Raw genomic sequence first — 53,273 nt, 5'->3', positions numbered from 1 at the left:
GAGGACCGCGATCGTCTCCGCGGGGAGCTCCGAGAGGGCCGCGGCGGCGATCAGCCGGCCATCCCGGCCCGCGAGCGCGACCACCGGGCTCGAGATTCGGGAGCGCAGATCGCGCAGCACGGCCGCCGCATCGGCCCAGCCCCACATCGCCTCTCCTACGACGGGCGGGGAACGAAGGCGACGTGCGGGGGACCGGCCACGGGGTCCACCGTCACGACGCAGCTCGGGAAGGGAGGGCGGGCGCCGCGCACCACGAGCCCGACCTCGTCCCGGTGCAGGACGAACTCGGCGTCCGACATGCGGCGCACGCCCGCCGCGCACCCGACCCCGGGTCCGAGGAGCCCGATCACCAGGTTGCCGAGATGTCGGGCGCGCTTGATGCCGTAGTAGAACATCTTCAGCGCCTTCTCGCTGCCCATCAGCGTGTCGAACACCTCGAACGCGTTGAGCTCGATGAACGGGCGCTGGCGCTGGCCTCGCACGGCGCGCTCGGCGGCGACGACCTTCTGGATCGCCACCTTCCTGCTAAGCGGATTCGCCTCCGCGTCCGCGAGGTTCGCCACGTAGGACAGGCCGTGATCCTCCCCGATGTAGTCGATCACCCGGACCCGCGTGTCGAAGCGGCGGCGCGTGGCATAGCGGGTGAGCCGGGCGCGGAAATCGTGCGGGGAGTCCCGAGAAGGGAGGACCGCGAGGATCCCGCGGGACTGGTAGAGGAAATTGAGGTAGGTCGGGAGCAGCAGCAGGTCGAGGTCGTCCAGCCCGACCGTCTCGTCCATGGTGAAGAGCGCGAGACTCCCGCGGGCGAACCCTCCCCCCAGCAGTCGGTCGAAGTCGGGGACGCCGCTCGAGAACCTTCCGTCGGGGTCGGTCAGGGGCGACCACTGCTCGTCTTCCGAAGCGCGCGCACGCATGATGGTCTACAGGCGAGCCGGGGTTCATAGAACCCTACCCGACGAGGCGACGTTTTCCTGACGGTGGCGACGCCGCAGATGCGCGTCGGGATCTCGGACCGTTCGGTGCGCCCCGGCAGGATCCCGGTGGCGTGGGCCGCGATTTCGGTGATGACCCGGCGCCATCGGCTAGCAGAATTCTGCGAGCCCGGCCCGGCCGAAGGGTGCGTCCGACGGGGAGTCGACCGTCGACCTCGTTCGGGCGGTCGCCGGGCTCCCTCGCGGTCGCTCGCCGTCGCGGCGAAGGGTATTCAAAGGCGACGCCGACGTAGAGTTGGGGGCGGCGCCGTGTCGAGTCCGTACCCCCGTCCGTCCAGTCGCGTTCCGCCCGGCATCTACCGCGCGGCCCGTGCGCTTCGGCGGGCGGGCGTCATCGCCCTCGTGCTCGTGATCGTCTACGTCGGCTTCGTCGGGTACTCCGCGTTCCAGGTGGTGAAGACGCGACCGGGCGTCGGCACCTCGACCACGACGCTGGAGCCGAACGGGACCGTTGGGGTGACGACCTCGTTCACGCTGTCGGACCCGAGCGACCTTCCGATTCAGGACTTCTCCCTCCAGTTCCGGATCCTCAACGCGACCGGCCAGCTCCTCCTCGACTCGGCCACGCCCGCCGTGACGGTCGCCTCGGGCGGGAGCGAGGTCGTCCCCGTCTCGATCTTCGTTCCCCTCACCTCGAGCGGCGAGTCGCTCCTCGTGAACGACCAGTACCTCCGCTGGGACGTGTGGGGGAACGCAACGTTCGGCTACCTGTTCCCCGTCTCGATCGGGGTCGACGCCAACCGATCGTGGGGGGCTCCCTTCGCGAACCTGACGGTGAGCCTGGGCGCGCCGGCCCTGATGGGAGGGATCGTCCAGGTTCCGGTCACCGTCGCCTTCTCCAACAACGCCGACTTTGCCGACGATGGTGCCCTCGACTTCGAGGTCGTCTCCTCGACCGCCACCATCTGCGGCAGCGGCTCGTTCGCCGTGGACGTGCCGCCCGGCCAGCCCTATCAATCGACCCAGAACATCGACCTCGCGAGCGACTGCAACCCGGCCGGCGGCGCGGTGGAGGCCCAGTACGTCGAGGACGGTGCGACGATCCCGTTGCCCTCGGAGCCGATCCCGTGAGCGCCGGCGCTACCCCCGCCGTCGCGCCTCCCGCGAGCGTCGCGGCGCCGCCGGGCTACGTCGTGCCGTCGCTCGGCTGGCGGATCCTCGGCGGAGGGTTGCGACTGATCGGCCTCATGGTGCTGCTGATCGGACTCCCCGTCGCGCTGCTCACGTTCCTCAGCGCCCACGGCATCTCGCCGCCGGTCCCGATCGCGCTGGTCGAGTACGCCGGCGTCGCGATCACCGTCCTCGTCACGCTCCGCTACATCCTGAAGCCGACCGCCGCCTACGGACCGCTCGCGATCGCGACGGCCGGCGTCGGGATCCTGTATCTCTACCTGATCCTCGTCAACGCCATCTACGTGATCTCGATCGGGTCGGTCGGCCTTTCGATCTCCGTCGACTACGCCCGCCTGATCCTGCTCCTCATGATCGGTCCCGCCCTCGCGCTCGGCGCCGGGGTCCTGATCGCGATCGAGGACGCGAGGGACTCGAAGGAACGCCTCCCGTTCGACTATCCGGCCTAGGCGACGGGTCAGGCGCCCGTGACCGTCGCCTCGACGATCCGAACGGGGTTCCGGGGACGATCCCGCGCGTCGCGCGGGACGGCGGCGATCTTCTCGACGACCTCCTGTCCCCCCCGCACCCGGCCGAACACCGCGTGCTTGCCGTCCAGCCACGCCGTCGGCGCGAGGGTGATGAAGAACTGGCTGCCGCCGGTGTTCGGTCCGGCGTTCGCCATCGACAGCACGCCCGGACCGTCGTGCCGGAGGGTGGGATGGAACTCGTCGGGGACCGTGTAGCCGGGGCCCCCGGTGCCGTCTCCGGACGGGTCGCCGCCCTGGATCATGAAGCCCGGTATCACCCGGTGGAACGTCACCCCGTTGTAGAAACCCTTCTTGACCAGGCCGACGAAGTTCGCCACCGTCTTCGGCGCGCGGTCCGAGTACAGTTCGATCCGGATGTCGCCGAGCGTCGTTCGGAACGTCGCGGTCGGGTTCGCCATGGGGCCCGGACGGCGTGCGGGGCTAAAACGGCGTCCCGAGCGCGAGGGCCCGAGTGCGAGTGCGCGAGGGCGCGCGCGTTTATCTCCAAGGGCCGAGTCGGCCCGGCGACGCGCACGCGCGGCGGCTCGAACTCCTGGCGATGAACCGCTCGATCATTCTTCTGGGCGTTGGGATCCTCCTGTTCGCTTTCGCTCTCATCGCCTACCCGATCGCGACCACCGGCCAGGAGGCGTTCGACCTCGAGCAGGAGGCGGGGATCTACCTGATCCCGCCGGCGCTCGCGGTTCTCCTCGTCGGGTCGATCTCGACGGACCCGCGGGGGACGACGATCGGTGGACGGTTCGGCAACCCGGATGCCGACCTCGATCGGCGGGCGGGCGAGCGACCGGCTCCGGACGTGACCGGCCCGCGCTACAACCCGCACGAGCCCGCCCGGTGCCGCTACTGCGGCTCGATCATCCTCGCCGAGTACGCCCAGTGCCCTCGCTGCGCTCGCGCCCGGGAGTGCCGTACCTGCAACCGCCCGCTGGGGCTGGTGCTCGATCGCGCCACCTGCCCGACGTGCGCCCGGCCCGAATCCCGGTGCCACTGCATCCGCATCACGCTGCGGCCGATCCCCACGGTCGCCCGCGGCCGGAGGGTCTAGCCTGCCGCTCTCCGACGCCGAGATCCCCCGCGGCATCGCCAGCGGCGACGCCCCGCCCGTGCTCGTGCACTTCGACGGGGCCTGCCAGCCACCCACCGGCCCCGGGATCGCGGCGTTCGGGTTCACGATCGATGGACCCGGGATCGCCGTCGAGGAATGTGGCCTCGCCACCCGACCGTACTCGGAACACTCGACCAACAACGTGGCGGAGTACGTCGGGGCGATCCGGGCCCTCGAGCGGCTGCACCGCGAGGGGTACCGCGGTCCGCTGATCGTCGCGGGCGACAGTCAGCTCGTCATCCGCCAGATGCTCGGAGAGTACGAGGTCCGTGCCGGGCACCTGAGTGCCTACCACGACCGGCTGCTCCAGCTCGCCCACGCCTTCGTCCACGTCGAGTGGCGCTGGGTACCACGGGAGGAGAACGCGCGGGCGGATGCCCTCTCCAAGCAGGCCCTCGCCGACGCGCAGCCCGATGCGCGACGCTACCAGGGGACCCGGCCGGCCCGACGGCCCGACGACCACCGGCCCGACGTGCGAGCGCCCTAGCCCCAGCGCACGGTGTACACGAGGGTCCGACCCTCGATCGCGGCCCGCACGCGTGCCGAGTCGACGTACGTCGCGAAGGCGGCGGCCGCCTCCGGCGAGAGCTTGGGGCGGACCCCGTAGCCGCGCGGGGTCGCTTGGCCCAGGAACAACCGTGACGAGGGCACCGGGGACGCCGGAGACTCCGGGGGTGCGAGCTTTCGCAAGGTCGGCGTCACTTGCGTTCGCCCCGGGCCGGGTAGGTCGGGAATCCGTTGCGATCGTAGCGCCGTCCCAGGCAGGGGAGGATGGCAAGCGGCACGCGCTCGGTGCTCGTCGCCCAGGTCCGCAGCGGGGCCGCCGCGAGCAGCTCGCGTCGGGACGCGGTGTTCGACATCGTCCGGGCGAGTTTGTCAGACGCACGTCGTACATAAATCCGAAGCCTCGACAGGAAACGCAGGGGTCCGGCGCTATTCTCTGACGGAGAACGCTGGCGGACACGGCGCTGACCGAACGGAGGACCCGCCGACTCGACCTCATAACCACATCGCGCCTCGGCGGCGGCAGCATGAGGGCGGCGCGCGACGAGGCGGACGGTGTCCGGGAGTTCCTCGACGACGCAGAGTCACGTCTGCTCGACCTCTCGATCGAGTCCAGTCAGGCGGACTGGGTCCATGCGACGTACATCACCGCCGACACCGAGGCGCTCGCCGCCCGGGCCTCCGCGCGCCTGATCGGAACGACGGTCGAGCTGGCGAAGGCGTCGCGTCGCTGGCCGGACGGTGCCCTACCGCCCGAGGAGCGTCGCAAGTCCCACCTGCTGAGGCTGTGCCTGCCGCTCGTCGCACCCTCGGATCCGGCCGAGGCGCGGGAGCTGACCCGGCTCGTGGCCGCGATGCAGGGGACCTACGCGAAGGGCCGGTACCAACCCGTCGGCGCTAGCGAACCGACCGACCTCCAGGGCTTGTCGAGGATCCTCACCGAGAGCCGCGCGCCGGTCGCGCTCGAGGACGCCTGGACCGGCTGGCATCGGATCGGGCGGGGGATTCGCTCGGACTTCACCCAGTACGTCTCGCTCGCGAACCGGGGGGCGCGGGAGCTCGGCTTCCGCGACACCGGGGAGATGTGGCGTTCGAAGTACGATATGGACCCCGAGGAATTCGAGCGAGAGGTCGAGCGGCTGTGGAAGCAGGTCGAACCGCTCTACCGCTCGCTGCACGCGTACGTGCGGGACCGCCTTCGATCGGTCTACGGTCCCGAACGGGTCCCGGAGCGGGGCCCCATTCCCGCGCCGTTCCTCGGCAACATGTGGGCGCAGCAGTGGGATGGCATCTATCCGCTGCTCGCACCCCCCGGCTCGGGCCCCACGTTCGATCTCACGAACGCCCTGGTCGCGCGCGGGACGACCGCGGTCGACATGGTCCGCTTCGGCGAGTCGTTCTTCGCCTCGCTGGGGCTCGAGAGGCTGCCGTCGACCTTCTGGGAGCGGTCGCTCTTGAGCCGACCGCGCGACCGCGAGGTCGTCTGCCATGCGAGCGCCTGGGACCTCGACTTCGAGAGCGATCTGAGGATCAAGATGTGTACGGAGATCAGCGCCGAGGACTTCGGGGTCGTCCACCACGAGCTCGGCCACAATTACTACCAGCGCGCCTACGCTCGACAGCCGTTCCTCTTCCGCGACAGCGCCCACGACGGCTTTCACGAGGCGCTCGGGGACACGATCGCGCTCTCGATCACACCGGACTACCTGCGGCGGCTCGGGCTCGCGACCGAGGACGACCCGATGCCGGACGACACCGGCCAGCTGCTCGCGCGAGCGCTCGAGAAGGTCGCGTTCCTCCCCTTTGGCCTCGTGATCGACCGCTGGCGCTGGAAGGTGTTCTCCGGTGAGGTCGGGCCCGACGAATACAACCGTAGCTGGTGGGAGATGCGGGAACGCTACCAGGGGATCGCCCCGCCCGCTCCGCGCGGCGAGGAGGAGTTCGACCCGGGCGCGAAATACCACGTCCCGGCGAACGTGCCGTACGTCCGCTACTTCCTCGCCCACGTGCTCCAGTTCCAGTTCCACCGTGCGCTCGTGCGCGAGGCCGGGGTCCCGGGGCCCCTCCATCGCGCCTCGATCTACGGTTCGCGGGCGGCCGGCGAACGCCTGGAGCGCATGATGGCCATGGGGGCGAGCCGGCCGTGGCCGGACGCCCTCGAAGCCCTGACCGGTGAGCGCCGGATGGATGCGGGCGGCCTGCTCGAGTACTTCGAGCCGCTGCGCCGGTGGCTCGACGAGCAGCGCCGCGGCTATCCCGTGGGCTGGTAGCGCTCCTCGCGGGGTCAGGGCCCGTCGCCCATCGTCTTAAGGACCGGTCGGGCCGATACCACGTTCGTCGATGCTCCTGCATCCGGGGGAGAGCCGGCTGCGCAGTGCCTACGCGGTCCTCGAAGGGGAGAGCCCCGAGGGAACCCGCGGGCCGGGAGTGCTCTATCTGACGAGCCACCGCCTGGTCTTCGAGACGACGCTGCCGCGCGGCGGCGTGCGCGCGATCGTCCGGGGCCGCGAGACGACGACGGTCCTCGATGCATCCCTCAGCCAGGTGCGCAACCTCTCCGTACGACGGCCGAGGCTGGGTCGACCCCGTCTCGTGGTCGAGCTGACCGAGGGCCGCCCCGCGTTCGATCTGCTCGCGCCGGAGGACTGGGCGGCGGCGATCGCGAGCGCCAAGCGCTCGGCCCCGCCGACCGCGGTGCCCGGCGCTCCCGCGTTCTCGCCGGTGGTGGAGCGGGAGGTAGTGCGCGTGCGCTGCCGGTACTGCGGCTCGCTCGCGCGCGAGTCGGACCCCCGATGCGCGGCCTGCGGGGCACCGCTGTGAGCTCGCGCTAGAACGGCAGCTCTCGGAACAGTCGGGCGAAGCCGGTCCGGGCGAACCGGTAGGCGAGCGTGCCGATCGCCACGGCCGCGACGGCCGCGCCGGTCGCCGGCAGGAGCGCGGCGGAGACCGGGCCGGTGATCGCGAGGGCCCCCGGGACTGCGATCGCGGCGAGCAGCACGATCCCGCTGCCGGTCGCGGCGAGCATCGGTCCCGGCCGGACGAACTGCGGGCGCGGCCGCTCCTGGAAGTCGGAAAAGCGGCTGGCGAAGACGAGCCCCCACAGCACGAGGCAGACCGCGACCGAAACGGTCAGCGCGAGGCTCGCCGCGATCTCCACCGGCGGCATTCGGAACCAGGTGTCGATGGCGACCGCCATCAGTGCGGACCCGAGGACCACGGGGATCAGCGCGGCGACGGTCTTGGCGCGAAAGACATCCCGGTCGGTGACCGGGAGCGCGAAGAGCAGCTGCAGGCCCCGCCGCTCCTGGCCGACCGACGAGGCCCCGACCAGGAGGCCGAAGAAGCCGGCGACCCAGCCGATCCACAGGATGACCCCGAAGGTCCCGAACGCACCGCCCTCGATCGCGAGCAGCAGGACGAGCACGATCGGCACGACCAGGACCGGGAGGAGCTCGCGGCGGCGCAGCAAGCCCCGCAGGTCCTTGGCGGCGAGCGCCGACTCGGTCCGGCTGAGACCGAGGGCGGCCAACCAGGGGTGGGGGCTCGCGTACACGTGCTCGGCGAGGCGGACCTCCACCGGCGCGGGTGCCCAGTAGCGGGACCGCAGCCGCGCCGCGAGGACCCCGAGACCGGCGACGAACGCGAGTTGACCGAGCGCGAAGGCGGCGGCCAGGAACGGGGCACCCGACGCCACGGCGTCGAGCGCCTGCGACGCCCAGAGCAGGGGGATCGCCGCCGTGATCGCTGGCAGCGTGGCCAGCCCGTGGACGGCCGCGAACAGGAAGACCGGGTTGAGCGCGAGGTCGAAGGCGAGGATGACGAGCACGAGGACGACCGCACGCAGGACGAACGAGGCGGTCCCCCGGCGCCCGGAGGCCGCCGCACCGATGCGCTGGGAGGCGGCCCGAACCATCTCGACCAGGAACGCCCCCTCGTAGAGCGCCACCGCGCTCAGGAGCGCACACACCAAGTAGAGCGGCCAGGCGTCGAGCCGGGCCGCGAACGGAAGCGCAATGCCGAGCAGAAGGGCGACCGCCGGCGAGTAGGAGAAGGCGATCGCGCTCGTCGAGCCCGCGACGTATTCGCCGGGGGTGATCGGAAGCCAGTTGGCCGCGTCGCTGCCCGAGAAGCGGGCGGTCGCGGACAGCTCGAAGAGCGTGCCCGCCACCAGGACGACGCCGACCGCGCTCAGGGGGAGGAACGGAGCGAGCCCGTTCAGGATCGCCGCGGCGGTCGCGACGGGCGGGGCTCGCGCGAGGAACGACTGGCCGAGCAGCGCGACCGGCGCGAGGAACAGCACGAGGTCGGCGACCCACAGGATCCGGGGCTGGCCGAAGAGGCTGCGGGGATTCGAGGTCGAGCGCCCGCTGCGCAACTGGGACGCGACGAGCACCCCGGCGAGCCGTCGGACCTTGTGGAGGTCCACCGCCGGCTCACCTCCCCAGGGCCGCCACGACGTCCGACAGATCGCCGGTACCGGTCAGCGCGAGGAAGACGTCCTCGAGGCCCGAGCCGGCGAGGCCCGCCTGCGCGCGCAGCGCGTCCACGGTCCCCGAGGCGAGGACAGTGCCGTGGTCGAGGATGACCAGGCGGTCGCAGATCGCCTGCGCGATCTCCAGGACGTGGGTCGAGAACAGCACCCCGACACGGTCGTGCGTGGCCCGCTCGCGCACCAGGTCCTTGACCACGCGCGCGGCCCGCGGGTCGAGGCCGTTGAGCGGTTCGTCGAGGATGAGGAGGCGGGGGCGGTGCAGGAGCCCCGCGATCAGCGCGACCTTCTGCCGCATCCCCTGCGAGTAGCTGCTGATGAGCGCGTCCTCGTGGCCCGCGAGCTCGAGGCCGTCGAGGTACGGGCGGATCCGCTCCGCGCGCCGCTCGGGCGGCAGGCCGTACATGTCCGCCACGAAGTCGAGGTACTCGGCGCCCGTGAGGAACTCGTAGAGCGAAGGCGACTCGGGCACGTAGCCGATCTGGCTTTTCAGCCCGACCGGGTCGTCCCCGATCGAACGCCCGAGGACCCGGATTCGGCCCGTGTCCGGGCGCAGCAGGCCCAGGACGGCCTTCATCGCGGTCGACTTTCCCGCGCCGTTGGGCCCCAGCAGACCGACGATCTCGCCCGGCCGGACGGCGAAGCTCACCGCCGAGAGCGCCCGGGTCGCTCCGAACGACTTCGATATGCCGTCGACCTCGAGGGCCGTGCCGTTCGAGGTAGGGGAGGTCGGCGCGCTCGGTAAGGCAGCCATTCGCGGGCGGAGCGAGCCGCGCGCTTTAGCCTGCGCGTCCGGGATCGATCGCGAAGGGGGAGCGCCATGCCTCCGGCGGCGGCACACCCGCGGCGAAGCGCGCCACGGAGCCGGTCGGCGCGAGCGGCCTCAGCGCCTCGATCGCCTGCGCAAGGACCTCGTAGGCCGCGTCCTCGGCTTCGCCAAGCTCGCCCGCCTCCTCGCCGCCGGGAACATAGACGCGCAGGCTTCGCTCGGCGATGCCGAGGAGGACATAGCCCGAGCCGTCCCGGCGGGCCCAGCCCAGGAGACGGCCGGACGGCCCGTCGATCACGCCGACCCACCGCAGGCTGCCGAACCATCGACCGGCCAGGCGGCCAAGCACCTGGTCGCTGGTCACGCCGAGCGGTAGCTGCACGCGCGCGATCGGCCGCAGGTCGTCGGTCAGCGCGCGATCGAGGCGTGGGGTCCCGAGGAGCGCGCGATAGCCGGAGGCCGAACGTTCGACTAGGCCCTCCCGCTCGAGGCGACGCAGGGCCCGCGCGAGCGCCTCGGGATGGGCGCCGAGCGCGCGGCGCAGCCCGCTGAAGGCGATGCGACCTCCCAGCTCCTGGAGCGTGACGATCACGCGATCGTCCAGCCGGCCGCCCGGGGGTGCCCCGATCAGATCCTCCTCGCGGGTCATCGACCTCAACATCGGCGGAGGTCGATTTAGCTCGTCGCTTGCCCCGTCGCCACCTCGCTCCGCACGCGCGGATCGGTCGTGAGCGCGGCGGCTGTGACCGGTCGCGTCGCGACCCGGTCAATATCCTCCTCCCGTCCGTAGGTGGATCCGAACCGTTGGGTTCGCGGAAGGAACGGATGACGCACGGAGAGGGACGGAACTGGGGCGATGACGAGGAACGGGGCCGCTACGGTCCGTGGGTCTGGTCGGCCTACCGGGCCTACAACGAGCTGTTGCGCGAGAAGGTGAAGAAGCGGTTCGAGGCCCGAGAGGGTCCGTGGATGGAGAAGGTCGCCGACCTGCTTGTCGAGATCGTTGACGCGCGCTGGCAGGGTGGCCGGCAGAAGGAAAAGGAGCTCGAGCAGCTCTTCCACAAGCTCGACGCGCTCCTCGAGGAGTGAGCGACATGGACGTACCGCTGCCGCTCCCGCTCGATCCGCTGCCGATCTCCCCGCCCGCCGGCCCGCATCCGGGGCGGGCGACCGAGGGCCCACGGCCCTCGGTCGGCTAGGAGGTCCATGCCGCTCGCCGCGACGGAGCTCGAGGGCCGGATCATCTCGGCGGTCGACGCGATCGGCCCGGCCGTCGCCTCGGTCGAGAGCCTCCGACTCGCGCGCCGCAGCCGTTGGGGAGCCCCGTTCGGGGCCCAAGCCCAGGCGACGGCGGTGGTGATCGACCCGAGCGGGTACCTCGTGACGAACCAGCACGTCGTCGACGGGGCCGCCCGCCTCCAGGTGCGCCTCTCGGACGGTCAGGAGCTCTCCGGCGAGGTCGTCGGCGGCGACGCCGTCACGGATCTCGCGCTGGTCAAGGTCGATGCCCAGGGGCTCCGGTCGGCGGCCCTCGGCCGGTCCGAGGAGCTGCGGGTCGGCCAGATCGTGCTTGCGATCGGCAACGCTCTCGGCCTCCCGGGCGGTCCCACGGTCTCCTCGGGGGTCGTGAGCGCGCTGGGCCGGCCGCTCCCAGGCTCGGACTTCGTCTTCGAAGGCCTCATCCAGACCGATGCCGCGATCAACCCGGGCAACAGCGGCGGTCCGCTCGTCGACCTCTCGGGCTCGGTCGTCGGCGTGAACACCGCGATGATCCCGTTCGCGCAGGGGGTCGGCTTCGCGATCCCGATCCACGCCGTCAGCCGCATCGCGGACGAGCTGCGTTCCAAGGGTCGCGTCGTGCGGCCGTGGATGGGCGTGACGGTCGCGGAGCTGCGGGCCGACGTCGCCACGCGCTACGGTCTGGAGCCGAACTCGGGGCTCCTCATCGGCGAGGTCGTCCCGCGCTCGCCGGCCCATCGGGCGGGCCTCAAGGCCGGGGACGTCGTGACCCGCGTCGGACCCTCCGAGGTCCGGAGCGTTCGCGATCTGGTGGGCGCGCTATCGAACTTCCCGGTCGGGGCGGACGTCACGATCGGCTACCGCCGTCGCGGCACCGCCTACGCGACGAGCGTGCCGCTGCAGGAGGCCCCCGAGGCGGTGCCCGCCCCGGAGTGAACCCCTTCCCGCCGGCGCCGGAGATCCCGGTCGGGTCCCGGCGCGGCGGATAAGAACCCGCGGTGCCTCGGGTCCACGGGGAGGGCTCGTGGTCGTCGAGTTCCGGCTGAAGCGAACCCGCGCCATGCGCGTCGCGGCGCTAAAGTGGAAAGGTCCTTGGAGCGAGCGGCGGATCCGCGCGCAGTTCGGCCGCCTGGTCGCCTGGGCGCATTCGCACCGGCTGCGCACGGGCCAGTGGATCTTTCGCGAGCCGGCGCATCGCACCTGGGAGGTCGCGCTCGAGATCCGCGGCACCGCTCGCTCCGAGGGGTCGGTCCGCGTCCGGCACTACCCGGCGGCCACCGTGGCGAGCGTCGTCTTCGACCCGCGGCGGGTCTCGCCGGCGGTCGTCTACCACGGGATCACCGACTGGCTGCGCTGGCGACGCAAGGACAAGACGATCCGCGCCGTCGGGACGTACCGAGAGGTCTACCGCGCCGACCCCTGGCGCCACCCGGCCGCCTGGGCCCGGACCGACGTGCAGGTCGTGGTCCGCAAGTAGCGGACGCTCAGCGCGGACTCAGGACGTGGTGGATGCGCCGGCTGCCCACGAGGGCCGCCGCCGGCGCGACGAGCCCGAGGATCGGCGCCGCGATGATCAACAGCGCGATCCCGGGCACCGTGACGAGCAGCCCCACGAACGGAAGCGCGAGGACGATCAACAGGAGCGCGTAGGCCACCGCGGCGACCGTGATCGCGCCCGCCCGGAAGCGGGAGCCCGCCAGGAACAGACCGAGCACGATCCCGAGGCCACCGAGCCAGCCGAGCAGGAACCCTACCGCGGCGGTCGCCGCACCGAACGGCGCGACCGACCCCAGACAGGACAGCGCCTTGGTGGGCTGGCCGTGCGCGCAGTTGAGCAGGCTCGAGGATTCGCCGACCACGAGCGCCGCCGTCACCAGGATCAGCAGGAAGCCGATCGACCCGATGATGCACAGCACCGACGCGGCCACGAACTTGCCATCGACCTTTCGAAGCGCGGCGAAGCTGCGCCGGTAGAAGAACAGCGAGAGCAACAGGAAGACGGCGCCCAGGATCACGAGGATGCTGGTCAGATCGACCAGGAGCGGGTTCAGCGTGAAGAACCCTCCCGGGAAGTCGGTCACCAGCAGGAGGAAGAGGATCGGGACGACGACGGCGATGAACGCCCCCGCGAAACCAAAGGCGGCCGCGATGCGGATGCGCCCGACGCCCTTCTCGTCCATGACGCGGACCTGGATGGACGGGGACATCGTCATCGCGCGCGGGCTCCGACCGTAGGGCAATCGGTCCTCGGTTATCTAGGCATCGCGGCCCACCGGTCGGGCGGGCGCTCACCGCCGGCGCACGATGGGCCCGGCGTAGGCGTATCGTACGACGCTCGAGCGGAGGACGGGCACGCGCTCCCGGATCGCCCGCACGATCCCGAGCACCTCGCCCGGCGCGATCCTCCCGCGGAGGTCGATCGACATCGAGTGGCCGCGCTCGCGGTGGACCCGGCGCACGATCAGGTCGGCGCGCATCCGCGGGGGGCCGGACAGTCGAACCGCGAACTCGCGCGCGCTCGCGTGCGGTCGCCAGGCGTCGCTCGCCAGCGCTCGAAGAAGGTGGCCGACCGGCTCGACGAGGCTCGCGTGCGTCGCCTCGGGCAGTGGTAGCCAGCCGCCCGGCGTCATCTCCCAGTGGTCGACGTGGTGGAAGCCGATCGAGGAGAACGCGTGCAGCGCCCCGGCGGTGATGCGCAACAGGTCGCCGTGCTCGACGACCTCGCGCTCGCGCAGCAGCGCCTCCAGCTGGCGGAGGACCGGGATCGACGGCTCTTCGAGCCGCTCGTGCCGCAGGTCGATCTCGAGCGCGACGTGCGAGAGCGCTCGGGCCCGCCGAAGGCGCCCCCGCCCGGCCGCCGCGGCCGGCCAGTTCAGAATCGAGACCGGACCGACGAGGTCGGGCGCCGACGCCGGCCACGGCGCGCTGGGATCGGAGGGTGCCACGGGTGTCGGCCAGCGGCCCCCGCGAGTTAAGCTAGCCCGCGCCTACAGCGACTCGAGCAGCGACTCGCGCGAGAGGATCCGACGCGCCTCTTCCTCCGCGTCACCGGGGAGCGCGTGCACCTTCGAAAGCGCCCGGCGGTCGAGCTCGAGCACGCGGTGGTTGAGCCACTCGAACTCGTGGAAGACGAGCGGATCGCCGAGGTCGCCGCGCAGCTGGGCGACCCAGTCGACCGGATGGCGCAGGCTCCACCAGTACGAGGTGATCCACGAGCCGAACGCTTCCCAGACCAGATCCTCGTCGAGAATCTTGCGGTGGGTGAGCGTGCCGATCAGCTCGAAGAAGGTCACGACCTCGATGCTCGCGATGTCGCCGTGGGCCTGCTTCAGCAGCCGCTCGGAGATGTGGCGTCGGACCGCGCGCATGCGGGTCGAGTCGAACTTGTCGCGCAGGTTCAGCACGGCGTTCGCCGAGTTGAGCACGGCCGCCTGCCGCGTCTGCAGGTAGAGGAAGAGCAGCGTGCCCGTCGCGAGCGCCCAGGTGCTGAAGGCGGTCAACAGCGTGACGCTCGGCCAATCGATCTCGACCATCTTCCCGACCCCCGACGCGCGCCCGGGACGCGACAAGCGAGGATTGGGATAGCGTTGCGCTCCGCGGCGGCCGGGCGCGTCCTTCAGCGAGCGTGGGCCCGCGCCCGGTGCGCCCGCAGAGTCGTCGCCGAGTCGAACCCTCGCCCGCAGACCGGGCAGCGAACCCCGACGGCCGCGGCCACCGGTCGAGCCGGCCGTGGCGAGGCCTCGAGCCCCGCGTGCGCTTCCTCCCGGTGGGCGGAGAGCGCTTCCTCGGACCGGAAGATCCGGCCGCAGTCCGAGCAGATCGCCTCGACCTCGTCGTACTCGACGTACGGCATCGCGTCCCCCGATCGACCGCGGTCCCGACCCCCGGGGGCCGCGTGCGCCCCCTCCCGAGGGCGTCGCATCCCTAAGGTCTTTGGGAGACCGCCCGCCGCCCGCCATCCTTACGGCCCCCCGCGCTCCGGGGCCGGGAGGCACGCCGATGCCTTCCGTTCCGACGCCGCACCCGAGCTCGGGTCCGGTCGCGACGCTACGGCCGGCGGTCGACGCCGATGCCGAGGCGATCGCGGCGATTTACAACGACGCGGTCGTCACCACGACGGCGACCTTCGACACCGAGGCCCGGTCCCTGGCGGCCCAGCGCGAGTGGCTCGCCGAGCACCACGCTCCCTACGTCGTCCTGGTCGCCGTGGCCGCGGCCCGCGTCGTCGGCTGGGCCTCCCTGAGCCCGTGGTCGGATCGCCGCGCCTACGCCGAGACCGCCGAGGTCTCCGAGTACGTCGGCCAAGGCCACCGCGGCGCGGGGGTGGGGACGGCTCTCCTGGACGGGTTGATCGTCCACGCCCGCTCGGTGCCGTTCCACATGCTGCTCGCCCGGATCGCCGACAGCAATCCCGCGAGCCATCGACTCCACGCGTCGCGGGGCTTTCGCGTCGTGGGGGTCATGCACGAAGTGGGCCTGAAGTTCGGGCGACGGATCGATGTCGCCCTGCTCGAGCTCCGACTCTCCGCGATCGGACCGGCCCCGATGGCCGAGCGCCGTCAGTCGTAGCGCGGGTCCGACGCCATCCGCGTCACGATGGCGCCGCAACTCGGGCACTCCACGAGGCGCCAGTCCGGCGGCACGGAGATCGATGCGCCGCACCCGGAGCACGGGACCCGGTCCCACGTCTCGGCCATCGTCACCCGCCTCGGGGCGCCCAGGCCCCGGGGCGCCAAAACGGTTCGCCGCGCCCAGCGCCCCGTTCGCTCACCGAGAGGCAACCGTCGCCTTTAATCGGGGTTCCGGCTCCCACCGGGCGATGGGGATCCCTCGCACCGAGGTGGACACGCTCCTCAAGGAGAACGAGACCCACGTCTGTCCGGACGCGCCGGAGATCTGCGTCAAGGTACTCGCGATCGCGGACCTGCCGACGCGATTCGGCGACTATCAGGTGGCCGCGTTCTGGAACTCCTACGACAAGAAGGAGCACGCGGCGTTCATCCACGGCAACGTGATCGGAGCCGAGGGGGTGCCGGTCCGCATCCACTCCGAGTGCCTGACGGGCGACGCCGTCGGGTCCCTGCGCTGCGACTGCCGCGATCAGCTGCTCGAGTCCCTCACCCGGATCGGCCAGATGGAGCGGGGGATCGTCCTGTACCTCCGGCAGGAGGGCCGCGGCATCGGCTTCGTGAACAAGATCCGCGCCTACCAGCTCCAGGACGCCGGCTACGATACGGTGCAGGCCAACGAGATCCTCGGGTTTCGGGCGGACGAGCGGGACTACGAGATCGCCGCGCACATGCTGGCGACGCTGAAGGTGCGGTCGATCCGGGTCATGACGAACAACCCGAACAAGGTCGCTGACCTAGAGTCGCACGGGGTGAGGATCGTCGGCCGGATCCCGGTCATCGTCCCGCCGAACCCGTACGACCGGGCGTACATGGCCACCAAGCAGCGCAAGCTCGGCCACCTCCTCGACCTCGAGCAGGAGGAGGAGCTGCCGGACCCCGCCGGGCCCGGAAGCTAGTTCCGGCCGCGACCTAGAGCGTTTAATGCCGAACGCTCTTGCCCCGCCGCCATGGCCGGCATCGCCAGCCTGAAACCGAACCAGAACGCGACGATCGACGCGAAGATCACCGCCATCAGCGCGGTCCGCAACGTCACGACCGCCCGCGGTCCCGCGCAGGTCGCCGACGCGACGCTGCAGGACGAGACCGGGACGATCACCCTCACCCTGTGGGGCGAGGACATCGCGCGCTACAGCGTCGGTCAGTCGATCCGGATCACGGACGGCTGGGTGAAGGACTTCCGCGGGAAGCTGCAGATCTCGACGGGCCGCTCCGGCAAGATCACGATCCAGGCCTAGTCTCGGCGTGGGCCGGTGCGCCCGGCGCCCTCGGGACCGCCCCCAGCCACCGCTCGAACGCCTCGAACGTGAAGTCGCGGCCCAGGTACGACCGCACGAGCTCGGCGGCCGGTCGCTCGCTGCCGGGGGCGAGGATCTCGCGTGCGTATCGCTCGGCGAGCGCGGGGTCGGTGAGCGCTTTCCGCTCGAGGAATGGGCTCAACAGGTCCCGGGCGATCGCGAGCGACCAGGCGTAGGTGTAGTAGAAGGCGGAGTAACCGGTGAGGTGGCCGAACGCCGTCTCGAAGTGGTAGTCCGCCGGGAGTTCCAGGAGCGCGTAGCGCCCGAACGCCGCGCGCGCGGCCGCCGGGACGCTGCGGCCGTCGGGGGGATGGTCGTACAACTCCAGCGACACCGCCGCGAGCGCGACCTGGCGGATCCAGAAGATCGACCGACCGAGCGCGAGGGAGCCGACCAGTCGCTCGACCAGCTCCGTCGGGATCGTGGCGCCCGTGTCGGGGTCGCGCGCGAATCGGGCGAGCGTGTCGGGGTCCCGGGCCCACTCCTCGAACAGCTGCGACGGGGCCTCGATGAAGTCCCACTCCAGCTCGGACGCCCGGTGGTAGACCCAGCGATTTCGACCGGAGAGCAGGTCGTGCACGAGGTGGCCGAACTCGTGAAAGAAGGTCACGACCTGCTGGTACTCCATCCGGGCCCGTTCGATCGACTCGGCCGCGTCGACGAAGTTGCAGATGAGCGCGGCCTGGGGGAGCTGGATGCCCGCGACACCTTCGCGGACCCCGAAGCAGGCGGCGTGCGAGAACTTGCCCGGGCGTGGCACCATGTCGAGGTAGGCGCGCCCGAGCGGGACGCCGCGCTGTCGCACGTCGTAGGCCTCGACCGACGGGTGCCAGACCTCGGCCTCGCGCGCACGGCGAAACTCGAGGCCGAAGAGCTCCTGGCAGAGGGCGAAGAGGCCGTCGCGGACCGGGCCATAGGCCAGGTACTTCCGCACGACCCGCAGGTCCACCCCGAACTCCTCGGCGCGGACCTTCTCGTCGTAGTAGCCCGGACCGAAGAACGCGCCGTCCCAGGGCTCGAGACGGCTCGCGGCGGGATCGTCGCGCCGACGGCGCTGGAGGTACCGGGCGAGAACCTCGCGGGCCGGCCCGCTGAGCAGGCCGGCGCTCCGTTCGAGGAACGCCCGCGCCGCCTCGGGCGTGCCCATCATCTTGTCCTCGATCGCGAACGCCGCGTAGCTCGAGTAGCCGAGGCCGCGGGAGAAATCGTAGCGCAGCTGAAGGAGTCGATCGAGGACGGGCTCGTTCTCGGGATACGCCCGGTTCATGAACTCGAAGAGGAGGCGGCGGCGCACGTCCTCACGGTCCGCGTAGGCCATCACCGGGAAGAAGTCGGGGTAGCGCGTGGTGATGCGGATGCGACCACGCTCGTCCGGCGGATGCGAGGCGAGGTAGTCCGCCGGAACCCCGGCGAGGTCCTCGGCGGAGGTGATCTCGATCGACCGCACGAGGCGCGCGATGTTCTCCCCGAACTGGTTCTCGACGCGGTCGATCTCCTCGTTCAGCTCCTGGAGGCGCTGGCGCGTGGTGGCATCCTTCTCGACGCCGGCCCGCCGCATGCGTCGCAGGGTCTTCTCGACGGCGAACCGGACGAGATCGTCGGCGCGGCTGAGGTCGATCGCCCGGAGCCGGGCGTAGAGCGGAGCGCTGAGCTGGAAGGCGTGGAAGAATCGGTCCGCCGCCTCGAGGATCTCGCGTGCGGCGGTTCGGGTCTCCCCGTCCGGATGGACCTGGAAGAGCAGCTGGCCATGGTGCGAGACGTCGATGACTCGGACGAGGAGGGCGTTCAGCGGGACGAGCAGCGAGCGGACGGTCGGCGTCGACTCATCGTGGGCGAGGCCCTCGATCTCCTCGTCCGCCCGCCGCAGGATGGCCAGCCCGCGTCGCCGCAGCTCGCCGGCGTCGAGCGAGAACGGCATCTCTCCCAGCGTGACCACGTCCGACGGGCCGGGGACGTCGGGCGGCGCCACGGGAGGCGGTCACCGCGCCCCCTCGGATAATCTCAGCGACCGGGGGCGCCGGGCCCCGTCGGCGGCGGAGCCACGGGCTCCGGAGCGAACCGGCGCCCGAGGAGCACCTCGCCGTGGACCACGCGCATCCGGCTGCGGAGCCCCCAGGCCCCGAGCCCACCCTCGCGCCAGCCCGGCTCGTCGCGGTCCACCGGTCGGAAGCCGCGGCTCCGGAAGAGCGAGAGCGACGCCCGGTTGTCCTCCTCCGCGGCCGCGTAGACGATCCGGACGCCGGCGCCGCGGAACAGGCTCAGGGCGTCGTCGAGCAGGCGGGCCCCGACGCCCTGTCGTCGCGCGGCCGAGGCCACGGCGATGTAGTAGACGTATCCGACCTCGGGCACGAGGCGCTCGAGCATCGAGATCCCGAGCAGCTGGCCTCCGGCGTCCGCCCCCCGGACCCGCTCGATCTCGCGCAGCGTGCGTTTCGCGTGCCAGCGGTAGATGCCGACGAACGAATCGATCAGGATCGGCACGGCGGCGGCCCGCTCGTCCGGCGCGAGATCCCGGAGGTTGAGCGCTAGATCGCCCGGCATCGCGACCGCCCGGTCGAGTCCCGCCCGGCGATCACGCCGGCGCGATCGACTGCCGGCCGAGGTCCGAGAGGCGAGCGCAGCCGATCTCCGCAAGGGTCAGGTCGAGATCCGCGAGGAAGTTCTCAACGGCCTCGCGAACCCCCGACTCGCCGTCCAGGGCGAGCCCCCACGCATAGAGCCTTCCCAGCAGGACGGCCTGTGCGCCGAGCGCGAGCGCCTTCAGCGCGTCGGACCCCCGTCGGATCCCGCTGTCGAACAGCACCGGCACCCGGCCGCCCACCTCGGCGACGACGGCGGGCAGCGCCCGGAGCGCGGGCACGCTCCCGTCGACCTGCCGCCCGCCGTGGTTGGAGACGATGAGGCCGTTGGCCCCCGCCTCCATCGCGGCGCTCGCGTCCTCCGGGTGCAGGATGCCCTTCACGACGATCGGCACCCGGACCCGGTCCGCCAAGAACTGAACGTCCGACCAGACGAAGGTGGGATCGCCGATCTGGGCGATCGCGAGCCGGGCGGCCGCCACCGGGTCCTCCCCGGGCGGCCGCTCGAGCCGCGCGCGGAAGATCGGGTCGGACAGATAGTTCCCGAGCCCTGCGCCGGTGAGGAACGGCAGGTAGCCGCGCGTCAGGTCCCGCTCCCGCCAGGCGAGCAGGCGCGTGTCGACCGTCACGACGATCGCGGAGTAGCCGGCGGCCTCGGCCCGCTGGACCAGGCTGAGGTTCAGGTCACGGTCGGGCCCCCAGTAGAGCTGGAACCAGCGCCGTCCGGTCCCGGACGCCGCCGCGATCTCCTCCAGCGAAGCGCTGGTGAGCGTGCTCGCGACGAACGGCACGCCCAGCGAGGCGGCCGCCCGCGCCACGGCGAGCTCGCCGTCGGTCCGCACGGTCGCGAGCCCACCGATCGGGGCGAGTAGCACCGGGGCCGGCAGGACGACGCCGAAGAGCTCCCGCGTGAGGTCGCGCGCGTGGACGTCGCGCAGCATGCGCGGCAGGAGGTGCCAGCGGTCGAACTCCGCCCGGTTGGCGCCGACGGTCGAACCCGCGCCGGCTCCGCCCGCGACGTAGTCGGCGGTCTCGGCCGGCAGCCCCTTGGTCGCCTCGGCCTCGAGCTGTTCGGGAGAGATCGGCAGACGCGGGGGCTGCCCCGTGGCGCCCGCCCGATAAATCGCGCCCTGGCGCTCCGCGCCGAAACCCCCGTAATTCTCCCGCATCGGGGTCGCCACGGTCGTTCGGAAGATAAACGGTGCGAGGGCGACGGCGGGCGCGCGCCCTACGATCGCTTTCGGCGGGGTCGGGTGCGCGCGGGCACGGGCCGAACTCCGGTGTGTCGGGCGAGGCGGCGATGCTCCGCCGGCGACATCCACTCGGTCCCGAGGTAGTCGAACAGCTCGCGATCGGACAGGCCGATCCGGCGACCTTCCTTCACCGTGAGGCGGTAGGCCTCGATCTCGGACGGCGCGTCCACGTAGCTCAGCCGGGGGTAGAACAGAGGCCGGCCCTGGCGGAACTGTCGCACGTGGCAGAGCTCGTGGACCACATCGAGGTACAGGGTCCGGAACTCGCCGCCGGCGAGATGGCGCGAGCTGATCAGCAGGTGGCCGTCGATGTCGCTCGTGCCCATGTAGCCAAAGCGCGCGGAGAAAAACTCGACCTTGAGCTCGCGCAGCACCCGCTCGGTGGAGCGGCCGAAGAGCTCGCGGACGAGCGGGACGCGCTCAAAACCGCGGAAGTACCGTCGGAACGGTCGCAGTGAGACCGGGACTGCCCGCTCGATGTGCACGCCGAGCTTTGACTCCCGCGCCAACGACGTACCCGCCGGAGCGTTCGCGACTTGCACCGACTTTTGAGCCTTTCGCCGTCGTGCAGTCTCGGCCCGGAGCGCTCGGCTAGGGCGAGCGTCGGGCGAGCTGGAAAGCCCGCCGGACGTTGCCGGGGTACATCATCCGGAAGTTCCAGTCCCGGAACTCTCTCGGAAGTGGCCGCCCCAGGAGCTCACGAAGGGCGGCGCGTCGCCGGACCGCGGTCCGGGCGATCCGGTCGAGATACTCGAGGTACCGTCGCGTCGACGCGAGCATGCTTCTCGGCCCGAACGGCCCATGGCCCGGCAGCACCGAGTCCGACGAGAGCCGGTCGATCCGTTGGAGGATCCGAGCCCACGAGCGTGGATCGCCGTCCGAGACCGACGGATGCATGCCGGAGTTCGATAGGTCTCCGACCAGGAGCAGGCCGTCGTCCGGGAGATACGCGAAGACGTCGCTGGGCGAGTGGCCGCCGCCGTAGGTGATGAGGCGTGCCTGCCGGCGCGAACCCTCGAGGTTCAGCTCCTCGCTGAAGGTCACATCCGGGGCAACGATCGGCATCCGGGGCGGTGCGCCGAGGAGTCCCCGCGACCATCCGAGCAGGGTGCGCCGGTCGACCTCGCTGAGCCCGTCCCCGAAGCGGTTGCCGTCGTCGCGTCGGCGGCGGAACTCGTGGCGGTCGAGATCGAACTGGCGACGGCTCCGTCGTCGGATGGTGAGGCGGACGAGGCGCGAGGAAACGACGTGGCTCGTCGGGAAGGCGCCGTTGCCCCAGATGTGGTCCCCATGCCAGTGGCTGTTGACGACCCAGGCGGCGCGTCGCCCCGTCAGACGGAGCGCGGCCCGAGCCAGGTCGGCCCCCGCGGCCGGAGTGAGCATCGAATCGAAGACGAGGGTCGCACCTCCCAGGTCGACGATCCCTGCGTTGCACAGGCCGGCGCCGTCGAGGCTCGCGATCGCGACGTGGACGCCGGGGGCGACCCGTTGGAGCCGGAAGTGTGGCGAGAGAGGTGGTCGGGTCATCGGACGGTCCCGGACCTCAGTCGTCCGAGACCTTAGCGAGGCCCCCGGCGCTCCGGCGAGGCCAGGGCACGGCCCGGCGGCTCAAAGGTTTCGCAGGATCCGTTCGATCTCCCGACCGGCCCGGTCGAGCTCGCGCGCGACCCGGCCGGCGGCCTTCCGCGCCGAGGCGGACGGCGACCTCGCCGCCTCCTTCGCCGTCCGGCCGAGGTGCTTCGACAGCTCGGCGGTGGCCGACGCGAGCTGCTTCGCGGCGCGCTTGGCGTCCCGCACGGCGTCGTCCAGGGCGGGGTTCGTCATCGGTCGCTCCGGCGGGAGGAGCGCAGGGCCCGTAATGAGGCCATGCGATCCAAGACGACGGGGACGATGGAGCCGCGGAGCGCATCGGCCCGGGGGGGTTGCTCCCTCATCCGCCCTCGTGAACGGCGCGACGCGTGGCGCGGACCGCCCCGCTCACGCCGGGTCCGGCGCCCTCCGAGGCCGTTGATTGGACTGGTAATGCGGCGACACGCTGTGCTCCGCGAGGGCCTCCCGAGTGTGGAAGCGCCGGCCGCAGCGTCCGCAGACGAGACCGGGGGTACCGGACGCAGGGTTCATGCTCAGCGAGGCGCCTCGGTCCCCGCCGGCGTGCGACTTGCGCCTATGCTGCGCCAGCTCGCTCCGCGACGCGAAGTGGGTCCCGCAGTCCGCGCATTCCTCCGACATGTTTCTCTTCCGCGCCCTTCGGCATCTCTCGGTCGCCCGGCACCGTTCAAGTAGCTTTGTCCACGGGGGTCGATTTCGTCGGCAATCGCCGAGGCAGAATCGCTGCGAGTTCCTCGATTGTCGAACCTTCGGTCCGGGCGGGGCGCCCCGACCTCGCGCGATCCCCGGTCCCGGGTCCGCAGGCGCACCCCCCGCCGCGGCTGCGGCGGATCGGGCGAGGACCGGGTCAGCCCGTCGCCGCGATCGGTTCGAGGACCGGGATCTCCTCCCGGAGCGACCGTCGCGTCGACCGCCCGAGTGACTCGCGCGGTCGGAGCGCCCGCGCCAGGGCCGCGGCCCGCCAGGCCTCGTACTCGGCCCGCTCTCCCTCATCGAAGTCGCACATCGCCGCCGGCCAGCGCTGCGGCCGTCAAGAAGCTTGTCGACGGGCGCGACGGACGCCGCGAGGCCGGGCTTCCTCTCCCCACAAAGAACTATACGGAGAAATCGCCGGCATTCCCCGGCGGAGCCGGCCTGCGAGAATCGTTCGATCCGGAGGGTTGGACCGCGTGTGACGAACGGAACTGAGCCCGAGACCGTCCCGGGACCGCGGCCGGCGCGCGAATGGGAGCCGCCGGTCGGTCCGCTCGGTGGGCCGGCCGCCCTCGAGCTGTACCACGAACTGGTCGCCCACGCCGGGATGCGTCTCCTGCGGGACGACGAGGGGCGCCCTTGGATCGAGATGAAGGACGGCGAGCAACGCCGGCGGATCTCCGTGCCGAGCGCCGAGATGCGGGGAGCGATCGACCGGTTCCGGCTGCGCCGGGGCGTCCGCCCGCTGCCGGCGCCGGACCTCGAGGAGTTCGTTCGGGTGGTGGAGGCGCGGATCACGGACCCGGATGCGGTCATCCCGACGCTCGATCCTCCCGAGGACGCCCCCGGGCCCGAGGAGGATGCGGTCGCTACGGACCCGCCGAGCCCCGAGGCGCGCTCCGAGCCCGCGAGCGCGGTCGAGCGTCTCGACCGGCTCATGCGCGAGGTCGACGAGATCCAGGGGCGGCACCCGGCGGAGGACGCCGAGGGGCGCGCGTCGCCCCCCTGGTGGAGCGAGTTCGGCCATCCGGTTCCGCTGCACAGCCGTCTGCCGCATCGCTGGCAAGCGTCCGTCTCGGGAGGGCGGCGCGAAGCACCGTCGGCGGACGGCGACCTAACGCGCTACCTGGGGGCCCTGCGCGAGCTCGTCCGCGACGGCACCTGGATCGGACCGATCCAAGAGATCGGCCGCCGGACCGGCGACGACCCGGAGACCGTCTTCGCGTCGCTGCTGCGCTACCACATCGATCTCGTCAGTCGGGGGCTCGTCGTCGCCCCGGTCGAGCTCGAGGAGGGCTGGCAGTGGGTCGTGGTCGACCGCGAGCAGATCGCCGGCGACCGGCCGCTTCGGCCGGCGAACGCGCCGGTCCCCGCGGCGCCGCGCGTCCGGCCGTAGGGACGGCCGCCGCGCGTCCGACGCGTCCGGCGCGACGCAGGACCGCGAGCGCCGTCAGGGTGATCCAGCGGCTCGGGCCGCCCGGACGCTCGAGCGCGAACGGGTAGAACGGCGTGCCGATCCCGTACTGGGACTCCTCTTCGGTCCCGAAGTCCGGGTGGAGCGCGTCGAGGTTCCACGTGCCGTCCGGGTTCCGCTTGGACTCGAGCAGGTCGAGGGCCGGGCCCAGCCGCGGATCGCGACCGTAGCCCAGTCGCGAGAGCAGCTCGAGTCCGACGAGGAAGTCGTAGTAGTAGTGGACCGGATAGTGCGTCCGCCGCCAGGGCGCGTAGGCGGGGCCGCCGTCGTCGAGGAGCCGGCGGGAGAGATAGAACTCCGCGCCCGAGGCGATGGCGCGTTCGACCGCGGGCGTCCGAGCGGCCGGCGGGAGCGCGGCGAGCGCCGCCAGCGGCTCCCAGCAGTCGAGGGAACCCGTGGCGCGCCGCCAGCAGTACCATCCCCCGTCGCGCTTCTGCGAGGTGACGAGCCAGTCGATCGCCTCGGCCAGCCGGGGGTCGTCCGCGTAGCCGAAGCGGGCGAGCATGCGCACCGCGTTGCCGGTGAAGCAGGCCTCGCTGTCCCGCCCCCCGAGGTCGCCGTCGCGACCCCCGTAGCGGGCGAAGATCAGCTCCGCCGCCCTCGCGATGCCGGGAGTGCGGCGCGTCAGGCCGAGGTCGCAGAGGACGAGCAGCCGCCAGTTCGTGGCGATGTACTTGGGGCGGTAGAGGTCCTTCGATCCGACCCAGGCCCCATCGGGGAGCTGCTCGTCCAGGATCGCCTTCGCCCATCCGGAGCGCGGGATCTTCGCCCGCGCCGCTTCCCGCTCGCGATCCCCCTCGGGGCGGCCCTCCACCTCGACCAGCCAGCGCCACCGCAGCGCCGGTTCGTCCGACTGCCGGATCCACCGCTCGGGGTCCGGCGCGCCTGTCACTTGCGCGTCGCGTCCTTGGACGGGCGGTCCCGGGCGTTCGCGCGCTTCTCGGCCCAGCTCCGGTTGCGCTCGGCGAGCCACTCGAAGTTCTCGCCGAGCGTCGGCGCCTTGATCGTGCGTCGCTCGCGCTCGATCGTCGGCTTGAGGAAGTCCCAGACCGCGCGCACCATCCAGCGCTCGTGGACCAGCTCCTCGTTGAGCAGGCCCATCTTCACGAGCGAGCCCATCGACTCGAACAGCTCGAGGAAGCGACTCACGTAGACGAACTCCGGTGCGTCGCGCAGGATCGGGTGGTAGTTCGGGTCGTCCGAGCCGAGGTGCATGACCCGGAACCAGTCGATCGCCTTGCGGGTCTCTTCCCGTGCGGCCAGGTCGTCGAATCGGAGCAGGAGGTCGGCGTCCTGCCAGGTGGGAGCCTTCGGCATGAAACCCTCTCGCTGTCCCGCTAGCCGGCGTTCTCCTCTAAGACGTTTCCGCACCCGACCCAGTGCGCCCTCTACCGGGCCCGGGGCGGCGAGACCGCATCCAGCGCGATCGCCTCGCGCAGCAGCGCGACGAACTCCGGCCGGGTCGCCGCTTCGATCGACCGCAGCTTGACGTGGCGCAGGTTCTTGCCGGTCCCCTCGAGCAGCCCCGCCGGGTCCTTCAGGGTCGAGCCCCGCCAGAATTCGGCCGACGCGTGGTGGGAGAACGCGCCGACCAGAACGACCAAGTCGTTGCCGACGTACCAGGGCATCCCCCAGCGGCGCTCGACCTTCAGCTGGGGGGCGATCCCCCGCAGCAGCTCGCGGACCGCGCTCGCGACGCGCTCGGGGTCCTGGCCGAGAGGCTGCGAGCGCGGTCGGGCGACGGCGCGTGCCATCGCGTTCGCGACCGATCCGGCCTATGTAACCCCGCTCCTCCGACGGATCAACGGCGCCGTTCGATCGGGTCCCGGACGCGCACGACGCCCTCTTCGAGCACGCGGGCATACCAGCCCCGCCGATCGAGCATCACGCGCAGGAACTCGGGGCCCCGGCGCTCGCCGACGTACGGGAGCTGGAAGAGGTTGTCGCACGGCGTGCACGGCTTCGAGATCTCGACGACCGCCCCGCCGATCCGGAACACGTCGCCGGGCCCGATGGCGTCGTACGGTATCTCCGCCGAGGTCACGTTCTCTCCCAGATCCCCGGGCCGGACCGGCCAACCCTCCCGCCCGAGCTGCTGAAGGGTCTCGAGCGGAACGATGAGGATCGCCATCGCCGGATCGTCGTGAGACACCTCGTGGCGGTAGACGTTGAAGTCACCCTCGACTCCCGCGGCCGTGAAGCGGGCCTCGGGAACGGGGCGCTTCGGGAGCCCCCGCTCTCCGGGCACCTCCGACTTGCGGTTCAACTGGAACACCCGGCCGGCGTCGCGGCCGCTACCAAGAGGGCTCACGATCCTCCTCGTTCGCGCGCGCCGGAGCGCCGGGCCCCGAGGGTGCCGAGCAGTGCCGCCAGCCCGCCCGCGAGCCCCAGGCCGATCCCCGAGGCGGCCAGCGCGCCGTCCGTCCCGACGGTGACCGAGATCCCGGCGGCGGTCCAGACGATCGCCCCGACCGCGAGGGCGGTCGCCGCTTCGGTGCGCTCGGCGCCCGCGACGATCGCCGTCAGGAGGAACAGCGCCACCCCGGCGATGGCGGTCGTCTCACCACCGCCCGCCACGATCGCGAGGCCGGCGCCGGCCAGGAGCGCGCCCAGAAGCGCGAGGGAAGACCACCAGGCAGGGGTGTCGGCGAGCTCGATCGTCGAGGACGGACGGTACGCCGAGCGGGAAAGGACCCGCCCACGGATCACGATGAAGGGGGAGCCCGGATCCTCGTCCATGCCGATCCGTACCTAGGCGGGCTCGGCAGATAGGCTCCCGGGCGGGACGGCCTACGTCCCCGGGTAGTACAGGTCGAACTTGCCGCAGCGCTGGCAATAGTACAGGCTGAACACGCGCAGCACATCCCCGGGGCCGTAATCGCCGATCAGGCTGGTGGTGCCGACCCAGCCGACCGTTCGGAATTGCACCTGACCCATGTGGCCCATCGGCGTGCGACAGTTGCCGCACGCGCGACCCGGAAGCTGACCGGCGGGGTGCGCGACGCCCGGTGCGGCGACGGCGGGCGTCGGAGCCGGTGTCGCGTTCGCGCCCGCCGCCGGCGCCGGACCCGGTCCGGGGGCGCTCAGGCGCGCTCCGCAGGCGCTGCAGAACGTCATGTTCGCCGCGACCGGCTTGCCGCAGCTCGGGCAGGAGGCGGCGGCCATCGGCCAGCGGTAAAGCTGCCGCCAGTTGAACCTTCCGCCGACCCGAGCGCGTCGTCCGCCGCCATTCGAGCGTAAGTGCCCGGGTGCCTGCCCTCGGAGCAGGGGGCCGGAGTCGGTGCCGCTGCTCGACGCGATCCTCTTCGGGCTGGCCCTCGGCTTCTCGTTGACGATCCCGCCCGGCCCGATGAACGCGCTCATCGCAGCCCAGGCGGCGCGATCCCTGCGCCGAGGGATCGTCACGGGACTCGGGGCGATGAGCGCCGATCTGATCCTCGGCGCGCTCGTCTACGCGCTGCGCGACGCGGTCGACATCGCCCCCGTCGTCCGGTACGTCTACGCCGTCGGCGCCGCGGTCATGGCCTTCCTCGCCTATCGCATCCTCCGAGTTCGAGGTCCGGTCGGCCCGAGCGAGGTCCCCGATCTGCGGACCTATTCGCAGGCCCTGGGCGTCGGTCTGTCGAACCCGTTCCAGATCGTCTGGTGGCTGTCGGCCGGGATCGCCTTCGCCTACCTCGGCGGGCTCGTGCTGTACGCCGCGCTGTTCGCGGCAGTCCTCGTCTGGGTGATCGCCTTCCCGTACGCGATCCACCTGGGCACGCGCTCGCGTCCGAAGCTCGCGCGGCTCGTCCCGCTCGTCTCGGGCGCGATCCTGCTGGGATTCGCGGCCTACTTCGCCCTGCTCGCGATCGCCTGATTGCCGCGCCTAGGCCGACTTGAGCCGATCCGAGAACTTCGCGCGGAACTTAGCGACCTTCGGAGCGATGACGAGCTGGCAGTAACCGCGCTCCGGGTTGCGCCGATAGTAGTCCTTGTGGTACTCCTCGGCCGGATAGAAGGCGGTGAACGGTGCCAACTCCGTGACGAACTTGCCCCGATAGAGCTTCTCGGATTCCAACTCCCGGATCACCGCCTCCGCTACGGCTCGCTGCGCCTCATCATGATAGAAGATCACCGACCGGTACTGGGTCCCGGAGTCGTTGCCTTGGCGGTTCAGCGTCGTCGGATCGTGCACCGTGAAGAAGATCATGAGGAGGTCGTGGAAGCTGATCGCCTTCGGATCGAAGCGCAGCTGGACCACCTCCGCATGACCGGTTCGCCCGGTGCAGACCTGCTCGTAGGAGGGGTGTGTCGTCGTCCCGCCCGCGTAGCCGGGCTCGACCTGCCGCACCCCTCTGAGGTTGTCGAACACCGCCTCGGTGCACCAGAAGCAGCCGCCGCCGAGCGTGGCTATCTCGCTCTCCCCGGACGACGCCGCCATCTTCCCTCGAGCTCGCCGACGCGCGCGGCGCATAAACCGTCTTGTGGGGCCATCGGGGATCGGCCGCTCGGGCGCCTCCTTTTAGGGAGCCGAGGATGCCGAGGGCCGAGGGCTCCGGATGGGGATGTGTCCCGGCTGCGGCGCTGAGGTGGAGTTCGAGTCGCACGAGGCCCGGCTGCTCACCGGTACCTGCCCGTCGTGCCATCGAGTCTCGACGATCGTCGAGGGGGCGGTGGCCGCCGGTACGCCCGGTCCGCCGACGGGGAGCCCGGCGCCCGCGGAGGCGCCACGAGTCGCCGGCCTCGAGTGCTCGGAGTGCGGCTCGGCCCTCGTGATCGAGCCGCAGGAGGACGGTTCGCTCGAGCTGCACTGCTCGGAGTGCGAGAGCGTGGCCCGCTTCGTTCGCGACGACGCGGCCGCCGGCGAGCGAGCGGAACGCGGCCCCGAGCGATATCGGCCCCGATTCGAGCCTCGGTCCGGCCCCGCCCGCCCGCCACCGGGCCGGCCCTGTCGTCAGTGCGGCTCGCCGCTCAGTTTCTCCACCGACGAGGAGGGCAACCTGGTCGGCGAGTGCGCCGCCTGCGGGAATCGCTTCACCTTGCCGCCGCGTCGCGATGGGCCACGTTCCGAGGGGCGAGGCCGATATCCGCCCCGAGGACCGCCCCGCTACGGACGGCGTCCGGGCGGCTTCTCTCGGGGACGGCCCCGGTTCGGAGGGGATCGGGGGCCGGCGGCCCGCGGGGGGCCGGACCGCGGGGGTCCGGACGATCCGCGGCGCCGCCGCCGTCGGCCGCGCGAGTGAGCCGAGCGCCGGAGTCTCGTTGATAATGCGCGGCCGCTAGCCCGACGCGATGGCCGGTCCGCGACGCGGCTCCTCGGCACCGGCCGCGGCGTACACGTTCTCCGCGCGCCTCTACGACTCGATCTACGCCTGGAAGGACTACCGGTCCGAGTCGCAGCGGCTGCGCGCCCTCGTCCGACGCTTCGGGCCGCCAGGCGCCCGGACGCTCCTCGACGTCGGCTGCGGTACGGGAAGCCACCTGGCCCACCTCGCGCGCCACTTCCGGACCCAGGGTGTCGATCGCGACGAGCGCATGCTCCGCGTCGCGCGGGCCAAGCTACCCGACCTCCGGTTCACTCAGGCGCCGATGGACCGGTTCGATCTCGGTCGGCGCTTCGACGTCATCACCTGCCTGTTCTCGGCCATCGGCTACGTGCGCAGCCCGCGGGAGCTCGAGAGGACCCTGCGCAACTTCGCGCGGCACCTTCGCCCGGGCGGTGTCGCGATCGTCGAGCCGTTCGTCCGTCCCAACCGCTATCGGGCGGGCACCGTGCACGCGCAGCTCCTGGGCTCGACGGACCAACCGATCGCCCGGATGAATCTCTCGGAGCGGAGGGGCGACCGCGCGATCATGGACATGCACCATCTCATCGGGACCCCGCAGGGCGTCCGCTACTGGGTGGAGCACCACGACCTCGCCCTGTACTCCGTCCCGGAGTACCTGCGGTCGTTCCGGCGCGCCGGTCTTCGCGGCCGATATCTCGCCCACGGGTTCACGCGCGACCGAGGGCTGCTCGTCGGCGTGCTCGCGCCCGGGCCGGGCGGGGAGTCGGTCCGCGTCGCTACTCGAGGATCACGGTCTGGGCGGCGGCCGCGCGGAAGCTGACCCGGCGGTGCGACCCATCGCACAACGGCTTGTGCTCGGAGTGGCCGCACCGGCACAGCGCGACCTGTGCCTTGCCGTCGACGAGCACGAGGTTCGGACCGTTCTCGATCGACTGGACGACGACCTTCACCATGGGGCGTGGCCCCCACGTCGCTGCCCGCGCATAACGTTCTGCTGAAGCGGCGGCCACCCGCGGGCTACGGGGAACCGACCGCGGCGGGGACGAAGAGGAGCGAGATCGAGTTCACACAGTGGCGCGTGTTCTTCGGTGTGAACCGCTCGCCCTCGAACACGTGGCCGAGGTGGCCGCCGCAGCGATGGCAGCGGATCTCGACCCGCTCGCCGTCGCGGTCGGGCCGTCGCTCGACCGCCCCGGGGATCTCCTGGTCAAAGCTCGGCCAGCCGCAGCCCGAATCGAACTTGTCGTCGGACCGGTAGAGCGGAGCGCCGCACTGTCGGCAGACGTACGTGCCGCGACGGTGGTCGTGCTCGTACTCGCCCGAGAACGGAGGTTCGGTGCCGGCGTGCAGGATGACCCGGGCCTCGGCCGGGGTCAGCGGGCGTAGGGCGGGCGCGGGCTCGCTGGGCATACCGGAGCGAGCGTTCGGGTCGTTATGACATGACCGGAGGCATATATCGGCGCTCGCCTCGGGACGCGGGAGGCGCGGGACGTGCCAGCGGGTCCGGCGAGCCAGTGCGAGTTCCGCTCGGAGAACGCCCGGTGCATCTTCCGGGACGGTCACCCCGGCGTCCACATCTGCATCCGCCCGCACGGCTCCATGGTTCCGATCCGTGGGGAGGGCGAGATCCCGGATCCCGTGTACGTGTGGGAGCCGTCCCCGGGCGATGCCGGGGACGGCGAGGACGTCCGCGGCCTATGGACCGACGGGATGGTCCGCCGATTGCTCTCCGAGATCCGCGAGGCGGGCGTCGCGCCTCCGCGCGACTGGTCGGCCAATCTTCCCCGGCTCCGACGCGAGGCCGAGGCGTCGGAGGCGCCCGGCGCTGGAACGGAGCGAGCGTGAGCCCCGCCGAGGTCCGCGCGACCGAGTCCACCCGGGCGCGGCGAACCCACGACTATCGCGTCACGATCCGATGGACCGGTGACCTCGGGCACGGCACCCGGGAATACGCCGGCTATTCCCGCGACCACACCGCCGAGGTCGAGGGCCGACCTACCCTGCGGCTCACGTCGGGACTCAGCCCCCGCAGCGATCCCTCCCGGCTGAATCCGGACGACCTGTTGGTGGCGGCCATCGCCTCCTGCCACATGCTCTGGTACCTGCACCTTTGCTCGACCTCGGGCGTCGTGGTGAGCGGCTACGTTGACCACGCCGAGGCGACGCTCGAACTCGACCCGGACGGCGGCGGCCGGTTCACGCAGGCGACCCTGCGGCCCGAGGTCACCGTGCGGGAGGGGTCGCTCGAGACCGCGCGGCGACTCCACGCGGCGGCGCACGAGAAGTGCTTCATCGCGAGCTCGCTGAACTTCCCGATCCGATGCGTGCCGGAGATCCGTTCCGAGGACGGTAGCGTTCCCGAGTAGACCGGTGCTCGCGCCGGCGCGTCGCGGAGCCATCCGCGATTGCGCCGCGCTCCCGCTACTTCCTCGGTTCCGCGCCGAGGTCCAGAGGCGCTCGAGGAGCCGTGGGCGCCTCAGGATCGTCACCCGGGCCGTGTCCGGCAGCCCCTCTCGAGCGCTGGCAGGGATCTCCCGTAGATCGCCGAGGGGGCGGGTGACCGCGTCCAGCCCCGCTCGCTGTCCGGCAGCGGTGACGTGACCGGCCTCGTCCCCGCTGAGGGGCACGGGGCCGAGGAGGGGGAACGCGTAGAGCAGTACGTCCGGCCGGATGCCGGCCAAACCGAGCACCGAAGGCAAGGAGCCTCCGGCGTCGATGAGGTAGACCGTCGCGCGGGCTCCTCGCCAATCCACGACACGGACGAGACCGGACGAGCATTCGATCCCCAGGCCGGGAGCATCCGCCGTTAGCCGCGTCGGATAGGCGGGCCGCCGAGGCACCCAGCCAATGAGCAGAAGCAGCGCGGTGCCCACGAGCAGTAGGCCGCTGAACCCGGTGAGCAGGGCGCCCACCACTACGCACCGGTGCAGGAAACCAGCGATGCCCACGTAGAGGAAGAACAGGGCGGGCCCTCCGAACGGAAGGGCCAGGAAGCCCACTCTTCAGCCCGGCGCCGGAGGGACGGGATGGTAGGAGGGAAGCCCGGACGCCAGGACGAGCTGGACCGCCGTGCCGCTGCGGGCCGAATCTCTCGGAAGCTCCATACCGCACCCCGACAGGGATTCTCAAGAGCCGGTACGACCCAACCTGCCATCAGAGTTCGGGGTGGGTTACCGGAAGCGCGCGGGATGAGCCACGCTGCGGTCATGCTGGGCCCGGTAGCGGTGGTGGGCAACCGCTGATGATGATCCACCTCGGGGGTCGCATGTCAGCGATCCCAGCACGGTGAGCCGGCGGCCTCCGGTCGAAGAGGGCGTTAGGAACGATCCCGGATCGGCCGGTCACCGCGTCCGGTGGTGCGTCCTACTCCGCGCCGAGCTAATGGTTAACGGACCCAGGTCTTCGGGCGGGTCATGGTGAACGCCGCGCCCGGCGCAAGAGCTCGATTTGCGCGCTATCGACCTTCCGAGAGGAACATTCGGGGACGGCACTTCTGGGCCGTTCCCGAGGGAGGCATCTGCCTGTCCGTATTCCTCATCGCCACTCCGCCGGGCGAGCCCGAGCGAGTGCTTCTCGGTCGTCCGGACCCTCGAGCTCCGTGGGAGTCCATGGCGAGCCTGGAGCCGGAACACATCGCGGCGATGGACGACCGGTGGATCTTGCCCGCGTCCCACCTGCTCGAGTGGGAGTCACCGAAGGATGGCGCGGAGCGAGTCGCGCTCGAGCAACTAGGGCTCCCGCCACATCGGCTGCGCGGTCCGGATGTCCTCTCCGAGACCTATCCTTCCATGATCGATCCGGAGTCGGGTCTGCACTGGGACATCGATTTCGTTTTTCGACTGGACCTGCCGGAAAGCGAACTCGGTCGCCCGCCCGCTTGGCGTGAGTTGGTGTTCCATCCCACCCCCTCGCTCGCTCGGAGCCAGATCGCGCGCGGGCATGGGGACGTCCTCGCGCTCTGTGGATATTCTTGGAAGGATGACCGGCCGCGCCCGGACCCGTGAGCCGCGCGCCGCCCGGACCGCGAGCCACGGGCGAGCGGCCGGGGCGCGCAATCCGCCGCGCTGACCTCGGTGGAGGTGGATCCGCCGCCCTCGATCCGGTCGTCGCGGGACCACCCAGGATGGACACGGGGGGATTTGAACCCCCGACCTCTGCTTTGCGAAAGCAGCGATCTTCCGCTGATCTACGTGCCCGCGCGGGCGGGGAGTCGAGCCCCGCCTTAAGCGCTTTGGAAAACGATCGGCCGGCGCGAAGCGTCCGGCGCGCCGGAGCGCGCGAAGATCGTGCGGGCTAGGCCACGACCGTGGCGAGGGGCGGGCTCTCGGGCTCCTGGCCCGGGCCGCGCGTCGGCGGCTTGCGGCCGCCGGCCGGCCCGCCCGGGGGCGGCGTGGCGGCGGAGGGGGGCGGGCGGCTGCCCGCCGGCGGCTTGGGCGCGGACGGCGGGGCGCGGACCGCGATCAGCACGTGCTCCTCGGGATCGTAGCGCACGAGGCCGGTGTAGCGACCCCAGTTCACGATGTTCTGGACCGCCTCGTCCGCGGTGGCGGAGGTGACCGAGACGAGCTGCGTCAACTGCTCGTCGGTGAGCCGGTGGTCCGGCGCGCTCTCGAGCGCGCGCAGCAGCGTGCGGAAGAGCGTCGTCCTCTTCAGCTGCTCGCGCAGGAGGGACTTGCGCTCGCGGATCGAGTCGCCCAGGTAGCGCTGGCCGAGCTCGGTGAAGGTCGCCCGCCCGTCCTTGACGCGGACGAGGCCCAGCACGCTCGCGAAGTCGAGGGCCGGCAGGATCTCGTCGATCTCCAGGTCGAGGTCGTCCGCGAGCAGCGCGACGTCCTCGGAGCCCTTGTGGCCGCTGAGCAGCACCAAGAGGCCCTGCATCTCGGTCGGGCTACACTTGGGATAGGTGGTCGGCACGTCCGAATCCGGAGGATTCCACCTACCGGGAGACCTCCTATAAGGCTTGTCGCGCGGCGGCGTCGCTCTGCGATGCACTGGCGGCCGGTGACGCGGCGCCGCCCTCGGTGATCAGGGAGTAGACGCGGTCCGTGAGCTCGTAGAACGCGCTGCTCTTTCGGTCGCGCGGTCGGGGCAGATCGACCGGCACCTGGGCGAGCAGGTGCGCGGGACGGCGCGAGAGCACGAGGATGCGGTCGGCGAGCTGGATCGCTTCCTCGATGTTGTGGCTGACGAGCAGGACGGCCTCGGGCGGCAGCTCGGGGTCGCGCCAGAGCTGCAGCACCTCTTCGCGGAGGCCCTCCGCGGTCAGCGGATCGAGCGCGCTGAACGGCTCGTCCATGAGCAGCACCGCCGGCTCCACGGCGAGCGCGCGCGCGAGGCCGACGCGCTGGCGCATCCCGCCGGACAGCTCGCGTGGGTAGGCCTCCTGGAAGCCGTCGAGGCCGGTGACCGAGATGTATCGCTCCACCTGGTTGTGGATCCGATCGGGCGCCCAGCCAAGGGCCTCGAGACCGAAGCCGACGTTCTGCGCGACCGTCAGCCAGGGGAACAGGGCGAAGCTCTGGAACACCATCGCCATCTTCGAGCAGACCGAGGTCACCGGCGCGTCGCGGAACAGGATCCGGCCGGCGCTGGGCCGGTCGAGCCCCTGGATCAGCCGCAGCAGCGTCGACTTACCGCACCCCGACGGGCCGACGATCGCGAGGAAGTCGGAGTCCTTGACGTCGAAGGAGATGTCCTGCATGATGCTGATCGAGCCGTGGCGGCCCGCGAACGACTTGTCGACATGCTCGACCTGGATCAGCGACATCGCAGGCTCCGCCCGACCCGGTCCGGGACCGGTCAATCGTACCGGTACTTGTCGACCGCCCGGCGGTAGAGCGGCTTCCATATGAGTTCGTTGATGGCGACCACCGTCGCGACGAGCGTGAGGATCGCGGCGACCATCAGCGGCCAGCCCTCGTTGTTCGGGAGCGTGTAGCCGAGGTCGATCGCCTGGCCGATCCCGAACAGGCTGAGCGTGTGCGCGCCGCTGCCGGTGAGGTACTCCGCGACGATCAGCGTGTTCCATCCGCCCCCGAACGCCGTGATCGAACCGGTGATGAGGGCCGGGAAGATCCCCGGCAGCAGGACCCGGGTCAGGAACGCCCGGCCCCGGATACCGAACGACCGCGCGGCTTCCTCGAGGTCGGGCGGCAGGCCGCGGATGCCGGAGAGGACGTTGAAGAACAGGTACCAGATCATGCCGGTCATCAGCATCAGGACCGCCGCGCCCTCCGCCGAGATGTACGGGATCAGCTCGAAGATGATCACCGGGAACAGCGCCGTCGCCGGGAACGAAGCGATCACCTCCACGATCGGCATCCCGACGCGCGAGCTCTGGCCGCGACGGGCGAAGTACAGCGCGAGCGGCAGCGAGATCGCCAGGCACAGCGCGTAGGCCGCGACGACGCGCAGGGCCGAGGCGCCCATCGCGAGCGGCAGCAGCTCGATCGAGCGGAGCACGCTCGGCACGATTGGGTGGGAGAACACGTGGTAGACGCCGACGACGATCGCGATCAGCATCAGCCAGGCGACGACGAGGATCACGCCGACGGCGACGACGTTCACGTAGTCGCGCCGGTGGCTGTCCGGGCGGGCCGGGCGGACCGTGATGGCCGCGAGCTGGACGAGCGGGGTGCTGATCCGCGTGACGCCGGTGCGGACGCCCCGCGTCACGTACGCCGCGGCCCGGCGGAACGGGTTCGGGGCGGCGCCGGCGACGCTGGACGAGCCGATCTCGACCTCACCGCTCGGGGAGGTGTCGTAGCGGAACCGCTCGGCCCACTTGCTCAGCGGTCGCCAGACCGCGAAGTCGAGCGCGGCGATCACGATGACGAGCACCAGGATCCCGGCGAGGAACGCGGCGGTCTCGTGGTTGAGCGACGCGAAGTAGAGGTAGCTGCCGATGCCCGGCAGGATCGACGAGCTCGAGGACGAGTTCGTCGTGAAGATCTCCGCCTCGACCAGGAAGAACCAGCCGGCGGTCCACGACAGCACGGTGTTGTAGACGAGGCGGTTGATCGTCGCCGGGTAGAGCACCCGGCGGAAGAGGAGCCATCCGCGCAGCCGGAAGGTCGCCGCCGCCTCCTTGAGCTCGGCCGGCAGCGTCTTCAGCGACTCGTAGACGCCGAAGACCATGTTCCAGGCCATCGACGTGAAGATGAGGAACACGGAGGCGAGGTTCGGGCCCGGCCAGCTGTTCGGCGTGAGCGAGGCGAAGAAGACGATCGCGATGGGAAAGAATCCGAGGATGGGGACCGATTGGAGGATGTCGAGGATCGGGATCATGACGCGCTCGCCCGTGCGGTGGGTGGCCGCGTAGTAACCGTAGGCGAGCGCGAAGCCGAGCGACAGCGCGTAGGCCGCGCTCATCCGAAGGAACGAGTAACTGACGTCGAGGCCGGCTGTCGGCAGGTACGCGGCGAAGCTCCCCAGCGAGGAGGCCGCCGTGGCGGCGATGCTCAGCCCGACGACGAGCGGGATCGCGGCGTAGAGGAGTGCGGAGCGCCAGGCGGACGGGCGGAACGGATCGGGCGCGGGCCGGACGCGCGGCTCGGTGGGGGCGATCGTGCCTGACTCGGCCATGCGCCCTCCGCTGCGCGGACCGGGGTCGGACCGCCCACGGCTATTTGGAGAGGACGGTGCGCCGGCGGTGACCGGCGTCCGGTCGCGCGCCGGGGGCGCCCGCGCGCGGCAACGTTTATCAATCGACCCCGGCTCGTGGACGCGTAGCCCCGTGGTGTAGTGGCCAATCATGCGAGACTCTGGATCTCGCGACGCAGGTTCGAACGCCGCGGGGGTCCGCGACCCCGCCGGCCGGAACTCCTGCCGGGGCTACTTCGCGGGCCGCGTTCCACTTCCGGTGCGGGGGTGCTCCAGCTCGGCCAAACGGTCCGCGCGCGCGGACCGGGCCAGCGAGGCAGGGCCTAGGACCCTGTTGCCCAGGGCATGCGCCGGTTCAAAGGGCCGAGCGGCCGCGTCGGCCGCTCGCCGGAAACTCCGGCCCCCCGCATCCCGACGGCCCGTCTGATCGCGAGCCTCGCATGGACGATCTGCCCAACCCACCGGACGTGCTGCGGTCGTCGCCGGAGGACGCCGACCGCCTCCTCGACCGCCTCGAGCGCAAGGTCCCGGTGCGCCCCGCGCTCGCGGCGATCCCGTCGCTCGGGTTCACCGAGGCGATCGTCTTCGGGGACACGCACGGGGACTGGCGGTCCACCCTCGAGATCGAACGGCGCTTCCTGTCAGACGGCGGAGGGCCGCGGTGCCTCGTGGGGCTCGGGGACTACGTCGACCGCCATCCGGCCGACTGCGGCGAAGGCTCGGTCGCGAACGCCCTGCGGCTGCTCGGGCTCGTGGCGCGATACCCGGATCGGGTGTTCCTCCTGCAGGGCAACCACGAGACGACGCGCCGGATCCCGGTCATCCCGCAGACGCTGCCCGAGGAGGTCGACCAGCTCTGGGGCCCGCAGGTCCGTCGTTACGTTCGACTGCTCGCCCTGCTCGAGCGGGGGCCCCTCGCCGCGACGAGCTCGAACGGCGTCTACTTCGCGCATGCTGGCTTCCCCCGCGGGGCGCTGGCCCCCAACTGGCGCGAGTCGTTCGAGCACCTCGACGACGAGCGTCTCGCCGAGCTCGTTTGGGCCGAGTGCGACGCCTCGCGCAGCCGGCGCGGCGTCTCCGACGCCTGGGGGGCACGCGAACTGGCCTCGTTCCTGGCTCAGGCGCACCTGAGCCTCTTCCTGCGCGGCCACGACCCGGACCTCACCGGCCGGCCGCTCTACGGGGAGCGGTGCCTCACGCTCCACACCACGCGCGTCTTCGAGCGATTCGGAGGCGTCATCGTCGCGCACGTCCCGCTCGATCGCCCGCTCTCCTCGGTCGCGGAGCTGCGCGTCGAGCACCTGCCCACCGAGGGCCAGCGCTACCCCCCGGTGGACTAGGCGGGCGCGCCCCCGAAGAGCCGCCGTTCGGCGGCGCGCACCTCCTCCGCGCTCGTCGCGGCCCGGTAGGCGCTCAGCCGCTCGGCATTGACGACGAGGAACTGCTCGCTGCCGCGGAAGCCGGCGAGGAGGCGTTCGGCCTCCCGGGGACGGCCCGTCAGGGCGAGGGCCGCGGCGAGTGCCTCGACCGTGTTGAGCTCCGCCAGCCGACCGTAGTGCTGCGGGTTGGTGGCGATGAGGAGCGGCAAGCGACGGCGCGCGAGCGGAGACGACCCCGGCGCCGCCGGCGGCAGGAGCCGGCCCCGGTCGGCGAGCCGGTTCCAGGAGCAATCGACCGCCACGATCCCGGCCCGCTCGGCCCGCGGGGCGTCCGCCGGGCTGAGGGGACGGGGCGCGTACGGGTCGAGCAGCACGGGGGCCGGCCCCCCGCGCTCGCGGGCCCGGAACTCGCGGACGAGGCCGTGGCGGACCAGCCGCCGGCCCGTGCACGCGCGCGGATGGTCGTCCCCAACGAGGACGAGGAAGAGCGGGACCGCCCCGCTAGGCGGCGGGCTGGGCGTACTCCCGAAAGATCGCATGGAGCTCGCGGGTCAGGCGGAGCGCTTCGACCTTCGGCCGCTGCCAGAGGTTCCGCCCGAAGATGATCCCCGTCGCGCCCGCGTCCATCGAGGAGCGGACCTTTTCGACGAGGTCCTCGTCGCCGACCTTCTCGCCGCCCGAGACGAGGACCAGGGCACGGCCCGCGCTCTCGACGACCTTGCGGAACGCCTCCGTCGGCGACAGCCGCAGGGAGTTGTACGGCGGGGGGCTGTCCGCGTCCTTGCTCGAGACCACCGGATAGTTCACCTTCACGATGTCGGCCCCGAGCTCGAGCGCGACGCGCGCCGCGTAGTCGATCGCGTAGAGGCTCTCCTTCCCGCCCTTCTTTGCGACCGCCTCCCCCCGCGGGTAGGCCCAGACGATCACCGGCATCCCGAAGCGCTCGGCCGCGAGTCGGACCTCGGTGAACTGGCGGAGGTCCCGGTCCTGGCTCGGCGAGCCCACGTAGATCGTGTAGCCGACGGCGTCCGCGCCCAGGCGCACCGCGTCCTCGACGGTGCCCGTGAGCGGGCTGAACGCTTCCGCGTCCGAGGGGATCGCCGTCTTGCCGTTGAGCTTGAGGATCAGCGGGACGTCGCCCGCGTACTCGTGGAAGTACTTCTCGGCGAGGCCGACGTGCAACGCGATCGCGCTGAAGCGGCCCTCCCGCGCGAGCTCGTACTGATAGCGCGGGTCGAGCGCCTCCGGGTTCGCGAAGAAGTCGACCGGCCCGTGCTCGAGCCCCTGGTCGATCGGGAGGACGAGCAGCGTCCCTCCTCCGGGTCCGTGGTCGTAGAGGAGCCGCTTGAGGCGCGTGCGCTTGCCCGGCCCGAGGCCAAGCTGTCCCAGAGGCGGGCGCGGATAGCGCCGGCCGCGCGCGGCCGCGCCACCGGGCGCCGCATCGGCCGTCGGCGGACGCGCGGCGGACTCGCTCACGGCGTACCCCTCTCGCTCGACCGGGCGCGCCGATTTAACGGTTGGCGCGCACCGGCGCGGGTCCGCGGCGGCGCGCGGCGGCCGGAACCCTTAACCTTCGGCCGTCGGTAGGTGGGCACCCCGGCCGGTCCGGGCGTTCGATGCGACCGCAGGTCATCATCATCGCCACCCTCCTGCTCAACGCGGCCCTCTTCCTGTTCAATCTGTCCGTCGCCGTACTCACCGGCAGCCGCTCGGTCCTCGCCGAGGCGATCTTCACGATCACCGACATCGTCGGGAGCGGCCTGCTCCTGTGGGGGCTGTATCTGTCGCGGCGACCCGCCTCGCACGAGTACCCGTTCGGACGCGGCAAGGAGCGCTTCTTCTGGGCGTTCGTCTCGATCGTGATCACGTTCACCGTCGCGGGCGTGCTGGCGCTGACGGAGGGCATCGACCAGATCGTCTCGCCCCGGCCGATCGTCCACGTGCTCTACGCCCTCGCGGTGGTCGCCGCCACGCTCGGCGTCAGCATCGCGAGCATCCTGGTCACCTTACGCGAGCTGCGCCTGGGCAGGGTCACCCTCTCCGCGCTATTGGAGTCGGCGAACCAGGGGCTGAAGTCGATCTTCTACCAGGACGTCGTCACGGCCGGCGCCAGCGCGGCGGCCTTCCTAGGCCTCTTCCTCGTCCACCAGACCGGGAGCGCGGTCCCGGACGGCATCGGGGCGGCCACGGAGGGCCTGATCCTCCTCGGGACCGGTTTCGTGCTCGCGGCCGAGAGCCGCGAGTACCTCATCGGGCGAGCGCTCGCGCCCGAGTACGGCCGTCGGATGCTGGCGCTGATCGAGCAGAACCCGAACGTCGCGAAGGTGCGGAGCCTCCAGTCGATGCTGCTCGGGCCCGACGACGCGCTGCTCGCGCTGAAGATCAACTTCCACGATGGGCTCACGACCGACCAGATCGAGGCGGCGATCGACCAGGTGACGCACACCCTGCGCTCGGCCTACCCGATCCTGCGCCACATCGTCATCGAGCCGGAGTCGTAGCGGACGCGCGTCCGACGCGACGCAGGTCCCGGTAGCGCGCGAACGTGAGGCCGACGAGCGCGACGGCGATGCCGGCAAAGAACACGAAGAGCCCCGGGTTCCCCCAGCGCGCCGTGAGCTGCGTCGCCCCGACGAGGCCCAGGACCATCCCGAGCGAGATCGTAAGCGAGTAGATCGCCATCGTCGTCGCCCGGCTCATCGTCCGGGCGAGATCGGCGAGCGCCGCGAGGGCCGCGGGCCCGTAGGCCAGCGCCGCGACGGCGCTCACCCCGAGGGCGCCGATCAGTGGGATCGACGGCCCGTAGGCGAGCAGCGCGGCGGCCGAAGTCATCGTGCCGACGAATCCGGTCACGCCGACGGTCATCAGCCGCATGCGGCCGAAGCGGTCGGCGAGGCGACCGAACTGAGGCTGGGAGAGCACGAGGAAGACGCTCGCGACGGCGATCCCCGCCGCGATCCAGGTCAGGGGATAGCCGGTACTCTTCGCCGCGGAGCCGAAGAAGACCAGGACGTAGCCGATCAGCATGTAGATCACGAGCCAGGGCAGCGTGACGAGCAGCACGTTGCGGCGGAAGGCCTGGCCCAAGATTTCCGCCGGCGACGATCGCGGGAATGCCGGCCCCGGTGGCAGGTGGCGGACGAGCGCCAGCGCGACGAGCAGGCCGACGAGCAGGATCGCCGCCCCCGCGAGGAAAACGAGGCCGAGCTCCCCGACGGCGAGCGTCCCGAGGATCGCGATCCCGAAGGCGTAGCCGCCGAGCCAGCCGGCGAGGTTCATCGCATCGAACCGCCCCATCTCGAAGCCGCGCTCGCCGCTCCCCGAGCGGTCGGCGATGACGGCGAGGCTCGCGGCCAGGATCGCGCCGCTCGCGATCCCGAAGACGAAATCGATCGCGCCGAGCGCGAGCGGCGAACGGGTGGTGGCGACCAGCGCGAACAGCACCGCCGCGGTGATCATCCCGCCGAAGAGCACGGGGAAGCGACCGATCCGGTCGGCGACGATCCCCGAGGCGAGGACCGTCGAGAACTCCCCGACCGACGCCATCGCGGTCACGAGCCCGACCGTCGCGGTATCGTTCGCGTTGAGGTTGCCGCTCGCGTGGCCGGCGATGTAGGTCGCGAACACCGCGAGGGTGATGCCGAAGGCGAAGCGAACGAAGAACGTCGCACCGAAGACGGCGCCGAGCGACCGGCGGTGGACGGTCTCGTCGATCGGCGCAGCAGGGGCGACCACGGCTGCGATCAGGCCGAGTGCGGCCGCTCGATCAGCTCGATCCAGACGTCGTTGGGATCGAGGAGGAAGGCGATCCGCGACGAGCCGCCCGAGAGGCGGTACGGCTCCTTCGCGACGCGGACGCCCTTCGTGCGGACCCGCATCAGGAACGCGTCCATCTCCGCGACCTCGAAGGCGAGGTGGTCGAGCTGCTCGCCCGCTTCGAACGCGTCCTTCCCGTCCCAGTGAGTGAGCTCGATCCGCGCCCCGGAGGCCGGATCGCGAACGAAGGCGATCTCGGCGTGGTTCTCGGGGATCGTGCGTCGCCGCTCGAACTCGAGGCCGAGCACCTCGGTGTAGAAGGCGAGGCTCTCGGCCATGTTGCGCACGGTGATCGAGGTGTGCAGGAACCGCACGGCCCCCTCCTAGCCCCGGAGCCGTGGCTCGTCCATCTAAACCTTCGCCCGGATCGGGGCCGCCGCCCCTACGGGTGTCCGAAGACGACCCGGATCGGGGACGCACCCGGCACCTGGTCGCGCTCGACGCGCACGAAGCCAACGCGTTCGAACTGCAGGATCTCGCCCGGGAGCGCGGCAGCGAGGGCATGCTCACCGAGCCCGGCGCGGTGCGCCCCCTCGACGTCGAGCAGATCGACCGGCACCGCGCCGTCCGCTCCGACCCACTGGAGTCGCGGAAGCTTGCGGTTCTCCCGGCCCGTGAACCGCGCGCGCAGCGTGCCGCCGACCGGCGGGATCGACTCCGGCAGTCGGATGTTGGCGAGGTCCTTGAGGCGCACTTCGGCGCCCGAGCGTGGGGCGAGGTCCGTCGCGGCCAGGAAGAACGCCGGTCCGGCGGGGACCTCTCGGGTTCCGAGCTCGGGGCGGTCCGGATGGTTGGCCAGGCGCGCGGTCCGCAGGTCCTCGGGGAAGCCATCGACCTCGAGCCGGACCGGATCCGCGACGAACGCCCGTCGGATCGCCAGACGGTCGATGCGTTTGCGATTCTCCGCGTAGAGCGTTTCGGCCGGCACCTCGATGTCGGCGAGGCTCATTCCGAAGGAGAGGATGAACGCCTTCAGCGACTCCATCGAGATCCCGCGACGGTCGAGGGAGCGCAACGACCAGGTCCGGGGGTCGGCCCACCCGTCGTAGAGACCGGACTTCACCTCGCGGTAGGCCTTCGATTTCGCGACCTTCGCCTCGCGCACCCGCAGGATCCCCCAGTGGACGAACGGCGGACCGGTGATCCCGAGCAGGTCCCAGATGTACCGCTGCATCCGGTCCTCCATCACCAGGTCCTTGCCCCGGAGTACATGGGTCACCCCGAGCTCAATGTCGTCCACGGCCCACGAGAACTCGAGCAGGGGCCAGACCTTGAATCGGTGACCGACGCGCGGGTGGTCGAGATCGCTGAGCCGGAACAGCACGCGGTCCCGGAACGCGGGATCGGGGTCGGCGAGGTCGGTCTTCAGTCGCAGCACCGCCTCGCCGGGGGCGAACTCCCCCGCGAGCATCCGATCCCACTCCGCCCGGGCCTCCTCGGGCGTCTGCCCGCGCTCCGGGCAGGCGACGCCGGCCGCCCGCCGCTCGCGGAGCAGCTCGGGCGCGCACCGGCAGACGTAGGCGCGGCCCCGCTCGATGACCCGCTCGGCCCACGGATAGAATCGCGCGATGCGGTCCGACTTGTAGACGACCGAATCCGGGCGGACCCCCGCGAGCTCGCAGTCGCCGAGGATGAGGTCGAAGAACTCGGTCTCGACGCGCTTTTCCTCCGAGCCGACGGTGTCGTCGAAGACGAGGAGCAACCGGCCGTCGTAGCGCTCCCGGTAGTACTGGTGCGCGAAGAGCATCCGGCCGTGGCCGATGTGCAGGACACCGCTCGGGAACGGGGCCATCCGCAGCACGACCCGGCCCGACTCGGCCCCCGGCAGCTCCGGGAAGTCCGCGCCCTCGTGGCGGGCCTCCCGCGGAGGGGCAGCCATCGGTCCTCCGAGTCTCGCGAGCTCGCCCGCGCGCGCCTCGGGCGCCAGCCGGGCGACCTCGGCGACGAGCCCATCGACCAGCGTGGTGACCGCCGCCGCCTCCGAGCGCAGCGCGGGTTCGGAGGAAAGGAGGCGCGCGACGATCGGCCCGGCCCGCGGCGCGTCGCTGTGCGCGATCGCGTTCTCCAGCGCCAGCCGCCGCGCCCGCGTGGCGAGGTCCGGCGGCAGCGTCACGCCCGGCGCGACCGCGGTGTGGATTAAAGCCGTTCTCCGCGCGAGCGCGCTTCGGCGGCCCGCCCCGCGGTGGGGCCCCCTGGCCCACGTCGCGCGATCGTCTCGGCGACCGCGTCGGCGAGCGAGATCTCGCCTCGGAGAACGCGGTGGGCGGACGCGCGCGGGATCGTCACGAGCCCGCCGCTCCCCTCCCGGCTGAGTCGCTGGAGGTTGGCGACCTCACCGGGCGTGAACGTCGTGGGGAGCGCGGCGCGGACCTCCCGTCCGAGCCCGGCCGCGATCGATCGCGCCGCCGCCGGGTCCCGCGGCCGTCGGTGGCCCCGGGGCGTGGTCCCCTGCTCGTCGACGAGCTCCACCCAGCGGTGGTGGGCCAGGAGCTCGTTGACGAGACGATTGCGTCGGGGCGGGTCGCCCGAGCCGACGCGGAAGACAACGTGACGCGACGGGAACTGCCGCCGCAGGTGGACGGCGAACGGGCCGGCCGCCTCGGGGGACTCGAGCACTCCCTCGCCCAGGCATCGGCGGCCCGAGAGGATCGCGTACCCCGGCCGGGGACCGGGATCGAGGCCGACGACGAGCTCCTCCTCCGAGCGGCCGGGCTCCAGCGCGTGCGAGACAGCGGCGCTGAGGGCGCGGCGATCCCCATCCTCGGCGACCGCGAGGACGTTCGGATGAGAGATGGACGCGGCCTCGGCCCGCGAGGTCAGCACCACGGCGACCCGGTCCGGGATACGCTGCCCGGGCAGGAGGCTCACCGACGGAAGGCGGCGCTCCCGCAGAAAACCCGCGAGCTCGCTGTAGAGCACCGGGTCCCGGGTGATCAGCGCTACCGACCGGGGTCTCACCGGCCGCACGGACGATGATATACGCCATTAACCTTGCCCCCGACGTGCCGGCGTGCCAGCACTGCGGCGAGCTCGCCGCGGATGGTGCGCTCTTCTGCCCGAAGTGCGGCTACACCCTGCCGCAGGTCGACACGAGCCTCCCACCGCCTCCCCCGCCCCGGCTCGCGCCCGTCGCGGCCGCGCCCGCTCGGCCCGGGGTGCCGATCCCGCCGCCGCCCGCCTCGGCCGGCCCCGGGGCGTACCCGCTCGCGCCCGGAACGATCGCGGCGGCGACGCCGGCGATGCCGCCTCCGCCGAGTGGAAAGTACTGCATCCGTTGCGGCACGATCATCTCTCGCGCCGCCGTGTACTGCCCGGTATGCCAGCAACCGCAAACACCGTGAGGCGGGGCGGCCGGCGCGGACGCCGAAGTTCGGCCATGGTCCGGATCGCGCGAGAGCGAGTCACGACGCTCTTCGCGCTGGCGGATAGCGAAGCCTCGGCGGGACGGCCGGCCCTGGCCGACCGGTACGTCCGGCTCGCCCGTCGCATCGGAACTCGCTACAACGTCCGTCTCCTCCCGGAATTCCGAGAACTGTACTGCCGCGGTTGCTCGACGTACTGGATCGAGGGACGGACCGTGCGCACGCGCCTGAGGGCCGGCCGGCGGGTGCGGACCTGTCTCGCGTGCGGACGCGCCCGCCGAACGCGCCTCCGCGGACCGGTGCGCGCGCCGTCCGGCGCGCTCGAGGTTGGTCCGCCGACCGCCACACCGGACGAGCCGGCGCTAGTCGACGACGCGGGGGATGACGACCGACTCGATGCGCTCGAGGACGACGAGTCGCCGGTGGAATAATGACCCGCTGCTCCTTCGGAGTAGCGCGCCGGGGTGGCCGAGCGGCCAAAGGCGGCAGACTCAAGATCTGCTCTCGCAGGAGTTCCCAGGTTCGAATCCTGGCCCCGGCAGACATCTCGACTCGGGCCGGCGCGTCGCGCGTTCTCGAGCAAAGGAGCGCCCGTCGCCACGGGAAACCAGCGAGTTCTTCTGAGCCGGGCGTGGGACGACCAAGTCACGTGGAGCTTACCCGCGGTTGGCGAAGACCGCATTTCATTCGTGGCCGCACCGTGGGCAGTGTCTGATACGAACCGCTCCATGCGGCGTCGGCCAAGGATTTACCGCGCCGAAGGCCTCAGGCCGGTATGGGCATTCGGATCGAGGCGGACGTCGTGATCCCCGGATCGGGTGACCCGATTCGGGGCGGCTGTGTGATAATTGAAGGGCCAACGATCACCTATGCTGGACCGGTAGAGGGGTCCCCAGCCGCCGGACCTTCGGACACTACCGTGTCGGTTCCGGCGGTCATGCCCGGATTATGGGATTGTCACACTCACTTCGCCGGGCGCCGCAAGCTCTCGATGGAGGAAACCATCTACACTTCGCATCCCGTGGCCCTCATACGTTCGGTCGCGGATGCCGAGAGGGTCCTTCGTGCCGGATTCACGTCGATTCGCGAGCTCGGAGGACTCGGCATCTTCCTCAGCCGCGGTGTGAACGAAGGCTCGATCCCCGGTCCGAAGATCTACGCCTCGGGTACGATCCTCAGCACCACCGGCGGGCACGGAGATGCGCACGCCTTCCCGATCGAGTACGTGAACTATCTGCGGCACCAGCTCGAACTGCCGGGGCCGTGTGATGGCGTTCCCGAGTGTCTACTCGCGGTGCGGAAGGTACTTCGATTGGGCGCTTCCGTCGTCAAAGTTTGTGCCTCCGGAGGGGTGATGAGCGACCTCGACGATCCAAGGCATCAGCAGTTCTCTGACGAGGAGCTACGGGCGATTGTCGACGAGGCCGCTCGGGCCGAGCGAATTGTGGCGGCGCATTGTCATGGCAAGGCCGGCATTATGGCGGCGCTCCGAGCCGGAGCCAGGACCATCGAACATGGGACGTATCTTGACGAGGAGGCCGCCGATCTCATGGTGGAGAAGGGGGCAATCCTGGTCCCCACCCTCTCGGTCCAGGCCCTCGCGACATCGGGAGCGGGAGAAGGAATGCCGGAGCACAAGCTTGAGAAGGGACGGAAGGTCTCCGCCGAGGCTCAGCGCGCCATGCGGCTGGCGGTTCGGAAGAAGGTCCCCATCGCGATGGGGACCGACATCGGCCTCTCCGGCGAGGTGGGCCCGCTCCGTTGGGGCCGCAACGGCCACGAGCTGGCCTTGATGGTCGAGCAGATGGGGATGTCGCCGCTGGAGGCCATCCGATCCAGCACGGCGCTGGGTCCGATGACTCTCGGTCCCCAAGCACCCAGATCGGGGCGGCTTCAGCCGGGTTTCGCCGCGGATGTGATTGCCCTCCGAGAAGATCCTTTGAAGCGGATTGCAGTCCTCGGTGAGCCGGAGCACGTCCTCAAGGTGTGGAAGGATGGAAAGCTGGCCGTCGACCGCGCTGCTCTCGATTAGTTCGTCCTTGGTACCAGTGCCGAAGGAGGCGACCAGGACTCCGGCCGATCGCCGGTTCGAAGAGAAAACGGAATGGCGTTCAGGATGCGCAGGGTTCCGACGGTTCGATGCGGTCGTCGGCGTTGACTCCGAGATGAGCCCACGTTACGGGAGATCTCCCGCTCGCGCGGGAGCTCCCGAATGCGTCCCATCGTTCCCCGTGACCGAGTTTGACCGCGGTAGAGGGGTGGCGACTGGGCCCTCAGGTGGCTGCGATCCCTCCGAGGAGCGGCTCACACGGCTCGGTGGCAGATAGTGGATCCGGGCAATGTCCCGGATCCGAAGTGTGAGGGCTAGTTCTGGCCCCGGCACCCTGGGATTCGTCCATCCTCTAGACGGATCTCGCTTGAGCATTTCCGGGCCGCCTCGACGCATGCCGGGCCCGTGCGCAGGGGCAGGTGGGCCCGAAATCGGATCGGACCGGAGGGCGGCCGTCGGGTCCGGAGGCGTCCCGGCCGCGAGTCCGGATCGGTCCGAAGGCTTCCGATCGAAGGGTCACGCGAACCCATCGACCGCGCCCGGCCGGCCTCGGACGCGGATCTTGAGAGCGCTCGGAGACCCTCCCGTTGGGGGAAGGGTCGTCGCGCCGGGTCGGGGTGCCGCCCCTTGCCCTGTACAGGACGGAGGGCGACCTCCTCCTTGGGCAGGACGGCCCTCAGTTGATGTCGAACTCGTTGCCCTCGGGGTCCAGCATGGCGACCGCGTAGTGGTCCACGCCCTCCTCGTACAGCGTCTCGAGTCGAGTCGCCCCCAGGTCCTCGAGGCGGGACACCTCCGCCTCCACCTGGTCCTTCCGCATCGCCAGCGGGAGTTCGCGGCCCCCGCTCGCCTTGATATCAAAATGGAGTCGATTGTGGCCGGTCTTCGCCTCCGGCACCGCGTGAAACCAGATGCGCGGCCCCGCTCCCTTCGGATCGACGATCGACTCCGGACCGGTCACCGCCCGGAGCTCCGTGTCGGCGATACCCATGCTCTGCCAGTATTCGCGCCAACCGGCAAAGCCGTCCGGTGGTGGCTCCGGTTGGTAACGAAGGGCCGACGACCAGAACGCAACCACCCGATCCGGATCCCGACAATCGATCACGATCTGAAAGCGCACGGACATCTCACTTCACCCGCGCCGCCGCGGACGCGGGCCTCGGTCTTAAGGGAGGGCGGAGTCGGCGTCAGTATCCTATTCGTGCCCGCGGCGCAAGGCCGGTACGGCCTCGGACGAGCCTCGGGGCCGCGATCCGGACCACGCTAGCGGGAACCTTTCCCGAAGAACGGCGCTGCGGACCGGGCGCTTCCGTGGCTCGAGCGGGATCCGGAGCGACCCGTCCGGCGGGCGAGCGCTCGGAGCAGACGGTAAGGAGCTCGAGCGACTGCGCCGCGGCACCGCTCCAGCAGAGGGACCGTGAATCGATCCGAGCTCGGCCGGAAGTCGCGACGCGCGGGCACGCCCGCCGCTCGTCCGCTGATGTTCCATCGTCTGGCCGCCTACTACGACGACCTGGTCGGCGGGAAGGACTACGCGCTGGAGGCGCGTCACCTCGAGGCCCTCGCCGGCCGGCTCCGGCGCTCGACGGGCCGGCGATGGCTCGATGTGGCGTGCGGGACGGGCCGGCACCTCAGCTACCTGCGCCGGCACTTCGAGGTCCGGGGCATCGACCGCAGCCCGGAGATGCTGCGCGTCGCGCGCCGACGCCTGCCCGGGGTCCGCCTCGAGGTGGGTGACATGCGAACCTTCCGTCTGAACGCGGAGTTCGACGTCGTGAGCTGCCTCTTCAGCGCGATCGGTCACCTGCGAAGCGAACGCGAGCTCGGGGCCACCTTCGCGAACTTCCAGCGCCACCTGAAGCCGGGAGGCATCGTGATCGTCGAGCCGTGGATCGATCCGGCCGACTTCCGCCCGGGGTTCGTGCACGCGATGGCGCGGGAGAGCCCGTCGGCCTCGGTCGTCCGGATGGCCTTCTCCTCGCGCCAGGGGCGGCGCTCGCTCGTCCACTTCCACTACCTCATCGGGGCGCCAGGCCGCCGGGTGCAGCACTTCGAGGAGGTCGACCTCGGGCTCCTGGTCCCCCGCGCTCGGTTGTGCGCCCTCATGCGTCGCGCCGGGCTGACGGCCCGCTTCCTCCGCAAGGGGTTGCCCTCGGGTCGGGGGCTGCTGGTCGGACGCAAGCGCTACGCGCCGCGAGCGGCCGGCCGGGCGGGGCAGCGTTCCTTCCGGCGATCCCGTCCGGTGAATAGGCCGGCGAGCCGCCGCTCCGGGATTCGGAAGCGCCGCGCCGTGTAGGCCGCCCTGCGGCCGACGTTCCGCACCCCGGCGGTCCGCCCGAGCCGGCGCGTTCCGTCCGCGGCGGCCCGGCAAGCTCCGGGCGGGGCACGCCTGGGTCCTGGCTTCCGTCGTCGGTGGTTTCGAGCGGAGGTCCGCGCCGCGTCGACGAGCGGCCGATGCCGACCTCAGGCCCGGACTCGAGCCATCGCGCGCGCGAGCCCGGCGTCGAACGCGTCCGGCCTCGAGAGGTTCAGCAGATGGTCCGCGCCCGCGACGAGTTCTAGCTGGGCGCCGGGGATTCCCCGCGCGAGATAGTTCGCGAGGTGGGGCATCGCGGGATTGTCCCGATCCCCGACCAGCAGGACGGTCGGCACCCGGATCTGCGCGAGCCGGCCGGCCGCCGGTGGCCCCGCGCGCGTCTCGAACCGGCCGGAGCGCTCCTCGAAGACTTCCGGCGCGTTGTCCCGGACCATCGTGCGGAAGAGCTCGAGCTCTCGACCGCTGAGCGCGGAGGCCCACAACTCGCGCAGCCGCTCCGTGGCCTCTTCCAGATGTCCGGCGGTCCAGGCCTCGACCGCGGCTTGGGAGAGCCGCTCGTCGCGCTCGAAGGTCGCCTTTCCGCCCGGGACGTGCTCGTAGTCCATGCCCGAGTACCCCGGCGCGACGAGCAACAGACCGCCGACCCGATCGGGATGGGCCAGGGTGAGGTCGAGCGCGACCTTTCCGCCCATGCTCGGGCCCACGAGGAGCGGGCGCTCGAGGCGAGCGTGATCGAGCAGCGCCAACAGGTCATCGACCGGGGAGAAGGAGGAGGACGCCGGGCGCGAGCCTCCGTACCCCCGGAAATCGTAGCGGAGCACGCGGTGATCATGGGCGAGCGCCCCGAACTCACGGTGCCACATGCGCCGGTCCGCGATCCCTTCGTGGAGCAGCACGACCGCCGGCCCGCGACCGCTGTCCTCGAAGGCGATCGCGCCCCCGGATACTTCCAGCGTCTTCGTGTCCGCGGTCTCGGCCATGGCGCTGGCAAGCCCGCGCCCCCGTAAGACCCATCCGGGAGGGAATGAAACGGTCCACGCCAGACCGCCGCGCGGACGTGGCGTGCACCGTCCCGCCGACCGCTGTCGCTCGGTCCGCGGCGGTGCGGACGCCCCCGGACCGGGAAACGCCGCGCCGGATCAGCGGAACGCCGACCCGAACCGACGGTCGAGAGCCGGCGCACCCCCGGCGCCCGCTTCGGCCGGGCCAGTTGGACCCCTCCTCACGACGGATCCGGTCGCTCGCCGGCAGCGATAAGTGCCGGGTGCGTTCGCCCGCGCATCGAGATGGCGGACATTCCCTGGGCCCAGCTCGCCGAATTCTATGACGCGAAGCAGGGCGACCGGGGCGACCTGTGGCACCGACACCTCATCGACCCGGTGGTCCTGCGTCGCCTCGGATCCGTCCGGGGCCTGGCGGTGCTCGACCTTGCCTGCGGCAATGGCTACCTTTCCCGTCGGATCAAACGGGCCGGGGCGCGCGAGGTGCTGGGCGTCGACGCCTCCGCGCCGATCATCGCCCGCGCCCGGCAGCGCGAGGCGGCACGACCGCTCGGGATCCGATACCTCGTGCGCGACGCGGCCGCGCTGCGCGGCGTCGCGAGCGCGCGCTTCGACGTCGTGCTGTGCAACATGGCGCTGATGGACATCGCGGACGCGCGGGGGGCGCTCCGGGAGGTCGGTCGCGTCCTCCGGCCCGGCGGCCGGCTCGTCTTCTCGATCTGCCACCCGTGCTTCGACCTCAACGATCGCTCGGGGTGGGTCGTCGAGCGCACGGGCCTCGCAAGCGTCGTCTGGCGCAAGGTGAGCGGTTACCGCCGCGAGGATCGCCAGCACGGCCCCTGGCGGCTCCCGGGCGATCGGGTCGTCACGACCGCCGGCTACCACCGGACCCTCTCGAGCTACTCGGCCTATCTCGCCGAGGCCGGCCTGGCGATCCGGCGCATGGACGAACCCGCGCCGGACGCTACGATGGTCCGCGCGAGCCCGCAGGGACCGTTCCTGGCCGAGATCCCGCTCCACCTCGTGGTCGAGGCGATCCGCGGGCCTCCGGCCTCCGCCCGGCCTACGCGATCGGCGTCGCGAACGTCGGCACGTAGTCCTCGGCGAGCCGGCCGACGATCGGGATACCGTGGCCGCAGGCGCGGCAGCGGTTCTGCTCGTCGAGGTTCCAGGCCTGGATCGTGAAGCCGAAGCGCCGCACGGCGATCGCGCCGCACGCGGGGCAGTACGTGTGCTCGAGCGGATGGCCCCAGACGTTCCCCAGGTAGGCGTACTCGAGGCCCTCCTCCTTGAGGATGCCGTGGAGGCGCTCGAGCGTCGGGATCGGCGTCTCGGGCAGATCCATCATGTGGTAGTCCGGGTGGAAGCGCAGCAGATGGAACGGCGTCGCCGGCCCCAGCTCGTCGACGACGAAGCGGGCCAGCTGTCGCGTCGCGTCCGCCGAGTCGCCGACCTGGGGCACGATGAGGTCGGTGACCTCCACGTGGACGCCGCGCTCCTTCAGGTCCCGGATCGTGGAGAGGATCGGGTCCGGACCCTTCGCGGTGATGTACTTGCGCATGAACCCGGGTTCCCCGCTGCCCTTGAAGTCGACGCTCACCGCGTCGAGGTGGGGGCCGAGCGCGGCCACCGCCTCCGGCGTCATGTAGCCGTTGGTGACGAAGTTCGCGAAGAGGCCGGCGCGGTGCGCCTCGGCGATCACGTCGAGCGCGTACTCGATGAAGATCGTGGGTTCGTTGTAGGTGAACGTCACGCCGGCGCAGCCGTAGCGGCGCGCCCCGTCAACCGCGGCCCGGGGCGACAACGGCCGACCACCGACCTCGTGCTCCTGCGAGATCTCCGCGTTCTGGCAATAGAGGCAGCGCCAGTTGCATCCGACCGTTCCGATCGAAAAGACCCGGGCGCCCGGGTGGAAGTGCGAATGCGGCTTTTTCTCGACCGGATCGACCTGGGTCGCCGCCGCCTTCCCGTACGAGAGGAGCTCGAGATGCCCGTCGACGTTCTTCCGCACGAAGCAGAATCCGTGCGAGCCGGCCGGGATGATACAGTACCGGGCGCACGCCGTGCACTGTACCCGGCCGCCCGCCAGTGGACGGTACAGGGTTGCCGGATGCGCCATGACCGTGCGTCCTCCGCAGGATGTACCGCCGGAGGAGCGATTAACGGTACGGTGGGCGGAAGTGG

64 protein-coding genes, 4 tRNA genes and 1 pseudogene (1 of these 69 running past the window's edge) are annotated in these 53,273 nt (G+C 71.4%); 27 read left to right on the top strand and 42 right to left on the bottom strand.

The genetic code is table 11. The features are described from left to right. Together VEL82_01640 and VEL82_01635 are read right to left on the bottom strand one after the other, a co-directional pair. Window positions 1–147 carry the start of a roadblock/LC7 domain-containing protein gene (locus VEL82_01640; GenBank protein ID HXW66574.1) on the bottom strand. 213 nt of this gene lie to the left of the window's left edge, so the window shows 147 of its 360 coding nt (coding positions 1–147); the start codon lies at window positions 145–147; its stop codon lies beyond the left edge, outside the window. An 8-nt stretch (window positions 148–155) separates the two neighbouring features. Beyond that, the gene (locus VEL82_01635) at window positions 156–914 is read right to left on the bottom strand and encodes a gas vesicle protein GvpD basic region 2 domain-containing protein (GenBank protein HXW66573.1); all 759 of its coding nucleotides are present in this window, start codon (window positions 912–914) and stop codon (window positions 156–158) included. A gap of 327 nt (window positions 915–1,241) precedes the next feature. Between VEL82_01635 and VEL82_01630 the strand changes: the two genes are divergently transcribed. Beyond that, window positions 1,242–2,063 carry a hypothetical protein gene (locus VEL82_01630; GenBank protein ID HXW66572.1) on the top strand — a complete coding sequence of 274 codons (822 nt, stop codon included), beginning with the start codon at window positions 1,242–1,244 and terminating at the stop codon, window positions 2,061–2,063. Further along, window positions 2,060–2,572, top strand: coding sequence for a hypothetical protein (locus VEL82_01625; protein ID HXW66571.1), 513 nt, complete (start codon window positions 2,060–2,062; stop codon window positions 2,570–2,572). The genes VEL82_01630 and VEL82_01625 overlap by 4 nt, the downstream gene beginning before the upstream one ends. 8 nt (window positions 2,573–2,580) lie before the next feature. Here the strand turns inward: VEL82_01625 and VEL82_01620 are convergent, their stop codons facing one another. Then, entirely contained in the window at window positions 2,581–3,051 is a 471-nt protein-coding gene (locus VEL82_01620; protein ID HXW66570.1) for a peptidylprolyl isomerase, read from the bottom strand. Between the two features lie 59 nt (window positions 3,052–3,110). On the opposite strand from VEL82_01620, the gene VEL82_01615 reads away from it, so the two are divergent. Beyond that, complete coding sequence (locus VEL82_01615; protein ID HXW66569.1) at window positions 3,111–3,698, top strand: hypothetical protein; 588 nt, start codon at window positions 3,111–3,113, stop codon at window positions 3,696–3,698. 58 nt (window positions 3,699–3,756) lie between these two features. Continuing rightward, window positions 3,757–4,245 carry a ribonuclease HI gene (gene rnhA, locus VEL82_01610; GenBank protein HXW66568.1) on the top strand — a complete coding sequence of 163 codons (489 nt, stop codon included), beginning with the start codon at window positions 3,757–3,759 and terminating at the stop codon, window positions 4,243–4,245. Here rnhA and VEL82_01605 read toward each other — a convergent pair. Together VEL82_01605 and VEL82_01600 are read right to left on the bottom strand one after the other, a co-directional pair. Next, complete coding sequence (locus VEL82_01605; GenBank protein ID HXW66567.1) at window positions 4,242–4,409, bottom strand: hypothetical protein; 168 nt, start codon at window positions 4,407–4,409, stop codon at window positions 4,242–4,244. The two genes, rnhA and VEL82_01605, sit on opposite strands and share 4 nt — an antisense overlap. A gap of 47 nt (window positions 4,410–4,456) precedes the next feature. Beyond that, window positions 4,457–4,618: a hypothetical protein gene (locus VEL82_01600; GenBank protein HXW66566.1), complete on the bottom strand. Its 162-nt coding sequence runs from the start codon at window positions 4,616–4,618 to the stop codon at window positions 4,457–4,459. Between the two features lie 171 nt (window positions 4,619–4,789). Between VEL82_01600 and VEL82_01595 the strand changes: the two genes are divergently transcribed. Together VEL82_01595 and VEL82_01590 are read left to right on the top strand one after the other, a co-directional pair. Then, window positions 4,790–6,532, top strand: a complete 1,743-nt coding sequence (locus tag VEL82_01595; protein ID HXW66565.1) for a M2 family metallopeptidase — start codon at window positions 4,790–4,792, stop codon at window positions 6,530–6,532. A 70-nt stretch (window positions 6,533–6,602) separates the two neighbouring features. After that, window positions 6,603–7,082, top strand: a complete 480-nt coding sequence (locus tag VEL82_01590) for a hypothetical protein (GenBank protein ID HXW66564.1) — start codon at window positions 6,603–6,605, stop codon at window positions 7,080–7,082. Between the two features lie 7 nt (window positions 7,083–7,089). Here the strand turns inward: VEL82_01590 and VEL82_01585 are convergent, their stop codons facing one another. Genes VEL82_01585 through VEL82_01575 form a run of 3 tightly spaced genes read right to left on the bottom strand, consistent with a single transcriptional unit; the run spans window position 7,090 to window position 10,169 of the window. Next, window positions 7,090–8,688, bottom strand: coding sequence for a hypothetical protein (locus VEL82_01585; protein HXW66563.1), 1,599 nt, complete (start codon window positions 8,686–8,688; stop codon window positions 7,090–7,092). 7 nt (window positions 8,689–8,695) lie between these two features. Then, a complete protein-coding gene (locus tag VEL82_01580) occupies window positions 8,696–9,505 on the bottom strand; it encodes an ABC transporter ATP-binding protein (protein ID HXW66562.1) in 810 nt (269 codons plus the stop codon). A 25-nt stretch (window positions 9,506–9,530) separates the two neighbouring features. Continuing rightward, entirely contained in the window at window positions 9,531–10,169 is a 639-nt protein-coding gene (locus VEL82_01575; GenBank protein HXW66561.1) for a hypothetical protein, read from the bottom strand. A 176-nt stretch (window positions 10,170–10,345) separates the two neighbouring features. Here VEL82_01575 and VEL82_01570 point away from each other — a divergent pair, with 176 nt between their 5' ends. The 3 genes from VEL82_01570 (at window position 10,346) to VEL82_01560 (ending at window position 12,236) form a co-directional block, all read left to right on the top strand. Further along, complete coding sequence (locus tag VEL82_01570; protein HXW66560.1) at window positions 10,346–10,609, top strand: hypothetical protein; 264 nt, start codon at window positions 10,346–10,348, stop codon at window positions 10,607–10,609. Window positions 10,610–10,726: 117 nt separating this feature from the next. Then, a complete protein-coding gene (locus VEL82_01565) occupies window positions 10,727–11,695 on the top strand; it encodes a trypsin-like peptidase domain-containing protein (GenBank protein HXW66559.1) in 969 nt (322 codons plus the stop codon). 88 nt (window positions 11,696–11,783) lie between these two features. After that, window positions 11,784–12,236, top strand: coding sequence for a GyrI-like domain-containing protein (locus tag VEL82_01560; protein ID HXW66558.1), 453 nt, complete (start codon window positions 11,784–11,786; stop codon window positions 12,234–12,236). Between the two features lie 7 nt (window positions 12,237–12,243). Here the strand turns inward: VEL82_01560 and VEL82_01555 are convergent, their stop codons facing one another. The 4 genes from VEL82_01555 to VEL82_01540 form a co-directional block, all read right to left on the bottom strand. Then, a complete protein-coding gene (locus tag VEL82_01555) occupies window positions 12,244–12,972 on the bottom strand; it encodes a hypothetical protein (GenBank protein HXW66557.1) in 729 nt (242 codons plus the stop codon). Window positions 12,973–13,047: 75 nt separating this feature from the next. After that, window positions 13,048–13,704 (bottom strand): hypothetical protein, encoded by a 657-nt coding sequence (locus VEL82_01550; GenBank protein ID HXW66556.1) that lies wholly within the window; start codon window positions 13,702–13,704, stop codon window positions 13,048–13,050. Between the two features lie 42 nt (window positions 13,705–13,746). After that, window positions 13,747–14,292, bottom strand: a complete 546-nt coding sequence (locus VEL82_01545) for a hypothetical protein (protein HXW66555.1) — start codon at window positions 14,290–14,292, stop codon at window positions 13,747–13,749. Window positions 14,293–14,375: 83 nt separating this feature from the next. Next, on the bottom strand, window positions 14,376–14,612 hold the full coding sequence (locus VEL82_01540) for a C2H2-type zinc finger protein (protein HXW66554.1): 237 nt from the start codon (window positions 14,610–14,612) through the stop codon (window positions 14,376–14,378). Between the two features lie 146 nt (window positions 14,613–14,758). On the opposite strand from VEL82_01540, the gene VEL82_01535 reads away from it, so the two are divergent. Further along, a complete protein-coding gene (locus VEL82_01535) occupies window positions 14,759–15,328 on the top strand; it encodes a GNAT family N-acetyltransferase (GenBank protein ID HXW66553.1) in 570 nt (189 codons plus the stop codon). On the opposite strand, the gene VEL82_01530 is transcribed toward VEL82_01535, so the two are convergent. Continuing rightward, entirely contained in the window at window positions 15,319–15,456 is a 138-nt protein-coding gene (locus tag VEL82_01530; protein ID HXW66552.1) for a hypothetical protein, read from the bottom strand. The genes VEL82_01535 and VEL82_01530 overlap by 10 nt on opposite strands. A gap of 122 nt (window positions 15,457–15,578) precedes the next feature. Here VEL82_01530 and ribA point away from each other — a divergent pair, with 122 nt between their 5' ends. Both ribA and VEL82_01520 read left to right on the top strand, forming a co-directional pair. After that, window positions 15,579–16,286, top strand: coding sequence for a GTP cyclohydrolase II (gene ribA / locus VEL82_01525; GenBank protein ID HXW66551.1), 708 nt, complete (start codon window positions 15,579–15,581; stop codon window positions 16,284–16,286). Between the two features lie 51 nt (window positions 16,287–16,337). Next, a complete protein-coding gene (locus VEL82_01520; GenBank protein HXW66550.1) occupies window positions 16,338–16,625 on the top strand; it encodes an OB-fold nucleic acid binding domain-containing protein in 288 nt (95 codons plus the stop codon). On the opposite strand, the gene VEL82_01515 is transcribed toward VEL82_01520, so the two are convergent. The 13 genes from VEL82_01515 to VEL82_01455 form a co-directional block, all read right to left on the bottom strand. Continuing rightward, entirely contained in the window at window positions 16,609–18,654 is a 2,046-nt protein-coding gene (locus VEL82_01515) for a M3 family metallopeptidase (protein ID HXW66549.1), read from the bottom strand. The genes VEL82_01520 and VEL82_01515 overlap by 17 nt on opposite strands. A gap of 32 nt (window positions 18,655–18,686) precedes the next feature. Further along, entirely contained in the window at window positions 18,687–19,226 is a 540-nt protein-coding gene (locus VEL82_01510; GenBank protein HXW66548.1) for a GNAT family N-acetyltransferase, read from the bottom strand. Between the two features lie 31 nt (window positions 19,227–19,257). Then, a complete protein-coding gene (locus tag VEL82_01505; protein ID HXW66547.1) occupies window positions 19,258–20,433 on the bottom strand; it encodes an alpha-hydroxy-acid oxidizing protein in 1,176 nt (391 codons plus the stop codon). Window positions 20,434–20,492: 59 nt separating this feature from the next. Continuing rightward, a complete protein-coding gene (locus tag VEL82_01500; protein ID HXW66546.1) occupies window positions 20,493–21,026 on the bottom strand; it encodes a hypothetical protein in 534 nt (177 codons plus the stop codon). Window positions 21,027–21,108: 82 nt separating this feature from the next. Beyond that, window positions 21,109–22,044: an MBL fold metallo-hydrolase gene (locus tag VEL82_01495; GenBank protein HXW66545.1), complete on the bottom strand. Its 936-nt coding sequence runs from the start codon at window positions 22,042–22,044 to the stop codon at window positions 21,109–21,111. Window positions 22,045–22,125: 81 nt separating this feature from the next. Continuing rightward, a complete protein-coding gene (locus tag VEL82_01490) occupies window positions 22,126–22,341 on the bottom strand; it encodes a hypothetical protein (GenBank protein ID HXW66544.1) in 216 nt (71 codons plus the stop codon). 631 nt (window positions 22,342–22,972) lie between these two features. After that, the gene (locus VEL82_01485; GenBank protein HXW66543.1) at window positions 22,973–23,131 is read right to left on the bottom strand and encodes a hypothetical protein; all 159 of its coding nucleotides are present in this window, start codon (window positions 23,129–23,131) and stop codon (window positions 22,973–22,975) included. Window positions 23,132–24,071: 940 nt separating this feature from the next. Further along, a complete protein-coding gene (locus VEL82_01480; GenBank protein HXW66542.1) occupies window positions 24,072–25,184 on the bottom strand; it encodes a prenyltransferase/squalene oxidase repeat-containing protein in 1,113 nt (370 codons plus the stop codon). Further along, window positions 25,181–25,609 carry a DUF4760 domain-containing protein gene (locus VEL82_01475; protein HXW66541.1) on the bottom strand — a complete coding sequence of 143 codons (429 nt, stop codon included), beginning with the start codon at window positions 25,607–25,609 and terminating at the stop codon, window positions 25,181–25,183. Before VEL82_01475 ends, VEL82_01480 begins: the two co-directional genes overlap by 4 nt. Window positions 25,610–25,680: 71 nt before the next feature. Then, complete coding sequence (locus tag VEL82_01470) at window positions 25,681–26,046, bottom strand: DUF1801 domain-containing protein (protein ID HXW66540.1); 366 nt, start codon at window positions 26,044–26,046, stop codon at window positions 25,681–25,683. A gap of 47 nt (window positions 26,047–26,093) precedes the next feature. Further along, window positions 26,094–26,603: an MOSC domain-containing protein gene (locus tag VEL82_01465; protein HXW66539.1), complete on the bottom strand. Its 510-nt coding sequence runs from the start codon at window positions 26,601–26,603 to the stop codon at window positions 26,094–26,096. Next, window positions 26,600–27,031: a hypothetical protein gene (locus tag VEL82_01460; protein ID HXW66538.1), complete on the bottom strand. Its 432-nt coding sequence runs from the start codon at window positions 27,029–27,031 to the stop codon at window positions 26,600–26,602. Before VEL82_01460 ends, VEL82_01465 begins: the two co-directional genes overlap by 4 nt. A gap of 51 nt (window positions 27,032–27,082) precedes the next feature. Next, a complete protein-coding gene (locus tag VEL82_01455) occupies window positions 27,083–27,457 on the bottom strand; it encodes a zinc-ribbon domain-containing protein (GenBank protein ID HXW66537.1) in 375 nt (124 codons plus the stop codon). Window positions 27,458–27,572: 115 nt separating this feature from the next. On the opposite strand from VEL82_01455, the gene VEL82_01450 reads away from it, so the two are divergent. Continuing rightward, window positions 27,573–28,151: a LysE family transporter gene (locus tag VEL82_01450; protein ID HXW66536.1), complete on the top strand. Its 579-nt coding sequence runs from the start codon at window positions 27,573–27,575 to the stop codon at window positions 28,149–28,151. Between the two features lie 9 nt (window positions 28,152–28,160). Here the strand turns inward: VEL82_01450 and msrA are convergent, their stop codons facing one another. After that, window positions 28,161–28,715 carry a peptide-methionine (S)-S-oxide reductase MsrA gene (msrA, locus tag VEL82_01445; protein HXW66535.1) on the bottom strand — a complete coding sequence of 185 codons (555 nt, stop codon included), beginning with the start codon at window positions 28,713–28,715 and terminating at the stop codon, window positions 28,161–28,163. A gap of 851 nt (window positions 28,716–29,566) precedes the next feature. Between msrA and VEL82_01440 the strand changes: the two genes are divergently transcribed. Continuing rightward, complete coding sequence (locus VEL82_01440; GenBank protein HXW66534.1) at window positions 29,567–30,382, top strand: methyltransferase domain-containing protein; 816 nt, start codon at window positions 29,567–29,569, stop codon at window positions 30,380–30,382. Here the strand turns inward: VEL82_01440 and VEL82_01435 are convergent. Further along, the gene (locus tag VEL82_01435) at window positions 30,339–30,515 is read right to left on the bottom strand and encodes a CDGSH iron-sulfur domain-containing protein (protein HXW66533.1); all 177 of its coding nucleotides are present in this window, start codon (window positions 30,513–30,515) and stop codon (window positions 30,339–30,341) included. The two genes, VEL82_01440 and VEL82_01435, sit on opposite strands and share 44 nt — an antisense overlap. Window positions 30,516–30,579: 64 nt before the next feature. After that, a complete protein-coding gene (locus VEL82_01430) occupies window positions 30,580–30,972 on the bottom strand; it encodes a methionine-R-sulfoxide reductase (GenBank protein ID HXW66532.1) in 393 nt (130 codons plus the stop codon). Between the two features lie 81 nt (window positions 30,973–31,053). Here VEL82_01430 and VEL82_01425 point away from each other — a divergent pair, with 81 nt between their 5' ends. The 3 genes from VEL82_01425 to VEL82_01415 all read left to right on the top strand — a co-directional run bounded on the left by VEL82_01425 (window position 31,054) and on the right by VEL82_01415 (window position 33,566). Beyond that, entirely contained in the window at window positions 31,054–31,407 is a 354-nt protein-coding gene (locus VEL82_01425; GenBank protein HXW66531.1) for a hypothetical protein, read from the top strand. Further along, window positions 31,404–31,928 carry an OsmC family protein gene (locus VEL82_01420; GenBank protein HXW66530.1) on the top strand — a complete coding sequence of 175 codons (525 nt, stop codon included), beginning with the start codon at window positions 31,404–31,406 and terminating at the stop codon, window positions 31,926–31,928. The genes VEL82_01425 and VEL82_01420 overlap by 4 nt, the downstream gene beginning before the upstream one ends. A gap of 1,242 nt (window positions 31,929–33,170) precedes the next feature. After that, the gene (locus VEL82_01415) at window positions 33,171–33,566 is read left to right on the top strand and encodes a hypothetical protein (GenBank protein ID HXW66529.1); all 396 of its coding nucleotides are present in this window, start codon (window positions 33,171–33,173) and stop codon (window positions 33,564–33,566) included. A 120-nt stretch (window positions 33,567–33,686) separates the two neighbouring features. Here VEL82_01415 and VEL82_01410 read toward each other — a convergent pair. The 4 genes from VEL82_01410 to VEL82_01395 all read right to left on the bottom strand — a co-directional run bounded on the left by VEL82_01410 (window position 33,687) and on the right by VEL82_01395 (window position 37,146). Then, a tRNA-Ala gene (locus VEL82_01410) sits at window positions 33,687–33,758 on the bottom strand. A gap of 97 nt (window positions 33,759–33,855) precedes the next feature. Continuing rightward, entirely contained in the window at window positions 33,856–34,476 is a 621-nt protein-coding gene (locus VEL82_01405) for an AAA-associated domain-containing protein (protein HXW66528.1), read from the bottom strand. Window positions 34,477–34,513: 37 nt separating this feature from the next. Beyond that, window positions 34,514–35,329, bottom strand: a complete 816-nt coding sequence (locus tag VEL82_01400) for an ABC transporter ATP-binding protein (protein ID HXW66527.1) — start codon at window positions 35,327–35,329, stop codon at window positions 34,514–34,516. Window positions 35,330–35,361: 32 nt separating this feature from the next. Continuing rightward, a complete protein-coding gene (locus VEL82_01395) occupies window positions 35,362–37,146 on the bottom strand; it encodes an ABC transporter permease subunit (protein ID HXW66526.1) in 1,785 nt (594 codons plus the stop codon). 145 nt (window positions 37,147–37,291) lie between these two features. Here VEL82_01395 and VEL82_01390 point away from each other — a divergent pair. The 3 genes from VEL82_01390 (at window position 37,292) to VEL82_01380 (ending at window position 38,504) form a co-directional block, all read left to right on the top strand. After that, a tRNA-Gln gene (locus tag VEL82_01390) sits at window positions 37,292–37,398 on the top strand. A gap of 27 nt (window positions 37,399–37,425) precedes the next feature. Then, window positions 37,426–37,573, top strand: a tRNA-Leu gene (locus tag VEL82_01385). Between the two features lie 31 nt (window positions 37,574–37,604). Then, window positions 37,605–38,504 (top strand): metallophosphoesterase, encoded by a 900-nt coding sequence (locus VEL82_01380; GenBank protein HXW66525.1) that lies wholly within the window; start codon window positions 37,605–37,607, stop codon window positions 38,502–38,504. Here VEL82_01380 and VEL82_01375 read toward each other — a convergent pair. After that, window positions 38,501–39,082 carry a DUF367 domain-containing protein gene (locus tag VEL82_01375; protein HXW66524.1) on the bottom strand — a complete coding sequence of 194 codons (582 nt, stop codon included), beginning with the start codon at window positions 39,080–39,082 and terminating at the stop codon, window positions 38,501–38,503. The two genes, VEL82_01380 and VEL82_01375, sit on opposite strands and share 4 nt — an antisense overlap. Beyond that, a complete protein-coding gene (locus VEL82_01370; GenBank protein ID HXW66523.1) occupies window positions 39,045–39,932 on the bottom strand; it encodes a fructose-bisphosphate aldolase in 888 nt (295 codons plus the stop codon). Before VEL82_01370 ends, VEL82_01375 begins: the two co-directional genes overlap by 38 nt. A gap of 227 nt (window positions 39,933–40,159) precedes the next feature. On the opposite strand from VEL82_01370, the gene VEL82_01365 reads away from it, so the two are divergent. Then, the gene (locus VEL82_01365) at window positions 40,160–41,044 is read left to right on the top strand and encodes a cation diffusion facilitator family transporter (protein ID HXW66522.1); all 885 of its coding nucleotides are present in this window, start codon (window positions 40,160–40,162) and stop codon (window positions 41,042–41,044) included. Here VEL82_01365 and VEL82_01360 read toward each other — a convergent pair. The 4 genes from VEL82_01360 to VEL82_01345 all read right to left on the bottom strand — a co-directional run bounded on the left by VEL82_01360 (window position 41,025) and on the right by VEL82_01345 (window position 45,317). Beyond that, window positions 41,025–42,278: an MFS transporter gene (locus VEL82_01360; protein HXW66521.1), complete on the bottom strand. Its 1,254-nt coding sequence runs from the start codon at window positions 42,276–42,278 to the stop codon at window positions 41,025–41,027. The two genes, VEL82_01365 and VEL82_01360, sit on opposite strands and share 20 nt — an antisense overlap. A gap of 8 nt (window positions 42,279–42,286) precedes the next feature. Continuing rightward, window positions 42,287–42,673, bottom strand: coding sequence for a VOC family protein (locus VEL82_01355; GenBank protein HXW66520.1), 387 nt, complete (start codon window positions 42,671–42,673; stop codon window positions 42,287–42,289). A gap of 68 nt (window positions 42,674–42,741) precedes the next feature. After that, entirely contained in the window at window positions 42,742–44,472 is a 1,731-nt protein-coding gene (gene gltX / locus VEL82_01350; protein HXW66519.1) for a glutamate--tRNA ligase, read from the bottom strand. Between the two features lie 23 nt (window positions 44,473–44,495). After that, on the bottom strand, window positions 44,496–45,317 hold the full coding sequence (locus tag VEL82_01345) for a hypothetical protein (protein ID HXW66518.1): 822 nt from the start codon (window positions 45,315–45,317) through the stop codon (window positions 44,496–44,498). A gap of 44 nt (window positions 45,318–45,361) precedes the next feature. Here VEL82_01345 and VEL82_01340 point away from each other — a divergent pair, with 44 nt between their 5' ends. From VEL82_01340 to VEL82_01325, 4 genes are all read left to right on the top strand, one after another. Further along, window positions 45,362–45,700 (top strand): zinc-ribbon domain-containing protein, encoded by a 339-nt coding sequence (locus VEL82_01340; protein HXW66517.1) that lies wholly within the window; start codon window positions 45,362–45,364, stop codon window positions 45,698–45,700. Between the two features lie 35 nt (window positions 45,701–45,735). Beyond that, the gene (locus VEL82_01335; protein HXW66516.1) at window positions 45,736–46,152 is read left to right on the top strand and encodes a ribonuclease P; all 417 of its coding nucleotides are present in this window, start codon (window positions 45,736–45,738) and stop codon (window positions 46,150–46,152) included. Between the two features lie 27 nt (window positions 46,153–46,179). After that, window positions 46,180–46,262 (top strand) — tRNA-Leu (locus VEL82_01330). Window positions 46,263–46,496: 234 nt separating this feature from the next. Beyond that, the gene (locus VEL82_01325) at window positions 46,497–47,753 is read left to right on the top strand and encodes an amidohydrolase family protein (GenBank protein ID HXW66515.1); all 1,257 of its coding nucleotides are present in this window, start codon (window positions 46,497–46,499) and stop codon (window positions 47,751–47,753) included. Window positions 47,754–48,447: 694 nt separating this feature from the next. Here VEL82_01325 and VEL82_01320 read toward each other — a convergent pair. Further along, complete coding sequence (locus VEL82_01320; GenBank protein HXW66514.1) at window positions 48,448–48,897, bottom strand: VOC family protein; 450 nt, start codon at window positions 48,895–48,897, stop codon at window positions 48,448–48,450. A 354-nt stretch (window positions 48,898–49,251) separates the two neighbouring features. On the opposite strand from VEL82_01320, the gene VEL82_01315 reads away from it, so the two are divergent. Next, entirely contained in the window at window positions 49,252–50,067 is an 816-nt protein-coding gene (locus VEL82_01315) for a class I SAM-dependent methyltransferase (GenBank protein ID HXW66513.1), read from the top strand. 167 nt (window positions 50,068–50,234) lie between these two features. On the opposite strand, the gene VEL82_01310 is transcribed toward VEL82_01315, so the two are convergent. Further along, window positions 50,235–51,068 carry an alpha/beta fold hydrolase gene (locus tag VEL82_01310; protein HXW66512.1) on the bottom strand — a complete coding sequence of 278 codons (834 nt, stop codon included), beginning with the start codon at window positions 51,066–51,068 and terminating at the stop codon, window positions 50,235–50,237. A gap of 306 nt (window positions 51,069–51,374) precedes the next feature. Between VEL82_01310 and VEL82_01305 the strand changes: the two are divergent. Further along, window positions 51,375–52,013, top strand: a pseudogene (locus VEL82_01305) (class I SAM-dependent methyltransferase). 139 nt (window positions 52,014–52,152) lie between these two features. On the opposite strand, the gene amrS reads toward VEL82_01305, so the two are convergent. Continuing rightward, window positions 52,153–53,208: an AmmeMemoRadiSam system radical SAM enzyme gene (amrS, locus tag VEL82_01300; protein HXW66511.1), complete on the bottom strand. Its 1,056-nt coding sequence runs from the start codon at window positions 53,206–53,208 to the stop codon at window positions 52,153–52,155. Between the last annotated feature and the right edge of the window lie 65 nt (window positions 53,209–53,273).

It is taken from the genome of Thermoplasmata archaeon (assembly GCA_035622275.1).
In the GTDB taxonomy this organism is placed as follows: Archaea; Thermoplasmatota; Thermoplasmata; order Lutacidiplasmatales; family UBA184; genus Lutacidiplasma.
The sequence above is the reverse complement of the archived record's forward strand: the minus strand, read 5'-3'. Positions and strand labels throughout refer to the sequence as shown.

Coding starts and splice junctions, on each gene's coding strand:
- VEL82_01635 (HXW66573.1), bottom strand. CDS start 914: ATGCGTGCGCGCGCTTCGGAAGACGAGCAGTGGTCGCCCCTGACCGAC.
- VEL82_01620 (HXW66570.1), bottom strand. CDS start 3,051: ATGGCGAACCCGACCGCGACGTTCCGAACGACGCTCGGCGACATCCGG.
- VEL82_01600 (HXW66566.1), bottom strand. CDS start 4,618: ATGTCGAACACCGCGTCCCGACGCGAGCTGCTCGCGGCGGCCCCGCTG.
- VEL82_01595 (HXW66565.1), top strand. CDS start 4,790: ATGAGGGCGGCGCGCGACGAGGCGGACGGTGTCCGGGAGTTCCTCGAC.
- VEL82_01590 (HXW66564.1), top strand. CDS start 6,603: ATGCTCCTGCATCCGGGGGAGAGCCGGCTGCGCAGTGCCTACGCGGTC.
- VEL82_01580 (HXW66562.1), bottom strand. CDS start 9,505: ATGGCTGCCTTACCGAGCGCGCCGACCTCCCCTACCTCGAACGGCACG.
- VEL82_01575 (HXW66561.1), bottom strand. CDS start 10,169: ATGACCCGCGAGGAGGATCTGATCGGGGCACCCCCGGGCGGCCGGCTG.
- VEL82_01570 (HXW66560.1), top strand. CDS start 10,346: ATGACGCACGGAGAGGGACGGAACTGGGGCGATGACGAGGAACGGGGC.
- VEL82_01565 (HXW66559.1), top strand. CDS start 10,727: ATGCCGCTCGCCGCGACGGAGCTCGAGGGCCGGATCATCTCGGCGGTC.
- VEL82_01555 (HXW66557.1), bottom strand. CDS start 12,972: ATGACGATGTCCCCGTCCATCCAGGTCCGCGTCATGGACGAGAAGGGC.
- VEL82_01545 (HXW66555.1), bottom strand. CDS start 14,292: ATGGTCGAGATCGATTGGCCGAGCGTCACGCTGTTGACCGCCTTCAGC.
- VEL82_01540 (HXW66554.1), bottom strand. CDS start 14,612: ATGCCGTACGTCGAGTACGACGAGGTCGAGGCGATCTGCTCGGACTGC.
- VEL82_01535 (HXW66553.1), top strand. CDS start 14,759: ATGCCTTCCGTTCCGACGCCGCACCCGAGCTCGGGTCCGGTCGCGACG.
- VEL82_01530 (HXW66552.1), bottom strand. CDS start 15,456: ATGGCCGAGACGTGGGACCGGGTCCCGTGCTCCGGGTGCGGCGCATCG.
- ribA (HXW66551.1), top strand. CDS start 15,579: ATGGGGATCCCTCGCACCGAGGTGGACACGCTCCTCAAGGAGAACGAG.
- VEL82_01520 (HXW66550.1), top strand. CDS start 16,338: ATGGCCGGCATCGCCAGCCTGAAACCGAACCAGAACGCGACGATCGAC.
- VEL82_01510 (HXW66548.1), bottom strand. CDS start 19,226: ATGCCGGGCGATCTAGCGCTCAACCTCCGGGATCTCGCGCCGGACGAG.
- VEL82_01505 (HXW66547.1), bottom strand. CDS start 20,433: ATGCGGGAGAATTACGGGGGTTTCGGCGCGGAGCGCCAGGGCGCGATT.
- VEL82_01495 (HXW66545.1), bottom strand. CDS start 22,044: ATGACCCGACCACCTCTCTCGCCACACTTCCGGCTCCAACGGGTCGCC.
- VEL82_01490 (HXW66544.1), bottom strand. CDS start 22,341: ATGACGAACCCCGCCCTGGACGACGCCGTGCGGGACGCCAAGCGCGCC.
- VEL82_01485 (HXW66543.1), bottom strand. CDS start 23,131: ATGTGCGACTTCGATGAGGGAGAGCGGGCCGAGTACGAGGCCTGGCGG.
- VEL82_01475 (HXW66541.1), bottom strand. CDS start 25,609: ATGCCGAAGGCTCCCACCTGGCAGGACGCCGACCTCCTGCTCCGATTC.
- VEL82_01470 (HXW66540.1), bottom strand. CDS start 26,046: ATGGCACGCGCCGTCGCCCGACCGCGCTCGCAGCCTCTCGGCCAGGAC.
- VEL82_01460 (HXW66538.1), bottom strand. CDS start 27,031: ATGGACGAGGATCCGGGCTCCCCCTTCATCGTGATCCGTGGGCGGGTC.
- VEL82_01455 (HXW66537.1), bottom strand. CDS start 27,457: ATGGCCGCCGCCTCCTGCCCGAGCTGCGGCAAGCCGGTCGCGGCGAAC.
- msrA (HXW66535.1), bottom strand. CDS start 28,715: ATGGCGGCGTCGTCCGGGGAGAGCGAGATAGCCACGCTCGGCGGCGGC.
- VEL82_01440 (HXW66534.1), top strand. CDS start 29,567: ATGGCCGGTCCGCGACGCGGCTCCTCGGCACCGGCCGCGGCGTACACG.
- VEL82_01435 (HXW66533.1), bottom strand. CDS start 30,515: ATGGTGAAGGTCGTCGTCCAGTCGATCGAGAACGGTCCGAACCTCGTG.
- VEL82_01430 (HXW66532.1), bottom strand. CDS start 30,972: ATGCCCAGCGAGCCCGCGCCCGCCCTACGCCCGCTGACCCCGGCCGAG.
- VEL82_01415 (HXW66529.1), top strand. CDS start 33,171: ATGGCGAGCCTGGAGCCGGAACACATCGCGGCGATGGACGACCGGTGG.
- VEL82_01400 (HXW66527.1), bottom strand. CDS start 35,329: ATGTCGCTGATCCAGGTCGAGCATGTCGACAAGTCGTTCGCGGGCCGC.
- VEL82_01395 (HXW66526.1), bottom strand. CDS start 37,146: ATGGCCGAGTCAGGCACGATCGCCCCCACCGAGCCGCGCGTCCGGCCC.
- VEL82_01380 (HXW66525.1), top strand. CDS start 37,605: ATGGACGATCTGCCCAACCCACCGGACGTGCTGCGGTCGTCGCCGGAG.
- VEL82_01375 (HXW66524.1), bottom strand. CDS start 39,082: ATGCGATCTTTCGGGAGTACGCCCAGCCCGCCGCCTAGCGGGGCGGTC.
- VEL82_01365 (HXW66522.1), top strand. CDS start 40,160: ATGCGACCGCAGGTCATCATCATCGCCACCCTCCTGCTCAACGCGGCC.
- VEL82_01335 (HXW66516.1), top strand. CDS start 45,736: ATGGTCCGGATCGCGCGAGAGCGAGTCACGACGCTCTTCGCGCTGGCG.
- VEL82_01325 (HXW66515.1), top strand. CDS start 46,497: ATGGGCATTCGGATCGAGGCGGACGTCGTGATCCCCGGATCGGGTGAC.
- VEL82_01320 (HXW66514.1), bottom strand. CDS start 48,897: ATGTCCGTGCGCTTTCAGATCGTGATCGATTGTCGGGATCCGGATCGG.
- VEL82_01315 (HXW66513.1), top strand. CDS start 49,252: ATGTTCCATCGTCTGGCCGCCTACTACGACGACCTGGTCGGCGGGAAG.
- VEL82_01310 (HXW66512.1), bottom strand. CDS start 51,068: ATGGCCGAGACCGCGGACACGAAGACGCTGGAAGTATCCGGGGGCGCG.
- amrS (HXW66511.1), bottom strand. CDS start 53,208: ATGGCGCATCCGGCAACCCTGTACCGTCCACTGGCGGGCGGCCGGGTA.